We start from the raw sequence: 56,203 nt of genomic DNA, 5'->3' as shown, positions 1-56,203 counted from the left end.
CAGCGCAAATAACTGCTCACCCAGTTCTAACACTTCGATCTTTAAGGCTTGCCGCTCCTGCTCATCCATAACTACAGCTCTCCCTTGAAGGCTTTATCGAGAATGGAGGGGAGGAGGGCATTAAGTTCTTCTGAAATATCTACTTGACATCGTTCGAGTAAGTCAATTTGTGCTTGAAGTCTGTTGAGATTTATAATGATCTGCTCTTGCTCCTCTATAGGTGGTGTTGGTATTTGCAAATTCAATAACATTCTCTGAGTAAAAAATGCGCGGGTAGACCCATAGCAATTCTCGTTTTTATAACGCTCAATCAAACTAGATCCATTAAAAAGCTTACATAATAATTCTGGTAAAAATTTATTTTCATCTAAACGCAACCTAATTAGGTTAGTAGACATAACAGGATTAGGATATAGCGTTAGAGGTACCACGCAACTCCTGCCAACAGTACCTGACCTGGCAACTACAATATCATTGGCACACACTTCATATGTAGATAATTCTTTCGCTTTTTTCACACTAATATAATCACTAAAGCCTGGGAGAAACTTATTTTTCTGTACATTAGCAATACCTAAGATAGGTATTCCATCAGGTTGGATATCAGATTTTTGTAATAAGGTTCCAAAAGGGCCTGTAATCATCCCGCTCTTTCTATTGATTAGTAAATCATCTAGAGATTTCCATTTCCACTGTGGTGGCAATTTATCAAAAAGAGGATAAGCAAATAGACCGGATAGGTAAGAGATGCTTAGATCTTTAGTCTCCTCCACCGCCTCCCGCCGTAGCCTCCGCGCCTCCTCAATCTTCGCCGCCATCTCCTCAATTCGTGCTACAATGCGGCGCTGTTCTTCGAGGGGTGGGAGCGGGATTTCTATAGTTAAAAATAGGTCCGGCTTAATACGGTTTTTACCACTCGTCCCTCTTGACAGCTCATCACATTTTTGCCAGAAACTTTTTGTTTTAGTCAACCAATGCAACCAGCGTGGAATTATTTGTGTTTGATCAAGCTCAAAAATTGGAAATTCTCCGGAAGCGGCGCATCCATCAACATCTTGAGACGCAACCGCCGTTGAACCATTTCTAACCCAAATCTTATTAATAATAAGATCGTTTGCTTTGACGATCGTTAATGTTTTAGCTGCTGTCTGGGTTCCATCAATTGTTTCTCTTTCATACGCACCTTCTCCCCACAATTTGACTCCAATAGTTCGATATTGAACTCCTGGGATAACTTCAACTACTCGTGAAATAGGAGATACAACTTGCGATAGTGCTACCATTGGAAAATTCACGGTTACGCTCCTCCCAACATTCCCTTAATCTCTTCCAGGATACCGATAATCTTCTTCTCTTTTTCCAGGATGCTCTTCACTAACTGCTCAGGTGGCAGGTGTTCAAAGTCTTTCTGGCCGTTGGGGTTCTTGCGGTCCAGGTTACAGTCGCTGGCCAGCAGTTCTTCGACGGGGACGCGCCAGGCGTGCTCGTTCTCGACGCGGTTCTCCCACCAGTCAAGGCAGCCCTGGAAATCTTCGTAGGGCATTGGCTTGGTCTTGCTATAGCTTTTGCGATCGGCTGGCAGGGGGATCTCGTAGTACCAGACCTCTCTGGTGCAGGGCTCTTCGACCAGCTCGTCTTTCGCTGCACAGGCCTCAAAGAACAGGATATTGGTGGGGATGCTCGTGTAAGGGGCAAAGGTGCCAACGGGGAGGCGCACAATCGTATGCAGATTAAAGTTGGTCAGCAGGTTTTTCTTGATGATACTGGCGATACCGTTGCCAAACAGGAAGCCATTGGGCAGGACGACGCCGCAGCGGCCATGCGGACGTTTCAGATGGGCCAGGATATACTGGAAGAATAGCAGGGCCGTCTCGGCGGTACGCATCCCGTCGGGAAAGTTGTTGAGAACGCCGCGCTCCTCTTCGCCACCGAAGGGCGGATTGGTGGCGATGATGTCAACGCGATCCTTATCCTGGATGGTGCGCATATTGGCCTGGGCCAGCGTATTGCGTTCCTGGACGTTGGGAGCCTCGATGCCATGCAGCAGCAGGTTCATGATCGCCAGCAGATATGACATCGATTTCTTCTCAAAGCCATGAAGACTCTGCTGAGCCAGCTGGCGCTGCTCAGGTGTTTTTACTTGCTCATCCAGACGGGTATAGGCCTCAACCAGAAAGCCAGCGGTGCCACAGGCCGGGTCCAGCAGGGTCTCGCCCAGCAGGGGGTTCAGGCGATCGATGATAAAACGCACCACCGGTCGTGGGGTATAGAACTCGCCAGCATCCCCGGCAGAGTCGCGCATCTCTTTCAGCATCGTCTCATAGAACAGTGAGATGGCATGAATATCATCGGAGGAATTGAAGTTGATGGTGTTGATCTTATCCGCCACCTCGCGCAGAATATAGCCAGAACGGATGCGATTGTAGGTGCCTCTAAAAATAGTGCCAATGATCGCACGCAGATCGCGGGGGTTCTCACTGGTCAATTTTCCCAGATACGGAAAAAGATCATCATTCACAAAGCTGAGCAGTGCATCACCTTTGCGCTGGTGCGTCAGGCTCTCGCCCACTACCCAATCGCGCCAGCGGTATTTTTCAGCTACGATCGGCGTATAGCGCTCCCCCAGCTCTTCTTCGCGCATCAGCTCATAATCATCCAGGTTTTTTAGGAAGAGGAGCCAGACCAGTTGGGGAAGGCGATCAGTATCACCCGAGAGACCAGCATCCTTACGCAGCAGATCGCGCACACTTTTAATGGTTGCCGAGAGCTGTTGTCGATTACTCAATGGCTGCTTCACTTTCTTTGTACGCTTCTGCGCTGGCGTGATGGCAGAGGACGATGGGGGCTCGTTCTGCTTCGGGGGCGTGGTAAACTCTTCACCAAATAACGACTGCTGTTGAGAGACAACCATAAAAAAACATTTCCTTCCTGACTCACTACAAAGTACCGCACGACGCGTGGCTCCCGGGTCGATAAGTTCTACTTCTCCCCATCATAATAAAGATAGAACTGATTTTCAAGCATTTCGCCTGACCAGAAGAACTTTTGGGTAGGGCTGGTCATCCCTGCCTCACTGCTACTGATCAATGCTTACCTGATCATCCTCATACAGCAGCTTTTGCAGCTCTTCCATTGTCTGAAGATAGGCCTTCCCACCATTAGCACGCTTGATCTCCTGCATCAGCTCTTGCTTTGTCCGCTTCGGTGTAATCTGTACAAATTCAAGCCAGCCAGAGTCAAAGTTAACATCCGGTCGAGTGCTATATATTTCCAGTAAGCCTTCAAGCACAAAGAGGGCGAGCGGGCTGGCGGCAAAGCGCTCAATAAACGCGGGATGCCGACTGCGTAGCTGCTCCACCCGCTCCGGGCGCGTCAACAGAGGCAGATCAAACAATACATGGCGCAACAGATCATAATAGTCAACCTCTGGCAAATTCATCTCAGCGGCCAGCGTATCCAGCCCCACAACATCCTCCTTCAGCTGGTCGATAAGGAGCTTACGTTCTTCTCCATTCACCCAATAGGAGTAGAGCTCCTGGGGACTCTTCACCAGATCGCGCAGAGACTGCGCAACAAACTCGCGTTTGGTGCCCTCACGCAGTTGTCTGCCGCTGGCATCCAGCTCATACCATTTTTCACCAACAACTTTAAAGCGATGACCATTGGCTCCCTGAATAACATGGCTCACGGGCTCTGGCTCCTGTGCCGTCTGCTGCCTGGCCTTTCTAACACTTTCCCCATCTGCCTGTGCTACAGGTTGGGCGATAGCGACCGGTCTGGCTGGTTCTGTAGAGGCTGTAGAGGCTGTCGTCGAACAGCTTGCCTGACATACCGTCACAGGCTCTTCTTGTTCAGACTCAGTACCGGAATTCTGAAAAGTGGCTGTTGTGGTAGCAGATGCCTGAGCACCTTCGACAGGTGCTTCTGGCTTATCAGTTCCTGACATGAGCAATGGTTTCTCACTCCCACCTTGAGTATCCGCCACATAATCTTCTTTCCCATCGCTCACCGCTCCTGGCGAGGTCGCCTGTGGAATCTGGCCGCCGAAAAGCGCTGCAGCGGTCTGCTCATCTGGTAGTGGCTCAGTGTGCGGAGTAGGCTCTTGCTGCACTTCAGTAGCACCAGCGGCAGGTGTACTTTCCTCTCCAGGCTGCTCAGAAGGTTCCTCGTCAACTGATGCTGCTGGAGCTGCATCCACATCAATCTCCTCAGTCTGAATCGAGGTTGGCTCGCCATCGAAGTCTGGGTCAAAGAAATGTTTGATCGCACCAGCGTAATCCAGGATCGTAAACCAGCGTTTTGTCTCCTCCACCAGCCGGGTGCCACGGCCAATGATCTGCTTAAACTCAACCATCGAGCCCACGCCACGCGCAAAAACAATCGTGCGACAGGTAGGCACATCGATGCCCGTTGAGAGCAGTTGCGACGTCGTCACAATCACTGGTTGCCGCTTTTCAATCGAGCAGAACGCATCCAGGTCACGCTTCCCCTCTGCTCCATCATCATTCACAATGCGCACAATATCCCCGGCCCGGCTCCAGCCAGCACAGGCCTCGATCAGTCTCTGGCGCATCTCATCGGCATGCTCATTATTCACACAAAACACAATCGTCTTATGGTCGCGTGGATGCTCCTGACGCTGCAGATAAGCGGCCAGATGTTCAGCAATCACCTGTGTATACTGCCGCATCACCTTTCCGGTCTTCATCACAATCTCCTCATCCACAGTCTCTTGCGTCTCTTGAGGAAGACGCTTCTGGGTCGAGGGCTCCTCTTTGCCAATCTGGATCAAGCGCACATTATAGGGAGCCAGATAGCCATCATTGATCCCCTGGCTCAACGAATACGTGTAGAGAGAGGGGCCAAAATAGTGACTGGTCTGCACATCCTTTGTCGAGAGCGGTGTCGCCGTCAGACCGATCTGCACCGCCCCCGAGAAATGCTCCAGCACCTTACGCCAGCTAGAGTTCTCTGCCGCACTCCCGCGATGACACTCATCAACCACAATCACATCAAAATAATCGGGCGGATAGGTCTGATAGCGCTTCTCCTCATCCTGCGGATTAGCGATCCACTGATAGGTACCAAACAGCACATCATGCGCCGTATCGCGCTCTCCCAGGCCGCGCTTGATGGCATCCCCAAAAGGCCAGAAGGTTTGCGTCTGCGCCTGATCCAGCAGATAACCACGATCAGCCAGGAACAGCACATTTTTTACCTGAAAACTCTTCTTTAATTTCCAAAGGATCTGGAAAGCTACGCGGGTTTTACCAGTCCCGGTAGCCAGAGTTAGCAGGATCTTTCGCTCGCGCAGTCCCCGTTGGGCCTGTAGGGTTGCAACCACCGCACGCGTCACAGCCGTCTCCTGATAATAGCGCAGTGGGGGATCAGCATAATAGGGGTAGGCTAAGGCATCACGTGCAGCGACATCAGTTATTTTCTGGCTGGCAAGCCAGCGTCTCACCAACGCTTCGCGCTCTGGAAAATACGAAAGTTGAGAAAGCACAAGATCACCCGAGGTCCAATCCATCTCAGTGATCTCTACAGTCTGAGACTGGCTCTGAAGCACCAGATACGCGAAGGGTACACAGAGCTGCCTGGCGGCCTGCCGAAGGCGTCTCTCTGCTTCCAGTATACTTTCATTATCGCGCTGAAAATGCACGGCAGCCAGCGGGAGCGAGAGCCGCTCCCCCCTCAATAATGCATCGATCTTCAGGCTCTTTCCCCGTTGTTGTGAATGAGGAATGATGCGTCCAGCTGTATAGATATAAGGAGTCTTAATGTAATCTTCAGCCCAGCCGCTCGCTCGCAACAGTGGCTCAAGTTGTCTAATGGCACGATTTTGTATGATGGGAGACTCGTCAGCAACCTCAATTAAACTGGTAAGCAAAGGAAACTCATTTAAGATCACCCGATCCACATAATTTCTGTTCTGCTCGCTATCTAGATAACGCAACTCAGCCAGCCGATCGGTATGTGCCTCATCAGCTTCGGGATCAAGCGAGGGTGCATTATCGACCAGTCGCTGCGAGTGATTATGCAAAAGATGCCCAACAGCATGAGCAAACAGCGCTACCTGATCGCGAACAGACAATTCTTCCTCATACGCAAAAAGAAATCCATATATCCCAGAGACACGATAGGGGATGAGAATCGCATCGAAGCGTCCAATCGGATCTACTCCATACTGAATCTGATACGATCTACTTCTGAGAACCTGCCTCAACTGAGTGCTATCCATCGCCTTGACTGCCATTATTCTCAGTGGCAGCAACTGTTTATCCTTACCTACCACATCCAGGCAATCTTGATAGAGCCGATCAAGCTGATAGCCAAGCCGATCACCCTTCCAACCGGCAATCACATTTTGCAGATGTGTTGTTACATCAATATCAGGGGGGATAGGAGAGTTTAACATAGAGAAAAAGCTCCTTTCCAGAGCAGCCAGAAGATGTTTCATTATACATCACAGCACTTTTTTTAGAGAGATCGCAAGTTCATTTATAGTAAAGGAGAACAGTAATGCCAGTATTTTGATTGTCTAAGTTGCTAATCATTCAGTAAATAGAGTATTATTCTAACATAAGAAAAAGAGGATAGCAATCAACTAAAATAGATACTCAATTTTCAGCGAAAGCTGTAAAACGCCTTTTTAGAATTTTTGTACAAAAAGGAGCAAGGCTTGTATGACGACTAGCTGGCTCACTACCACCAAACCAACCTTCCAGACTGAATGGCTGGCCCTCCCACCAAAGGAAGCACATCAGATCCTCGAAAAGATCGCTTACCTGACAAAAGATCCGCATCCAGATGGCAACCTCAAAAAACAGCTCACAAAAATTGACCGCCGCTTACATCGCTTAGAGAGTGGAAATTATCGTATTATCTATACTTTTGAACAGCCTTATATTAGCCTGCTCGCTCTGCGTAGACGTCGAGAAGATACCTATGATGAGGATTTCCAGGCTGAATATCTGGGCGGACTCGACCTGCCACTTGCCCCTACCACCGTATCAGACACAGACACGGCAGCACAAACCATCACTGAAGAGAAGCCCTACCCAGAACCCCTTACCAAAGACCTGCTGATCAACCTGTTAATCCCGGCTGAGTATCATCCTCGCCTTTTACAGACAACATCACAGGAACAGCTCCTTGACTGTCCAGGAGTACCCGACGAATACAAACTGAAAATAGACACCCATATGTTCGAGAAACCGCTGGTCAGGATCTTCGAAGAAAAAGATTATCTCCTGCCTGAAGTCAACGACCTGCTCCGTTTCAAAAAAGGTGAGCTGCTTGGCTTTCTGCTCAAACTCTCGCCCGAACAGGAAAAATACGCCAACTGGGGATTGCAGGCCAGTGGTCCCACCCTGCTCAAAGGAGGGCCAGGAACCGGAAAAAGCACTATCGCCCTCTATCGTGTACGAGCCATCATTGAAGCCTTACGCAAACAGGGCAAAGGCCAGACGAAGATCCTCTTCACCACCTATACCAATGCTCTGGTCAAATCCTCTGAACAGCTTCTGGAGCAGTTGCTCGGTGCAGACATCCAATACGTACAGGTTCAGACGGTTGATAAAATCATCACCCAGATCGCCGAAGGGGCAGGACAGAGAAAAACGCTGGCTACCCAGTCTAACTTTGACGAGCTTCTCTTGCAGGCTCTGCAGGAGCTCTCTCGTGATAAAAGCGTTGATCCCAAAAACGTACAACAGTTAGAACGGATCGGAGTTGACTATCTTCAGCAGGAGATACGTCGGGTCATCATCGCCGGACAGATCAACACCCTTGCGGATTATCAGGCCACACCACGTCCAGGGCGCAAGCTTCCCTTAAGTGCCGGGCAACGTCAGCTCATCTGGCAGCTGCATGAGATCCTGCAAAAGTTATTAGAGAAGGAAGGAAAAGAGCTCTGGGAGGGCCTACGTGCACGTGTCGAACGTATCGTTGCTGATGGACAGAGCACACTCTCCTATGATGCAGTTATTATCGATGAGGCCCAGGACCTTGACCCAAGCGCCCTGCGGCTACTGGTTCAACTTTGTCGTAATCCCAACAAACTTTTTATCACCGCAGACGCTAATCAATCTATTTATGGGAGCCACTTCAACTGGTCTCAAATTCATCATGAGTTACAATTCAGGGGTCGTACCGCCATTCTTCACACCAACTATCGCTCCACGCAAGAGATCGGTGAGGCAGCTCAATCGTATCTGGCGCAGGAAGTGCTGGACAACGAACCAATTGAACGACACTACACCTACCATGGTCCACTTCCAACGATCCGAAAAGTCTTCAACGACAAAGACGAAGCCCAGCTCCTGGCCAGCTTCCTGACAGGTGCCGCCAGAAGTTACAAGCTACCAATAGATGCCTGTGCCATCCTTTGTCCCAGCGAAAAAATTGGTCGTGCCATTGCCAGCGCCCTCAAATCCTACGCCCTGGAGGCGACCTTTATGTCGGGGCAGTATCTCAGCCTGACACAGCCTGGTATTAAAATTTTGACACTCAACTCGGCCAAGGGCCTGGAGTTTCCTATCGTCGCGCTGGCCGGCCTGCACAAAAGTGCGAAATACGTTCAAAAGCCAGAGTATGCAACGCGTGAAGAGCTTACGGAGGCTATGGCAACCGAGCGTCGTCTTCTCTTCGTCGGCATGACCCGTGCTATGCGTGCTTTATTAGTTGCCATTCCAGACAAAAGCGCCTCTCCACTCATGGCCGGATTCGTTGAAGAATACTGGAACAGGTAAAAACTCACATTGCAACAATTTACGACTAATGTTAAGGAGGTATAGAATTGAAAAAATTGCCAAAACCTTTATTAACACAACGATATTTTTCACAGGAAAAGGGATCTTACTATGACAGGATCTCTATCAATTGGGGCACAGCAACCGATCGTTGACCATGATGGCTACATCTTTCTCCAACAAAAAGGAAGTCTCTTGTGTTTTGATGAACAAGGACGCAAGGCTTTTGAAGTGCCAGTGCCCGAAGTTGCTGGACTTTGTTCTGTCAGCATTATCGCTCACAGCGTTCTGGCGTATGCTCACCAGAATGAGTTGTTTTTAGGATGTGCTTGAGTGTGATAGATCAGGTATCACATTCATTGTAAAAAACGATTTAATATTGCGGAGAAAGAAAGCCATTCAAGCTAGCGTTCCCGCAGAGCGCGTGATACAGAAGGAAAGGAAAAGATTCAGAGACAAACAAACCTCTGAACCTTTTACAGAGAATTTTATTCCAATGATTCATAAGGCTCATCAGGAAGGATAAGTCGTTGTCTTGGAAAGCCACCCCAAAGACGACCAGGAAAGTTATTGTGACTCCATTCTAAACGAAGCTGCTTTGAATCGAGCCAGATCCCCTCTGTTGTCCAGATAGAGAGATCCACGCGCCCAAATCTTTCGTAATAATTCCAATCGTACGGAATACCCACTAGCACAACGGGCGGCTCTTCATACAAATCTACAACAGTTGCCCCTGCTTCAAGAAGAGCTTGCCGTGCGGCATCAGAAACCGACCCAAGTGTCATCCAATGAGTTTTGGGCACTTCATCAAACTCTGGGCCTTCCTTTGAGCGAGGAACCAATGAGGCTCCATCAACTATGACCTGAACTTCATTCTTGCTAACGATAATTCTTCCATGCTCCCCCTGCTCTCCTTCATAGGAAACAGTACCTGAAAGCTCATACCCCCAGGGTATCAGAAAATGATTGAGAAGAAAGTGGAGCCAGTCGACATACCTATAAAATTTATCTCCGTTTGCTTCAATGCCCCTGCCATCAACTGTCGGCTCCCATTGACAGAAAGTAGAGGGAATCCAAAAGGCTTCTGGCGACCGTATCAATAAATCTGGGATATTATAGATTTCGCTAGAGTTGCAATAACCCAATAAAATATCGTCTCCAACGCCTTTCGGATCGATAAAACCAGTAAAATACATCCCATATTTCCCAATTGGCAATCCAACAGCTTCACGAAGTGGATCTGGATAGTCATTCAGTTTTTCTTCGTGAAGCGCTTCATGACGGATCTCCGCAAATCGGTGTAAATAGGCCTTATGCTCAGGTCTCAAAAAGCGATTGAACCGAAATGTACCAGTAAAAGAAGTATTATAGCCCATCGTTTGTATGTCTCCTTCTCTATCTTACTCATTCATTCCTGATTAACTCTTCTTTTCCGGTAAGAGATCGGCAACATGAGGAAAGTGGGGCATTCAACCCAAAAGCAGCCGTAGAGAGACTTCTATCACCCATTCACACAACGTATCTTTAGAATAAACCATCTTCAACCCATCACTTTTTGACCGCGCTAGGAAAAGAAGACCGTACTGAAGAGAGATGAAAGCATCCTCAACAGAGGCTCGTGAGCGCATTCAATCAGATTCACCAGATGATGATGCAAGATTGAGGGCCCGTGCTCCCTTCGTCATATCAAGAATGCACAGTCGTATACCAAATGGGTCTTTGATGACCGCACACTTCCCAATAGTTACATCGAAAGGAGCGACCAGAACCTGACATTCCTGCGCTTCATACAAAGAAACGGCTGCTACAACGTCCTCAACGAGGTAATGAACTTCCACTGCTGAGGGAATACCAGAATCACTATGCAGCACAATCTCGGTATCGCTTTCGGGAAAAACAAGTCCAATCGAGCCATCGCCGAGCCATCGCCACTCCACTGGGGGTGCAAACCAAACACCGTTGCATAATAGTGGGCGGCAGAATCCACATCATCAACGCGGATCATGACGCAGTCAATCTTTCGTAACATACTCTCCACTTTCCTGGCTACTCATTCTCACTTGCTATTGTTCTCACAAATCGGCTCTATCTTAGCGCCAGATTTCACTTTCATCTCTTCTATATGCTATTGGGAACGGACCTGCTCCTGTGCGAGCCACTGCCTTAAACGCTCACATACTACCTCTACCACAGATGCATCTCCACGCGGTGCATCAGGCCATTCGTCAACCCGAGTTCCCCAATAGGCCTGTGGCGTTCCAGGGTAACGTGGGACAAGATGCATATGCAGATGAGGAACATGGTCTCCAAACACAAACAGATAGATGTGTTCTGCTCCCTCACTCGCTTTCAGTGCCCGGCTCAGGCGAGCTACCAGTACTCCCAGTGCCTGAGCTTCTTCATCGGTCTGATCAGCCAACCCTGGCACATGTCGCTTCAATTCGACCATGAGATATCCCAGATACGCAGGTCCCTCCCCTCCCCACATATGCCCGACAGATACAAGATCGTCTTCATACAGGACACCGCCTGGAAGAGTAATATCACCACGATGTTTCCAACAGATAAAACATGCTTCTGCATCTGAGTCTTGACGCTTCAAAAGGCTCCACTCCCTTCTCAAAAAAGAAATACTCTCAGGTATCATGAGATTTTTCTGACTGATCCAATAAAAAAGGGCAAAGCTATCTACCAGTAGCTTGCACACACGCTTGTAGGCGTGGCAAAAAATGAAGCCAGCCAGGAAGGTGATGCTCCAGCCGGAGATTCTGATCCTCTGGCGTCTCAGCATATGGTCCCTGAGTCAGCTGTAGACGAATATCACCGTTCACAGCCTGCTCAATGATCACATCCACGACCGTTTCAGAGGTTCCCTCTTCATCGTGGTCCCAGTGCCAGGTAAAGGTCAGTCGTGCGCCTGGTTCAAAACAAAGATACTGGCCCCGAAGATGCCAGTTCATCTGTGGCCAGCTCAAGTGATATTGACCGCCACAACATGGTTCAATGGTGGCCTCCTGGGGCCACCATTGTTGTAGAAGAGCTGGCTGCGTCAAGTAATTGAAAACGGTTTCGGCACTTGTATGACAGAAAAGGGTTTCAATCACCAGGGTCGTAGGATCAGAGGGTCGTTGTTGCACCATACGCATTATGCCTTGCTCCTCTTATCTAAAAGCATTTCGCATCTCTATCGACTCAGGTAGTGTAACACAGATCCCACTCTCCTTATAAGCATTGCGGATTATCCTCCACATCTCATTCTCCTCTCCATTCAGTTACCTCGCCTGGATGGATATCATTTTTGTCGAATTGTACGCAAGAATCTGCAATTTGCCAGGATTCCTGTGATTATGCTTGGATCAAAAGAGGATTCCACCTCCTATGGTCTGCATAACCATTTCGCTGGATCGACGGATTTTTTGATGAAGCCATTTGATTCACACCAGATTGTGCAGGTTGTCAACAAGTATCTTCCTGGTTTTTGAGTACACACATAGAGTATTGACTATAAAAATGACTGAACTCATTTCTCACTGGCATACCCCATTCATTTTCCAGGTTGAGGCAGGAGGACCATCTCTCGACGTTCTGTTTCTCCTCGCATTTGTCCTCATTTCCTCATTTGTAAGCTCTACAGGAACCTTTGTTCTGCTTTCCTTTGTTTCTGAAGAGAGTTCCGGGGAAAAACTCCTCCTTTTCTCGCTTTTGTAGCAGACAATAGCTATGCCCCTCTTTCAACTTTCTGTTCCTACCAGCCGGAAATCTCAATAATAGGGCGAACTCTGACAATTGACAGATTTCCAGCATTTCATGAGCTGGTTTCTTATGTGTAATACTCAGGGAGTTTTTTCAGGCGCATCCATTGTTCTGCATCGTGTCCACAAATGATGTGTTTGGCGTGTTCGCGCTGCGCTATATTAATAAGCTTCCGCGTACTTAAACGCAGCATCTTCTCGTTCATATCAAGCGGACTCATTGTCCGTGTTTCTGGATCGAGGCCATCACTATGAGTGATAGCATCAATAGCCAGTAGGATTGGACCTGCGTCAGGGAGACGAACGAGTACTGACTGGTGCCCTGATACATGACCACTTGTTTCAATGAGCTCAACTCCAGGGAGTAGTGTGTGATCACCTTCAATCAGTTGATACTGTAAGGTAGGCCGATCCCAATGGCCGCGAAATTGAGAAAAACGTGGAAGCGGACTCTGAAGGGCATATTCGTACTGGGTTCTCTGTGCAATCAATCTGGCATGTGAGAACAGTTCATGATTTCCTACGTGATCTGGATCAAAGTGACTACAGATGAGATAGTCAATGTTCTCTGGTTGCAGATTGATCCTTGCCAACTGTGCCATTATAGGTTCCACTGTCTGAATACGTACTTGTAGCGGTCCCATTTGTATGCTTTTTCCTGCAATGATGGTGTGAGGCAGACCTGTATCTATCAACACATGCTGTCCTTCATCCGTTTGGATAAGATAACCAGGGATTGGCATATGATTTTCACCAATGGTCGCTAGCTGCATACAGTAGAGTTTCATCGTCTTTTTCTTTCTTCTCAATCGCTACGTCAGACAAGGACGGTTGCACGTATTCCTAAAACATGCTTGGCATAAGACTCAAAGTTGCCAGGGGTAGCAGGTTGGTTACGATAGCCGATATAACCATCAGGGCGTATCAGGTAGAGCGTCTGTTTCTCAGCACCAAAGCGATGATGCAAGGTCCCATATTGATCGAGTATGCAGGTTGTTGTGCCACTCCACTCTTTCAAAGAGTCGTAACTTTCTGGATTGGGAGCGATCAGGACTGGACGAAGCCATTTCTGCTGTTGAGCACTATACTCAGCGAGTTCGCGTATCCGCAACAGGTCAGTCTCATCTGATTGAAGACCAGCAAAAAGCAGGACTGTATGATCAGTGCTATGCAGCAAGTTATACAGTCGAGCTGTGTTATCAAAGCCGTAGTGAATATCTGGCAGACGCTCTCCAGAGAGTAAGCCACCCATATTTCGTGTATTGATTCCCTCAACGCGCCAATCTTCCGTTACAATCTGACTCTGTTTATAACTCAGGCTGAGCCCTGAGAGTACTTTGGAAACCTGACCGTTGAGAACGCTGCGCAGAGGTTTGAGGAGAAAAAAGCTTTTCATGATGATGTTGCGAACATACTGCATTGTCAATGTGGGATTTCCAATAGCGAGCGTGAAGCCTTTGGCTCCACGTAGGACCGTCGTCGCAATCGGTGTGCGCTCGGCGGTATAAGAATCAAGTAAAGATTCCTCGGCTACGTTTCGAGCGACCAGTGCGAGCTTCCAAGCTAAGTTAAAGGCATCTTGAATGCCTGTATTCATACCTTGACCACTCGCTGGACTATGGACATGTGCTGCATCCCCAAGGACAAAACAGTGTCCAACACGCATCATGGGCACATGCCGCTGTTGAATCGTGAAAACCGAAGTCCATAACGGCTCAGGCACATGCACTGGTTCCTCGTGATAAACACTGGCAATAGCATGCGTAAATTGCTGTGCAACGCTCGCTGGATCTGTCTGTTCTCTTGCAGCAGTATTGAGTAAACGCCAGCGTTTGCCTTCTGGAAAAGGATATGCCATCACGGTCCCGAGAGGCGAGAAAAAGCCATAGACACTATCTTTGGCAAGCGACCAATCCAGTTCTACGTCCGCTATCAGCCAGGTCTCAGAAGAATTTCCTGTAAATGGCAGATGCAGGTCTTTACGTACCTTACTATGTCCTCCGTCACAGCCAGCCAACCAGGAGACGCGAAGTTCGGATGTGTCACCTCTCGTATCACGTAGCTGTACCGTGACGCCAGTGGCATCTTGCTCAAATGCTTCCAATGTGACTCCCCACTCGACGTGAATATCCGTCGCTAAGCGGTTTCGCAGCACCTCTTCAACATGAGTTTGGGGGCAGAAGACAGGATACGTAAAGGGAGTTTCAAAGGCTCGGGACTCAAAAGAGACCTGCATAAGATGCTCTCCCCGAGCATAGACATTGAGAAAGTGAACAGGTTGAGTTTTCGCTGTAATCTCTTGAGCGATGCCCATCCTCTCAAACACCTCAAGAGTTCTATTGAAGACCCCAAGTGCTCGCGAAGTTTCACTAGGAGCCATCTTTTGATCAATAATGCGGCAAGAGACACCATGCCGATGCAATTCATAAGCCAGCGAAAGTCCTACCGGACCCGCTCCAACAATCAACACATCTGTATTCTTTTGACTAAGAGACATCCGTGGAATCGCCTTTCTTTGAGGAGAACGTGTACCTATTTACCCTGCTCATCTATCCATTTTCGAGAAAGAACACATTCCTCATCCCGAAGAATTATTAAACAGTTGTTTTAAATAATCATTTAAAACAACTGTTTAAATTATAGCTTTGATGTGGTATAGTGTCAAGGGTAGAGTGCTGAAATCCATGCATAACTCGGATGTGATTGATCACACCCTTGTTCAAAAACCGGACGAGACGTGGTACTCAAGCGTACTACAATTGGCCCCAGGAGTAGTTTCTTTGAGTTATGAGGAGATTTCAGGAGAGTGAAGAAGGATACAAGAGCGATGACGACGGTACAGGCAAAAACAAAAGACACTATTTTGAGAACAGCAGAACGGCTATTTGCAGAGCAAGGCTTTGAGACCACCTTACGCGATATTACCACTGAGGCGAAGGTAAATATTGCCTTAGTCAATTATCACTTTGGCTCAAAAGCAAAGTTGTTACGAACAGTCCTCCAGGATATTATTGTGCCAGTAAAAAAGTGTCAGATGGAAAGGTTAGTAGTGCTTGAAAGCGGAACATCGGCTCCCACGCTTGAACAACTATTAGATGCTTTTCTGGTACCTATTATGGACTTACTCCAGTATCCTAACGAGCGTGGCGTCATCGTTGCACACCTCTTTGCAAGAGCGATGGTTGACTCAACAAAAGAGGTGCAGGAGATGATTATTGGCTGGGTTGAGTCAACCGAAAAGAGATATATCGAAGCCTTCAAACGAGCATTGCCTCTGTTGTCAGAGGATGAGATATGGTGGAGATTTACCAGTATGTTCGGTGCCTTTATCGTTCAACAATCGGGTTTGCTCATCACAATACGCACTCGAGGAGGTTGTGTTTTAGACAAAGAAACAGAGTACCAACGGATGAAGGTATTTCTCTTAGCCGGTTTTCAAGCACCTGCAACTACGGATTGTTGAACGCAAATGCTATCCTTCCAAGCCTAGAATTATCTTTTCTGCAATATAGCATGCTCTATTGATAGGCACAGAAAAAAAATGCTTCTACATATGCAGACCGATAAAAAGCTATAGAAACATTTTTTTATTCTGATTGTATGATTAGAATCCTTGATACATATGCCCCTGTTGAAAACAGCTCTACAGTTTTGTAAGTTGACCCACTGGACGATGTCTGAAGCCGTATCAGCGCAATCCTTCAGGCCCAGTTCCTCATTCGTGACTCATCGTATCTTCTTGATCCTGCACAATAAATGCAGAACAGTTATGTGCTGATGTCGCTCACTTTTGAACATTGATCAGTGTGGTCACACGTACCCAATTCTTTCATAACAGATGGCCATCTGACGGCCGGGGTCGCTGCAACTAAGAGCCGTTGATGCACATAGGAAAAGGTATGATCTGGGAAAGGCAAACCCTCCAACACATTGCCACTCACAAAACGATAATTAGGTAGAGGTGTGACCACCTTTTTTGTAGGCGCTTCGATATCCAGTCCAACAACCTCCACAGCTGGAAATTTGGTGGCCATAGCAGTTGCCCATTTGCCGGTTCCAGTCCCCACATCAAGCACCGAGGTGATATCTGATACCAATAGAGCAGTATAGAGATTGCCCAAAAGCTTCAAGAGAACATAGTGCTGGAAGTTTATTCGTTCGTCCTCCTGGCCATCTTTAGGCAATATATAGTTTCCCTTTGTGAGAGGACGAAATGCTCTTGTTTTTCGGACTCGCGCTCTCAGATATGCGTCAAATCGAATATCTTATGCGTAAAAAGTATGCTATAAGCATGGGTTTACTCTTTACTTCTTTGCTTCGAGTATCTATCCTTGAGGAAGGGGGCAGACAGACAAGTGTTGTTAGCCCGAATGAAAGGAGAGAGAAGTGAACCACTCCCTTGAGGAAATTGTGCATGCTGAGAAGCAGCTTCAACAGGCAATGATAAACAATGATGTGCCAGCCCTTGAACGATTAATACATGATGATTTGGTGTTTATTGATGTCGAGGGAAATGTACAGGGAAAACGCGATGATCTCGAAAGTCATGCATCTGGTGCTGTTGTTCAGACCGCAGTGGAGTTTGTCGAAGAACCAGTTATGCAATTCTATGGAGAAAGCGCAATTGTTGCAGTAAAAGCTCGTGTAGAGGTGCGATTACAGGGAAAACCTCTTGAGGCATTCTGCCGCTATCTGCGCGTATGGCTGTTTCAGGATGAGCGCTGGCAAATTATCTCAGGAGCTGTACGTATCATCTCTTGACTACGACTCATATCATCTGTTTTCTTCATAACGAAGAGCTTCTGTCGGAAAAGTCTCTCTTTGCTCAGCCGTATACACAAGCTTTTCTGACAGATGAACTACAACAAGGTTTTGACCGATAAACCGTCTTAATCTTCATTGACTCATATCCTGGATCCTGATCCATATTATAAAAGTCGTATGGGGCTTCATATTGCCAGGAAGCAACCTGACGAGCATTCTCTTCCGTCATGGGAAAAATGTGAAATTGCATAAAAGTAGCTCCTTCTCTCCATAATATTGATGAAGTATAGTGCAATTATTCTATTTGACTCATGAGTAACATCATTTTATTGCCCATTTTGCACATTCAATAAGGCTTTCCTACTATTTCATTTTTACACAAATTAATCCTCTTTGAGAAGAGCATAGGTCTTGACTGAATGATAACTCCCTTTGCAGAAAAGGCGCTGTCGAGCAATTCCTTCAAGCTGCATACCTACCTTTTCCAGGACTCGTGCTGAACCATCATTTTCATTCAAACAATAAGCTTCTATTCGGTTGAGATTCGGCTGATGGAAAGCAAAAAACAGGAACGCATTCAGATTCAGGGCTTCACTCATAGTGTAGATCGCGGCGCTTTGTGGGAGAAAATCCACGAATTAAGTAGGCGGCATGATGGGAATGAGGCAAAAAAAGAGGTGGGCGACAAAGAATAGAATCATGAGATGAAGAAGTAAATGGTCAATGCCCGTTTTACCGCCCACTTAATTTGCGGATTCTCTCCCGCAAAGCAAAAAAATTTACACCGAACAATTAGTATATGAGCTACAAATATTTTTTGATTTCAAGATGTTTTATATTTAAGCGTAAGCAACTTCGAAACAGCGAATAATACACTCATCAGTGCTAAAAACGTAACCAATAAGATGCCATCAGCTAACAAATTGTTAGATTTAACCGCTGTAGAGTATGTTGTTAAATTCAAGACAACTTCATTTGCAATAAATGTACTACTTAAAACATATACTAAGACGCTAATTGCGATTTTTTGAAAGCTATAATAGCTCTTCTTTTCCAGTAAGGCGGGTACACTTACACTTGCCAAAACCAATTGGCGCCAAATCGAAGTTCTAAAGATGATTAACCATAGGGCGAAAGTATAATATAACAGAGATAAGAGGGCGGAAGCGATAACAATGAAAATCAAAGGGAAAAACGCGTAAATTACCACTAATATTGGTAGGAAAAAAAGAGAAACAGAAATGATTATCGAATAAAAAGCTGGCAATGTTTGTCGGTAATGAATAGTTTCTACTCTATGTATTTGCTCCCGCTTCTCCATACAAAGCAAAACACAACAAAGTATACCGATAGAAATTATATAGCTAAAATGCACTGTAAAAAGATAATACATCTTGTCATCTTACCCTTTCTCGCTTGACGAAGTAATTGTTAGCAGCCAAAGCTAATTGAGGAAAACACAATCTTTCCTCTAACAATTATGACTTTTCAGTGAAACTACACGCTCCCTTCTCTGTAAATTAAGAATTTGTAAAACCTACCAACCAAGCGCATTACTTTGCCTTGCTAGGTTAAGTTGCTTGATGTAGTACAAATTAGCTTGTGCATGCCATTGCCAAGATGACATACTTTCTCCCTTTCCTTTCCTATAAGGATAAGACATCGGCTGCATTGTCATCGAGGTCTTGCTTCCGTTTTTGATAGCCTCGCGTCGTCCTGGGGTCAGCGTGACCAGCCAGGTTCCTGCACTTTCCAGAGCGAGGCCTTGTTTTCCAGCATCAAAGTGATGCCACTGGCTCGTAGCGAATGTGCGGTCAGCTTCGTGATCGCCGCCTGCATTCCATAGGTACGCACCAGCCGATAAATACTAGCGGCTTGCAGCCCCTGCTGCCTAGGATGATCGCCCTTGTCAAAGCCCACAAAGAGTGGGTGATCGGCTGCTCCAGCTGGCCAGATCGCTTTCTCATAGAGCGTCAGTCCATCCTCTCCCATGGGGAGCTCTATGGTTCCGATGGCGGCCAGATAGTCCAAACAGCATACGCCACAGATCCACGGGCAGTTTGAGCAGCCAGTCTTTCTCCTCTTTGCTCTGACGAATATGGAGCGTATGATGGCCCTGACGCAGGCCAATATCCGCGAGCGTCAGCTTGGCCACCTCCGAGCAGCGCTGCTCTAAGCGAATAATGAGGGGCATGCTACTTTTAGTAACAAGGATAGCATGCCTCTCATTTTAAAACCAGTGTAGGAGATGATTTCTCAGCAAATCGAGCGCTACCAGAGGCTGAGTTGCTCTGGTTCTGTAGACAACGCAAGTAAGTCACTGACTAACTGCGCGGGCTTAACGTTACTTATATCCTCAAAGCACTCATCCCACAATGTACGCATTCCTGACTCACCTTTGGCAACCTTCTTCTTTGAAGGATTTGGCTTCATCAGTGCCAGGGGTTCTTCACCTTTGTCAGCTGATGTCACAGCAGGGATATCATGCACCTCAGCAACTACAGGCTTTTTCTTCTCTGCTTTGAGCGCTCTCACCTTCCCTGACTTTCGGCGCTGACGAGCCAGATGAATGTGCTCCATGTTGCCAAAGACAAATGGTGAAGCACTCCTGGCCACTGGAACGCGAACCTCAGATGCCAGAACGTCAACATCCGAAATAACTATCGGAAATTCAGAGTCATCTCTACTTACTACATGCCCTACCTCTGCACTCTTTTCATTGGCCAAAACAGGTGATTGATGCAATTGTGGCATCTCTGTGAGATCCTCAGATAAGGAGATCGCAGGTACCTCAGTTGGATGAGCTTCTGTTGGGACCTCCACAATTGGGCCATACAATGCAGCCTCTTCTACGGCTCTCTGGAATGAAGACCCAACCTTGACTGGGCTTGCAATGAGAGCAGGCTTCAGATGAATAGCGGCCTCTTCATTTTCGGCGACACTGGAGACCTGCCGTGGCTGCATTAGTGTTTCCCAAACAGAGATTTGAGGGCCAGTAAAGAAAGCTGGTAGACGCCTCAGCCAGCGTATCGACAGCGCCAAACCAGGAGCGACCACGACGCAGTACCTCTTGCTCTTCTTTGGCTCGACGGGCAAAAGCCTCTGCCAGCTCCTGTCCATCGTTGACGTCGAGAAGCGCCAGTGGATCACCTTCTTCCTCATCAGTGAACAGTTCAGCCTCAACGGTTGCAGAGAAGCGTGCTAAGGTGGTCTGGTCGGCTCCAGCTTCCTCGATCAGAGCGCCCCGTGCGGGCTCGCCAGCGAAGGCGGCAGCTGCTCCGCTCTGACCGCCTAACTTACGCATTTTCTGATGACCCGCCGTTCCAGCATAGGCCAGATAATAGAGTCCACCACACTCTGCAGATTGATCCCCTCATTAACACGAGAATAGGGAACAATAGCAACCTGAACATGGGGCTTGCCATCAAGGTCGGGGCTCATGGCATTCTCTCTTGAACAGTTACAACCTGATACGCTTCTAGACCCACCCACATTGCAAAAGTACAAGCGAACAGTACAACGGGGAAGTGTAGCACTAGAAGTAGGCTTCAGTACATTCTGTTTATTCTGGCTTTATGCGAGCTTTTTTGCCACACATACCAGCCTCAGTCTTAGTTTATTTCGGGGAAGCTACAAAGGTCTCACTCAGTGGCTCCTGTTCGCTCTCGCATGCGGCGTGGCCTGTGGACTCTTTGTTGCCCTTCATTTTCTCCTACAATCTCACCCGGGAGCGTATCTGAGACAAAAACTCCTGCGCTGGTATCTCTGGCGTTCTGGCTTCCTACCATTGAAAACCAGAACGTTTCTTGAAAACGCTACAGACCTTTTGCTGCTCTGCAAAAATGGAAGTGACTATCAACTGCCCTGGTGAAACACCTTTTGCAGGCTCTCATTGATCAAGAGGCTTCATTAGCACCTGTCGGGTGACTGCTAAGAAAGCTTGGAACGCAGGGGAGAGCCATTTCTGTTTATGCCAGATCATCTGGGTCATCAAGCAAATCGGCTCTCCACTCCAGGGCAGGATCACCAATTTTTGCTGCTCCAGCTCGGAGGCCACGGTAATTGCTGGAAGAACCGCCACCCCCATGCCAATCAGCGCACACTGTTTAATAGCTTCGATACTCTCAAATTCCAGCATGGCGGTTGGTTGGACTCCGGCCTTGCTCAGTTGGTGTTGGAACTGCGTGCGATAGCTACAACCTGCCTCGGTCACCAACAGGGTTTCTCCCTCCAGATCCGAGGGCAAGATGGTTGAACGTTGAGCCAGGGGATGGTCGGATGAAACCAGCAGATGAATAGGTTCAGGCCGAAAGGATTGGGCATGGAACACGCTGGAGGCAATCGGTTCTTCCATGAGAAAGGCCAGATCGACCTGGCCGTCGATGGCCAGGCGGCGCAGGGCGGAGAAGGCAGAGGGGAAAAAGAGGAGCCGAACCTGCGGATACAAGAAATGGAACTGGCGGAGTACGGCGGGAAGGCGATAGGTACACAACGTTTCGGTCGCCCCGATCGTCAGCGTGCCAACATACTGCTCGTGTCCTGAGACTGCCGTTCGCGCCTCTTCCGCGACTTTGAGTATCTGTTCCGCGTAAGGAAGCAAACGTTCCCCAGCGTTGGTCAACGTGATCTGTTTGCCCAGCCGATCAAAGAGACGGACCCCTAAGTCTTCCTCCAGCCCCTGAATCTGGGCCGAAACCGTGGATTGGACATACCCCAGTCGCTCGGCGGCCTGGTGAAAGTGTAAGGTTCTAGCAAGTTCGCGAAAGGTCGTCAGTTGACGAAGATCCATCGTTTCCTCCATTCCATCGCAAAAATCGATCATGGTGATCACAGATAATCGTTGGACATGATTATAGCGCACCCCCTATAATAGGCGCAAGTCTTCTCAGGAGGAAAAAAATATGGAACTGACCCAAAGCAAACAGGCAGGGGAGACACGTTCTCTTGAAAGCCCTCTCGCAGTCCGACATCCATCTCGTTTGACAGCGGGAACGGTACTCGCACTCAGCATCACCATTTGCTGCTGGGCGTCCTCTTTTGTGGGGATACGAGCCGGGCTCCATGGATATAGCCCCACCCATCTTGCCCTGCTGCGGTATCTGACCGCTTCCCTGGTGCTTGCGCTCTGGGCCCTGGTCAAGCGCATGCCGCTGCCGCGCTGGCGAGATGTGCCTGGCCTCGCACTCACCGGGGTTGTCGGAATAGCCCTCTATAATGTGGCGCTCAATACGGGAGAAGCCAGCGTCTCAGCAGGACTTTCCAGCTTTCTCGTCAACATCAATCCCATCATCACGGCGGTGCTCTCGATCATCTTCCTCAGGGAGCGTTTGCGTCTCTGGGGATGGATAGGCATGCTCATCTGTCTTCTTGGTGCCTCGCTCATTTCTCTGAGTACAGGGGCAGGAATCCATTTCTCTGTCGGGGTGCTGTTTGTGTTCTGTGCAGCGCTGGCACAGAGCCTCTACTTTCTCTGGCAAAAACCGTATCTGGCACGCTACAGTGCATTGCAATGTACCACCTACGCGATCTGGACGGGAACGCTTGCGTTGCTGATCTTTGCTCCTGGTCTGCTCACCAATGTGCGAACAGCATCCTGGTCCGAGACAGCGGCAGTGGTCTATCTTGGGATTTTTCCCGCCGCGATTGGCTATGTGAGTTGGGCCTATGCTCTGGCCCGTATCCCAGCCTCCCGCGCCGCCAGTTTCCTGTATCTGGTCCCGGCGGTCACGCTTGGCATCGCGTGGTTCTGGTTAGGGGAGTGGCCCACCTGGCTGGCTCTCTTCGGAGGTGTGGTAGCGATCTCAGGAGTGATGGTGGTGAATATCTTTAGAAAAACGCGGGGAGAGAAAAGAAGAGCATCATAAAATTTCCTTACAGAAAGGACATACGCTTCAATGAGCACATTCACGAATATTCAACCTTCTCCTTTGACGACTGGCTCGGTCATCTCCTCTGACGGGACGACCATCGGTTATCGCCAGATGGGTCACTGTCCTGCGCTGATTCTGTTGCATGGTGCAAACACGTCGGGCCTGGATTTTACGCAACTCGCCGGGGGGTTGGCTGATCTCTTCACTATCTATCTGCCCGATCGGCGTGGGCGTGGTCTGAGCGGTCCCTTCAGCAAGCATTACGCTCTTCAGGAAGAAGTAAATGACCTGACGGCGCTGGTCAACAAAACTGGAGCACGCTTGCTGTACGGCATGAGCGCAGGTGGCCTGATCTGCCTCCAGGCCTCGCTGAACCTGCCCAGTATCCAGAAAATGGCCCTTTACGAACCGGCCCTGTTTCTGGATGGCACTGCGCATACCTCCTGGCTGAACCGTTTCGATCAGCAAATGGCCCAGGGTGAGGTCGCAGCCGCACTGGTCACGTGCATGAAAGGATTGGAACTGGGCGGACCAGCCATGAATGCCATGCCGGACTGGCTCCTGAAGGCACTGACCAATGCAGCCATGAAAGGTGAGGACAAGAAGGCTGGTCCAGAAAGTGTCACCATGCGCAAACTCGCTCCGACGCTGCACTATGATGGGTTGCTTCTCGCCGAGATGAGTGGGCAACTCGATCGTTTCCGCGCGGTGAGCGCCGAGGTGATGCTCCTGGGCGGGAGCAAGGGATTGCCGTTCTTGAAGCCTTCCCTTGACGCTCTGGAAAAGACCTTGCCACATGTCGCGGGGCGCGTCGAATTTCCTGGTCTGGAACACGGCGGCTCGAACAATCCCAGCCAGACGAACCGCGGCAGCAAGCCGGAACTAGTCGCGCAAGAACTGCGCCAGTTCTTTAGCAGACCATAATTTCGGGAAACCTGGCTTCCTGTACTGGAGTGAAGAGAGAGCAGCCCCTCGCGCGCTGCTCTCTCCCTTCACTGCATAGGCATTGTCGAAACGGATTGAATGAGCGCGCGATAGATATACTCGCGTTTTATAAGGAATTTCCATGGATACGGCAACTTTAGCATCTGCATTCCCATCAGAACAGGCAGGCAAAATAAAGCCAATGGCTCGTCCAGTGGTGGTGAGCATCATGATCGCCTTGCTGCTTACTGCTTTTCTGGAAGCGTTGGATAACCTGATCGTGACGCCCGCGCTTCCGCGCATTGCCAGCAGTCTGCATGGCTTCGGCCAGTATACCTGGGTCGTGACCGCGTATTTGCTGGCAACGACTGCGGTAGTGCCTCTGGCGGGCAAGCTCTCGGATCAGTTCGGGCGCAAAGGCTTTCTGCTCAGCGGAATCGTCCTTTTTCTCCTGGGTTCGACCCTGGCTGGCGCTTCTCAGACGATGGGCCAGTTGATCCTCTTCCGGGCCATTCAAGGGCTTGGGACTGGTGTTGGCGTCGGGCTGGTCGCCGCCGTCATTGGGGATCAGTTTCCCCCAGAGCAACGCGCCAGCAAGCAAGGCTTGATCGGCATTGTCTTTGGCGTCTCGCAATTATGCGGCCCCACACTGGGAGGCTGGATCACCGACCATGGCCCGTTGCTGGCTGGCATTGTCACCGAGGCGACCCGTTGGCGCTGGCTGTTCTATCTCAATCTGCCTGTCGGGCTGTTCGCGCTACTTATGCTCAGCATCTTTCTGCCATCACAACCGGCAGGGCAGATAACCAGACGTACAGCTCTGGCGCGCATTGACTGGTTCGGAGCACTGCTACTGGTCGCTGCGACCTGTAGCCTGTTACTCGGCCTGAGCCTGGGAAGCGGACAGAATGCAGCCTGGACCTCGCTGCCCGTCATCGCACTGCTGGCGGCTTCGGCGGCCCTCTATGCGCTCTTCCTGGGGGTCGAACACAAGGCCGCCGAACCGGTGCTACCTCTCGATCTCTTGCGCAGGCCGATCTTTGCGGTCGATGGCGTCCAGACGCTTCTCCAGGGCATGATTCTGATCGGGGTGTTTCTTCCGCTCTCCCTGGCCTTGCAGGATATCCTGGCACTCTCGCCAACCAGTACCGGCGCGATGATTACCGCGCTCTCAATCAGCCTGACCCTGGGCGCGGCGCTCGCGGGCATCAGCATCTCGCGCAGCAAACGTTACCAGCTCACAGCGATCACAGGCGCGGCGCTTATGACCATCGGGTTCTTTCTCCTCACTGGTATGACCGCGTCGAGCAATCTCTTCTTGATCGGCTTCGCCCTGGTTCTGGCTGGTCTTGGCACGGGCTCCTTCTTTACCATTCAGATGGTCGCGGCCCAAAACGCAGTTCCGCAGACACAGCTGGGGGTAGGAACAGGCGTCATCCGCTATCTCAGCCAACTGGGCATGACGCTGGGCTCGGCCCTGATGGGCATGGTCGTGAACGACGCTCTCGCGAGTGAAACGGGTACGACGCACACCTCAACCGCTGCCCGGCTCGCGCTGAGCAGTGTCCTTCAGCATGGCTTCTGGATGGTACTGGTGCTGAGTTTGCTGCTCCTGTTGAGCACGTTTTTCCTGAAGGATGCTCCCGCAGCGCAGACACCGACTGTAGAGGCAAAATAGGGAATGCTCATGCTGTCATCAATCTCAGGTGACAGCATGAGCCGCTTTTTCCGCTCACACCAAAAATGCGCGTAAAAAAGAAGGAAACACAGATATGTCAGCGAATAACGATTCTTCTCCAGTTGCTCCTCCTCAGGAAACCGCTTCTCTTGATCTGGAAGCCCAATCCAGGCAGAGCATGCAGGCCGTTGGGAACCTGATCGAGAGAATCACCCCCTGGTTATTTGCTTTTGGAAGTTGGGTCGTTGGTGGGCTGATCGCCTTCAATTTGCTGGTTATTGCTTCTCTCATTACCGTTGGCCCTGTTCGCCCTGCCATTCTGGTGGCGAGCGCCACGCTGGCTTGCGCGCTCCCTTTGAATGTCGCCGGACTCTTTGTGTTGAAGTTGATCCCGGAGATGAAGGAAGCTGGCATTGATGAGCATATGCGGCAAACGTTCCAGGAGGTCGGTTTCCCCATGGAAATCTACATACCTCAGGGACATGCGTCGTTGCACCGCAGAAGAACCAGGATCACGCTGTCTTACGCGGTAAGCATTCTGCTCTTCTCGCTCACTTTGACTCTTGCTGGCATGGTTGCGGCGCTCTGGTATCTGGCGTGGTGGGTCGGCGTCATCTTCCTGGTGATGGTCCTGGTCAGCCTGGCCCTGGTTATCATCGTCTTTACCCACACATTACCTCCTATGTCGGAAGAGGAAAAGGAGCACAAGAGGCGCTACAAAGAACAGCGAATCCGGCAGAAGCAAGATCAGAGGAAAGCTGAGCAGATCGCGTCAACCCTGCAGGAACGCCGCGCTGTGTAGGCTATCGCAGCTAATGGGCTATTAGCTGCGACACCTGAGTGCTGGAAGGACCTCATTCACAAGCATCTTGACGGTGGTCAGATCGGGGAAACCTCCGCAGTCGAGCATGAAGTAATCAACGCCCAGTTCGACGAATGGCTGCATCTGTCCGAGGAGTTGCTCAGGAGTGCCGACGAAGTCCTCGCCAGGTTGAAGCCGCTCGTGCGCGATCTGGGCCACTTCCTGTTCGGTGGGCGCGCAGGCGCAACCGCCGCACCAGGAGCGCCGCACCGTCGCAGGGTCGCGCCCTACCTCTTGGCAGGCCCGCTCGAACTCCGCGAGGTACATGCGATAGTCCTCGATGCCAGTCGACGACACGTTCCACCAGTCGGCGTGCCTGGCCGCCACACGCAGCATCTTCGGCTTGAACGCCCCGACCATAATCGGGGGTATCGGGTTAGGTTTCGGCTCACACCAGGCACCAGTTACGTGGTAGTGCTTGCCCTCAAAGGTAACGCGGCCCTTCGTCCACAACGCCTTGATAATGTGCAGTGCTTCGTCCAGCTCCTCGACCCGGCGGCTCGCCGCCGGGAAGTTGTAACCGTAAGCCAGATACTCAGGCTCATGCCAACCCGCACCGATACCTAAGATGAAGCGCCCACCCGACAGAAACTGGAGGGTCGCACCCATCTTGGCGACCAGAGTCGGATTGCGGAACGATTGGCAGAGGACCGAGTTGCCCCACTGCAACTCAGGGTGCAGCGCGCAGAGGTAGGTGAGAGCCGTCCAGCCCTCCAGCACGTCGCTGTCTTCGAACTGCAAGTGGTCAATGAACCAGGCCGAGTGGTAAGAGCCCTTCACACTGTTGAGCAGACGGTTCACATCCTCCATGTAGCGGAGACGCCTCGACTTCTCCAGCGCGTCGCCCGGCACCACCAAGCCGAACTGTATTTGGGTCATGCGTATCTCCCTTCACTTCTTGTCTTCTCCATGCCTGCGCTCGCCCTGGCGCAGGCCGCTCAGTTATCGTGAAAGTCCAGAAACCTCCTCAGAACATAGCACGGAGAACATTTCTCATCCTTCTTCTTGAAAGGATGCATGCTTCTAAGCGGCTTTCCCTTGAATGGGCAAAAATCACTATTAAAACATAAGTATCTTTTAAACGCCATCTTCACAACCGATACCGTCAGAGTATCGGTCGATTAACGCATGATTGACGCTTTTTTATCGGTCATTCAGCGCTATTTTATCTGCTTTATGTCACAAAAATCCCCTATACTCCCTGGCAGAAACCAACACACACCGTCAGGAGTTGCAAACCATGATCATTCACCTCAGAACCAAAGATCCCTTCATGGTGGGGCTGAAAGTCCAAGGAACGCTCTCCATTGAGGGAACTCCTCAGAGTGAGTACTTCGCCTCCTCACCAGTACCAACCAACGAAGGGGAGTCACATCGATTATCACTCACCATTGTCGGACAACCAGAAGAAGTTGCGCTTTCACTGATCGGCGCAACGTCACATCCCTCATTTCCCAACATTTCCATTTTCTCGCTGGAAAGCGAAGATGCAGCGAAAATTGAACCATTAGACCAGGAAAGAGATACATACATGAACCAATCATCTAACATCAACCAGCTCAAGCGACAGGCACAACCAGCTCGCCAAAGCTCATACAGGCGACCATTCTGGCAACGGCACAGACAGAGCATTTTGCGTTCGCTGGAAATCACACCTCACACCCTTGTACTGCATGGAGCTGATTTTGCGCAAGCCCTCTATCAAAACGCAGTACGAAAATACAAGCAAGAACTTCAATCCGTATCAGACACTTCGCAAGAAACGGAGATGTTATCTTAAAAGAATATGCACGATGAACAGGTTTTGTATCATCAATCCCTTGACAAGAAGTCATCTGGCGGATAAAATGTGGCTCACAAAAGACAGGTCGCCACCACAGGCGGCCTGTTTTGTTTTCAGAAGACCAGATGGGAAAGCACGCTACTCTCTCGTCTGGTCTTCTTCATGCAGAAAAGGACCATACTCATGACTGAACAGCACGTTTCGATCGCACTGACTGATGAACAGATTATTGCCTGGTACCAACATCATACGCAGGTCTGGCAGGGTTATGCTCTCGCTCTAGCATTGCAGGCTGGCCTCAGTCCCACACAGGCGGCACGCATCTTCGTTGACCCCTGGCTCATGAACACCACTCATTCAATCCGGACTCAGGCGAACCCTCAGATACTTGAACAGCAAGCCAGGCAGACAGCTGAGGTGCTGTCACTCACGTATGGAGAAGATCATATTCACCTTAAGTCGCAGAACGAGAACTGGCTGATAACGATCACCGACATTGACCTGGAGCCACTTGAGCGCTATGGAGTCTCTTACAAAACACATATTGAGTGGATACAAGCTCAACTCCAACTGGTCTGCGAGCCAAAAGGGATCAACTGCTCTGTCCAGATGGATCAAAAAAGCGTCTCTCTTCGTTTCTCTCTGCTCGAGCCTCAATACCACCATCTCTCATAAAAAAGCTGGAACCTCTTTCGCGGAGCTCTTACTCTAACACCTGCAAAGCTGCTTGATAGCGCGATTGGATCAACACTCGTGCCTCTGGACACAGCTTGTTCCAGCTGCGCTTTAGCTTTTCCCGTACCCAGATCTTGCCTTCATCAATAGACAGCTTGTGCTGAACATATGCTAAATACAGCAGTGAAGGCATCTGAGCAATATGGGCCATCGCATCGGCGCTCGCCAGGCAGATCGCTTCTTTCGTGCGTTGCTCTACCGGAATGCTTGCTCGATGTGAAGCAATACATTCTTTCACTGCCAGGATCGTTGAACCAGGATAGCCATACTCCCGTAAAAGTAGTTCTGCCTCACGCGGGCCATGGAGATGATGATCCTGGTACAACGTCTGATCTTTCACACTGGCATAATCGTGAAGAAGGGCTGCGAGTTCGACACTATTTTTATCGGCTCCCATGAGGTCAGCCAACTGCTCCCCATACGCAATAACAGAGAGAATGTGATGGGTCCAGATCCCATACCCAAAGATATTGCTCTCTGCCTGGCAGGCTTCTTCCACTCGTTTCGCCAGAGGCAGATTGCCAGGAGTAATCGCCATTCTTACATCTCCTTCCAGCAACTGGCCCACCAGGCAGCATGTGGCATTCCAGAGTCGTGCATCACGTGAATGAAGGCTTGCAGATCAAAGGCAACGCGATGCAACTCCACCTGTAAGGACGCGCCATTAGAATCGATAATGGCATATTCAGCGAAAGCTGACTGACGAATCTCATTCACCGGCGAGACACGATCCATCGCTAAACCGACGCTCCCCAGGTTGAGAACAATTCGCTCTTTGAAGCGGCGAAAAAGCTGAATATGAGTGTGTCCTCCCGCCATGAGATCCCCTTGCGTTCCTGCAAAGACTCGCTCTAACTCTTCCTCAGAAGTCGTTGACAACAGACGCTCACTGTAGGAACGAGGGGAGCCATGATAACATAGAAGGTTCTTTCCATCAGGGAATCTATAGTCGATGGTAGGTCGAAAGGAGCGCAAGTAGGCTTGATCAGCAGATGTGAGTTGCTCGGCACACCAGTGATCAATGTCCTGCCAATACTGTCTCCGTTGATCAGGTTGCTCCTTAAGTTCAGGCTGTAATAGCCAGGTGTCCATGTTACCCATTACGGACGGACAGTCAATCTCCTGCAGCCGCCTGATCACCTCTCGAGGTTGAGGGCCGGTCGAGGCCACATCCCCAAGACAGATCAGTTGCGTCACGTTTTGAGTGGCAAGCTGGCCTAAAACAGCATCGAGAGCCACACAGTTGCCATGAATATCGGAGAGAAGAGCCAGACGCATCATGCTTTCCTTTTACGTTAATATATATCCATGTAGCATCAGAGCTTCCGACCAATTGTCAAAGGAAAGCCTATTATCTGAGAGAGATCTGGCAATGCCCTCGCGTCAAAGGCTCGTAAAACCCCATCCTGGTATGAGCAACAGTACTCCTGTGGAGTGAATTGTGTCAGCATCAGTGGCAAAAAATGCGGAATATTGTCTACCACTGCTGGATTGGACCGATCACAGACCCAGCTCAGTTTCTTCCAGGAAAGCAGTCCCTCAGGCGTGATACGATCGGGCCAGATCTGAGCATCTGGATCAAGATGGGCAAGGAAAGTATACATCCCCCCACTGACCGGAGGAGCGTTTGCATCGAGAATCGTCCAGGTGACCAGGCCAGCAAAACGTAGCTCCTGAGCCTGGCTCACATCCATGTCGGCCTCCTCCATCATTTCACGATGAATATTGCTCAAAGGAGTCTCGTTTGCCTCAATCTTGCCGCCAAGACCATTCCAGCGGTTCGCATTGGGTGGACGGCTACGATTTTCCCATCAAGCACATAGACTTCTGGCTCTGCGGGATCGAGAGGAAGGGAGGGTTTGATATTCACACGTGCGGCTCGCAAAATGGTATCCATGGTTGAAGCCTGGCGCTCATCTGGGACACCAACAATGGTATGCTCGACGTCTTTGACACCAATGATCACGATTCCACCTTGAGCATTAGCCATCCCACAGAAACGTTCAGCCAGATCGAGGTGACGAGGCACAGCCACCTTTAATTCAACGGTTGAGGTCTCACCAAATTGGATACGTTGTCGTAATTCTGCCTCCTGTAATTCCGCCATGTATCCTCACCTTTTCATAAAAATTTGACATTTTTCCTCTACCTCTCTACTATACCACTTCATGGCGGAATTATTGGCATAAATGGCGGATTCATAGCGGAATTATTGGCATAAATGGCGGATTTGCATAAAAAAATGGCGGAATTATCAACACACATGTCCCAAACAATGGTTGAGCGTGCTTGATAGTTTATACGCCAGTCTACTTTACCTTTAGTTTCTCCATCATTTTTCTTCAGCTAGCACCAGAAGATCTTCTGGTTTCCAGCAAGTCCATCAGTTTAGAGTGAAGCATGGCGCAGACTACGCATCGTTGGCGAGAGAAGCCCACCCACACCAGCCGACCCCAATAATGTCAAGGAGACGCCACTTGAGATGCACATTCACACTGCCCAGTAGAACACCCTTTTTTCACCTGGCCTTGCGTCTGGCAACATGCACAATGGGAGTAGTAGTCAATTACACGCCCGAGGCGATCAAACTCAACGTGACAACAATCTAGCACAACTTGCTTCAGCTTCTCGCGCGCCCGTTGCACCCGTGACTTGGCTCCTGAAAAGGAGAGACCCAGGCGTGTTGCCAGTTCTTTCTGTGAGAGACCCTGCATATCGGTGAGCAAAAGCGCCTCCTGGTAGGTCGGAGGCAAGCAGTCAATCATGGCAACGACTGACGCAGCCAGTTGCGCTTGCATATCTTCTTCGGGGATTTCATCGAGAGGCAGCATCTCCTCGGCATCCTCTAACGGAACATCCTGTCTCTTTTTGCGATAGTGATCAATGATCAAATTGCGCGCGATCTGGTACATCCAACTTTCCAGCTTGTCCTGTTCGCGCAACGCGTCGACTTGCGTGTGCATCTTCAGGAAGGCTTCCTGGAGCAAGTCTTCCGCCTGCTCCTCGGTTGCCACGCGTCGACGAATAAAGCGATAGAGAGGATCATGGAGTGTTTGCCAGGCAAACTCAACTGTGTGAACCAATTCCTTCATACCTTTTCTTCTAGGAGAGCATCTCTGCCTGTATTATGCACAACACGTCAAGGGCTGGGAAGCGCAAACAGAGCCGCACTTCACGTGCCTGGTGCCATGTATACCAAGGAGCAACAACACGCCGTGCTTGAGCCTGATAAAGAGAGCTTTCAGCCATGCGCTTTGTTTTCTATCTGCTTCCCTGGCCAATTGTGCAGCCCGCAGCTGATGCAGGGAAAGATGAGCCTGATCATACTCCTGCTGGCGCCAGTGCGCCATTATCTCTTCTCGAAACATCTTCAATGCCCTTTCTCTTGTGACAATCATTTCTACTCAGGGAGACGGAGCAGGGCAAAAGAGGACGCACCCGGTCACAAAGCGACCCTGGTCTGGTTCTGATTCTCCTCTCATCTTTGCCTGTTGGCTTCAAAGTAGGTACACAAACATTGCCTGTGTGCTTGTTGCGTCTTTTGGCAAGGTGGTCCGTCTCCCTAAATGAGCACGCCTCAAAAGAAAACGAAACATAAACGAAACATAAAGGAGTATGCATCATGACTCAGATTTCCCATCCGTTAAATCCGGCAAACAAAGGTGGTTTTCAGCACGGTCTGCCCACCGTTTCAACCGCCCCTATCCAACAGGGTGGCTGTTGTGGTTCAACCAGTCAAGCGGCAGACACAGGATGTTGCGGGGAACCTGTATCCAGACAGGCAGCCATCATTGCCTCAAATATCCAGGTAACGAGTGGCTGCTGTGGCTCCACTAGCCAATCAGCAAACACAGGGTGTTGTGGGGAACCCCGCTCCAACCAGTCTTTCGCTGTCGATACACAGGCAACAAGCGGATGTTGTGGGGAACCGGTACAGGTATCTTCCTCTCCAGCGCAACAGCGATGCTGCTAACAACGCTGGGTAAGTAGAAGGAGACAAGCATGGTGACTGAGCAAGCTGCCCCGCCTGACCTCCTCGCGGCCCTTACGCTTCTCGATCCAGGTCGCATGATGGAGCACACACGACAGTTGTGCGCTCCAGCTTTTACGGGTCGGCGCGTGGGCACGCAGGGACACGCAGGAGCAACAGATTTTCTGCTCAAGCAATGGCAGTATCTCGGATGGAAGGCACAGACCCAGATATTTCCCCTTTCGGCTCCCGTGGTCGAACAGGCTACCCCACTGCTACTTGAGCAGATAACAGATGAGGATGAGGTCCTCCGCACGTTTGTGCAACGCACAGAGTACTGTGAGCACCCACGATCCGCCTTTCAACCTGAAATAACGGCAGGCAGTGTGGTTCTCTTTTCGGACGAGAAAGCGCTTGAGAGCTACCAGGGGACATGGGTAGCGCTTCATGCCGTCCCACTGGGAACCGCATTCACAACACTGGCCAGCGAGCTTGCACAACAAGGTGCGCTTGGTCTTTTCACACCGCTTTATGCGAACGCCAATGGTTTTCTCGTAAAACGTCTTATCGCTCAGGCTCCTGTAGCTCTACCCGTGCTCTCGGTTCGAGCAGACCTACATGCACAGCTCGTGGGAACACGAGTGCGTGTACGCGTTCCGATCTTTGCCAAGATAAGTGAAGGATACAACGTCCTGGCCCACTTGCCTGGGACTGAGGAGCGCTTCGCCACTGCGCCCCTCATCCTGGGAGCACATTATGATGGCGTTGGTGATGATGTGGGAGGCCAGCGTCTTCCAGGGGCGACAGATAACGCGGCTGCCGTCGCGGTCCTTCTCGAACTGGCGCGAGTCATCGCAGAAGCACAGATCCAGTTCCAGCGGCCTCTGCTCTTTGCAGCTTTTGATGCGGAGGAGGTTGGGGCACAAGGGTCACATGTCCTGGCCGCTCAGCTCAAAGCCCAGGGTCAAATACCGTTCATGCTTAATCTGGATGGGGCAGCCTGTCTCAATGAAGCGGTCTGGGTCGAGCCAGGACCACAAACCGAACCCGTGCTCCAGGCGCTCGATCAGGCAGGTCGCTGGCTCGATATCCCCCTAATTGTAGGTAACATCGCTTCGGATCAGCGGCAATTTGTACAGGCAGGGTTTCCAGCGGTGGGATTAAGCGTTGGAGCAGCACAACTGCATACCCCTGGAGACTCAATGGAGCGTGTTCAACCAGAGGCCCTGCATCGGGCTGCAACACTTCTGCTCGCTACTCTCTGGCAATTAGTGACATGAACCGAAACCCGCCTTACCGCACGCCTTGAAAGGACGGCGGCTTGCGGCGGGTTTTCTCTTGGCTTTAGCCCTTGCTTTTTTGTATAAAATGTGATATAAATACCGCATGGAAAAACCAGAGTACACCAGTACCCGCATTTGGATACGAACCGTAAGAGCTGCAAAGCTCATCGGAGCATATACCAATGAAAGCATTGTGAAAGTGCTTGATCGACTTGTTCAACAGGAATTAACAAGAGTTCTTGCGAAACAAAAGGAAGAGGAGAAGTGATGGGGAAGGCGACCAAAACGATCAAACAGGCATTGTGCTATCAACCGCAGCATGCGCTCTGGTTTAAAGCTCACCATGCCCTATTCAACCGGGTGGCCGCCTTCTACTTTGATGTGATCAACTCCCATGTGAAACTTCTTGATCTGCCGACAAAAGAAGCACTCACCGCTCTGGAGAAATGTACTCATCGCACCGCTGATAATCCTGATCCCATCATGCCACTCTCCGAGATTGAGCCCAACATTCCCGCCATGTTTCGACGCGCTGCCATTAACACCGCGCTGGGTTCCGCTCGCTCTTTCTTTTCGCATCTCGCCAGATGGAAAGCTAAAAAGGCGAAAAAGGCCTGGCGAGCTGGTACTCCTTCTCCATAAAGCAAGGAGTGCGTTTGCTGCTCATGTTCCCTTTGTGGCTCTTTTCTGGGAGGCGCTCGGCGCAAGAGCAATCCATGCAGAGGCACGGAAATAACAAGATGAAGTCCCCCAAAGAGGAATAGCATGCTTCGCCAGCCCATGATCGGCAGCAAGGCTCCTGCCAGGGGAAAGAAGATGGGTGACGCCAGACCACCCAGAAAGGTGAGAACCGCAAAAGCCTTCCCTCGTCCCTGCCCAAACCAGATGGTAATCACTGTAAAGGTCACTGGATAGAGAAACAGCGCCATGGCAACGCCCATCCCGCCCACCCACAGCAGCGCGAATTGCCAGGCGGCATGTGCAGATGCCAATCCAAAGAGGGTCAGCCCACCGAGCAAAGACCCTAGTGTCATGAGCAAGCGCGCTCCATAGCGATCCACTAGGTAGCCAACAGGGACGCCAAGTAACCCTGCGAGAAGCAAGCTCACTGAGTAGACAATGGAGACACTGGCACGGTTCCAGTGGAAGGTGTCACTTACAGGAATCACAAGTGTGCCAAAAAGGTATTGCGTCGTCCCATATGAAAGAATCGTAGTCAGACCAAGCACACTCACAAGAACCCAGCCATAGGAAGCATGCCTGGGAGAGAAAAGCCTCTTCTCTCGTCTGGAGTTGTCTGAGAAAGGCTGCAGGGAAGAGGCTTTTCTCTTCCCTGCAGTGTTACTCATCACCACAGTTTCCTTGTGCAATCACCTGGAGACTTTTGCCAGAGAATTGTCTCACTCCTACCGTCAAAGGAAATTCAGTCGATGGGGTCGCGCAGCAGGACCCACCGCCATCCACTGAGCAGACACCTGTCTCAGGCAGTTCCAGTTCAACCTGGCGCGCGCTTTCCCAATCACCAGTGAGAGCCGCGACAATCGAGCGCACTTGTTCATACCCTGTAAGCATCAAGAAGGTTGGCGCACGACCATAGCTCTTCATACCCACAATATAGAAGTTGGCTTCTGGATGGGTCAGTTCATCCACGCCATGGGGCGGGACCGTCCCGCAGCTATGCACATTAGGGTCAATCAAGGGAGCCAGGACCGCCGGACTCTCCACCGCCGGATCAAGGGCGAGACGCAACTCATTAACAAGTGAGAGATCGGGACGGAAGCCGGTTGTCGCAATGATCTCATCAACTGGGGGCAGCTCTTCTTCGTAACCCGCGAGGGCAATCCCTTGCTCGGTCTTATATAGTTTCTGAATCTGAACGTTCGTCACCAGGCCGAGCTGGCCGCTCTCTACCAGGCGGCGGATGCGTGCGCCAAGCTGCCCCCGTTCGGCGAGGGCATCAGTCTCTCCGCCCCCGTAGAGCTGACCCGCCTCCTTGCGCCGAATCGCCCAGAACACCTGGGTGGTCGGTTCCTCCTTAGCAAGGGTTTCGAGTTCAAGCAAGGCGTTGAAAGCCGAGTGTCCACTACCGACCACCAGCACCCGGCGCCCGGCATAGCGTGCGCGATCCTTGCCCAGAACATCAGGAATCCCATAGAAGATAGAGTGTTGCAGAGCCCGTTCGCCCAACGCTGGCATCCCATGTGCCCCCAATGTATTCGGCAGCTCATAGGTGCCCGAGGCATCAATGACAGCTTTGGCCAGCACATCTTCCTCTTCACCATGAGCATGCTGCACACGTAGCACAAAAGGGGCCTGCTCACGACCTGGGGTTTTCATCTTGTCGTATCCCAGACGCGCGACGGCCAGGACACGCGTCTTGAGGTGAAGGTGGGATGCGAGTGCAGGAACCTGAGAGAGGGGTTCGAGGTATCCCTCGACCAGTTCGCGCCCGGTGGGGTAGCCCTCCGCATCAGGTGCCTGCCAGCCAGTCTCCTCTAACAGTGAGACCGCCTGCGTATCGAGCATATAACGCCAGGGCGAGAACAAGCGAACGTGTCCCCAACGCAACACTGAAGCCCCGACCGTCTCACCTGTCTCAAAAAGAAGAGGAGTTTCCCCGCGACGCAGAAGATGTGCCGCAGCAGCCAGTCCAACAGGTCCCGCACCGATAATAGCAACCGGCAGCGATGCGGATAGTTCAGATGTCATCGAATGACTCATAGTATGTCTCCTTCTAAAGAAGTCTATACGTTTTGTTTGCTATAGAGTATGACGAGATGACTGGTCAAAGGATGCAGTGGCAAGATTGCTGGGAAGAAGATATTCGACGATCACCACATCGCGCCAGATCCCATCAAGTTGTCCATGTTTTTCATAGATGCCCACTTCGCGAAATCCCAATGAACGCAACAGGCCGCGACTGGCCTCGTTCTCCACAAACACGCGCGAGAGCAGTTTCCAGAATCCCGCAGCGGCGCTCTCCTGAAGGAGCTGTGTCATCGCCAGGCGTCCTGCACCTTTACCACGCCAATCCCGGCGAACATACACTGAGAACTCCGCGATCCCGGCATAGCAGGGACGCGCACGATACGAGGAGGTGGAGGCATAGGCGATAACCTCCTGCTCCTGCTCTACCACCACAATAGGATGTATGTCATCAAACCAGGATGCCACCATGGCCTCGGTGCGCAACTGTGTCTCAAATGTTCCTACCCGGTCCTCGATCCCCTGATTGTAAATGATTGCAATGCCTGCGGCATCAGCAACCGTAGCTACTCGCACCCGCATGCTGCCCCTCCCTGATCCGCATTCTCCGTTGTCTCCACTTCAGTGGTCAGTGTCTGCAAGGCCTGCTGGAGCAATTCGAGGGAGGAACGGACCATCTCATGTTGCGCTGCGGGAATATGCTCAAATGTTTGTTCTGCCAGATCGTTCAGCGTGCCGCTCAATTCAGCCAGACGCTCCTGTCCGGCGGGAGATAAGGACAATTGAACCGTTCGTCGATCCCGTGTACTGGGAACTTTCTCCACCAGTCCTTCCTGAACCAGTTGCTCAACGGCGCGACTGGTCCAGCCTTTATCCAGGCCAACCCGGCGACTGAGCTCTGCCAGTGTCACTGGCCCGCTGCGCCCGAGTTCCGTAAGCACGGTACACTGCGTAGAGGTCGTTCCTCTACAATAAGCCACACAATGACGCTGCAACTGCACATGCAGACGCGCCACCTCGCGCAACAAAGCACCTGTCGAGACATGAGATCCCATCGTATTCCTCCTATCTTTTTCGTTGCTGACCGCAACGAATGATACGAGCAGTATACATCCTCGCCATTCCGTTGTCAATAGCAACGTTGTGTAATACAACGAATGAATGATGACTTCTGCGAGGGCTCGTTCTATGGCTCTCAGATACCCTAGCGGACACTCCCTGCGGTCTCTTGTTCCGGCTCACGCTTCTCAATCTGGTGTTGCTCTAACCATCGTCTCGCATCCATCGCGGCGCGAGCACCATCTGCCGCTGCAGTAATCGCCTGGCGGTAGTACGGATCAGCGACATCTCCAGCGGCAAAGACGCCCGCAATTGAGGTCATCGTCCGCTCCACGGGCAGAATATAGCCTTCGTCGTCGAGTTGCACTTCACCCCGAAACAGGTCCGTATTTGGATGATGTCCAATAGCGAGAAACACACCCTGAACGGGTAACTGAGAGAGGGCACCCGTTCGCGTGTTGCGTATGCAAATGCCCTCTACAGCATCGTCCCCAAGAACATCCACCACGTCGTTTTCCAAGACGAAACGAATACTGGGATGTTGCTGCACTTTTTCCACCAGGATCGGGCTAGCACGAAACGTTGAGCGGCGGTGAACGATAGTTACCTGCCTGGCATAACGCGTCAAAAACAGTGCCTCTTCCATGGCGGTATCTCCTCCACCTACCACCACAACGTTTTTCTCGCGAAAGAAGAAGCCGTCACAGGTAGCGCAGACCGATACACCGCGCCCAAGGAGGCGCTGCTCGTTGGGGCGGGCACTGGCTCCTGGCTCCTGGCTCCTGTGGCAATGATCACTGCAAGTGCATCATACTCATCGGTATCTGTTTGGATGACAAAAGCACGAGAGCGAAATCGGTCTCACGCCTCATCCTTGAAAAAATAGTAAAAGAGATATTACTATATCCACAACAGATATATCAAATACGGATATAATTATGCTTTCATAAGATAAGGAGATGAGATAGACAATGTCAATTCAAGCTGTGGTTTTTGATATTGGGGGCGTGTTGGAAATAGACGTCATTGAAACTATGGAAATAGATCTCAATAAACGGTGGGAGCAGCGCCTGGGTCTACAGGCTGGAGAGTTAGATACACGCATGGAACCGATATGGCACGCTGGCTCCCTTGGAGAATGCACCGAAGAGGATGTGCACCAGGAGATGGAGAAACGCCTGGGCATGACACAGGAACAGGTCTCAGAGTATATGCACGAGATGTGGGACTGGTACTGTGGACGTTTAAATGAGCCCATGGCTGATCTTTTTCGCAGTTTGCGCCCTCGCTACAAGACGGCTATCCTCAGCAATAGTTTTGTCGGAGCCAGGCGCGAAGAACAGCAACGCTACCATTTTGACGAAATGTGCGACCTGATCATTTATACCCATGAGGAAGGCATCGCCAAGCCCGATCCTCGCATCTTTGAATTGGCCTGCAAGCGCCTCAACGTCCAACCTACACACATGTTGTTTGTGGACGATAGCCAGAAGAACATCGACGCGGCCCATGCCCTGGGCATCCACGCCATCCTCTGCCGCGAGACCGAGCAAACCATAGCTGATATCCAGGCATGCTTGCTGGCCCACTCCTGACCAGAGCCTGCATTGACAAATAAGAAACTGCAGATGTGATAAAAAAGGTGCTTTTTCTATTGGAAAGAGCACCTCTCTTGTGCTGTAGACCAACTGTGTAGATGCTGTCGCTGTGAAACTGGCTGGCAAACTGGCATAGTTGTGGTGTCGCAGGAACGCAATCAGCCGCCCTGCTGAAACATTCACAGATAAATTGCAACTCACCAATGTGCAGAAATCCTCATTTCGCCCCAAAGACACCCTCATGCCCCTCCAATTATTGGCATCGCTGCCGCAAGGGGACTGCCTGCATCTTCTTGCATTTCCTGGGTACAAAGACGTTCACCCCTCCTTTGCCACTGTGACATAACCCATATTTCTACAGTGATCCATGCCCTACCACATCATCATTATCTCTTCTATACTTACAGCAAGTGATTGTTTATAGCAAATTCTCTTAAAAAGGGTGGTATATTCCTATGAAATTTCCGCCGAACCGAAATCTCAATATTATGGCTTTTAGTATGATTACCTGTCTGTTTTTCTTCTTCACAGCTTGTGCTCAACAACCAAGCGAAGGTGGGTCAGGCATCTCTGGTTTGCCAACCAGCGTCGCCACTCCACAGACAAACTGTCCGGCGGAACATGTTGCGCGAGCAGCAATTATGCCGGAGCTCGCGGCTGGAAAAAAACAAAATCTCGTTTATGTCTATAACCATGGGTTTACTGCCAGTACCTTGCGGCGCTATGAGCCAGCGACGAAAAGCAAGACCGACATCCTCTCGGTTCCCAATGGTAGCATCTATGATGCAATTGTCTCACCCGATGGAGCATGGGTGCTCTTCTCGATCCAGATGGATGGCCAATCGGGATCACAGATACAACTGGTGCGTATAGATGGACTCTATCGGCAGACCCTCTCCTGCATACAGTTTATCCCTGGGCAGCTGCAGTTCTCGCCCGATCAAAAGATGATCGCCTTCACCGGAGAGGGGGCAGGGGCAGGCATCTATAGCCTTAATATTGCAACCGGCGGCCCAATCGTTACCACCTTTGGATACCTGCATATCGTCGATTGGGCGGACAACACTCATGTCTATGCGGCATCCATTCCACATCAATCAGTGAAGCCGCCAACGCTCATGCTGGTTGATATCACTCAGGCCAACAAAACGACGGATATGGACAAGCCAGACACAGCGTGCATTCAATACGCATTTAGCCTTGATAAAAAGCAGTTGTTCCGCGTAACCTGTACATTAAATGATGCCAACGAGATCACAGGACCCAGTACCATCAGCGTAAAACCGGTCAACGGCGGAAGTTTTCATACCATTTATACTGTTGCAGACGGGTCAATCGGAAAAATTCATGCTATAGCAGATAAAACACTCTTATTGTACGGAAAGGCTCTTTTCGGACGCCACAATGAGACAAATGCTGGCTTCTGGAAGATTGATACTGATGGGCGCAATCCAACATTGTTGCTTGACACTGGTGCGGCACAACAACCGGATTTTGACGGGATTGCGCAGTGGTCAATTGTCTCTCGCGATGGCACGCATTTTGCCGGAACAGTACTTGATGCCGATGGAGTGACAACAAAAATCTTTGTACAACTGCTTAGTTCCGATCACTCAACCCTTGACGCATCTATTGAAATCGCCAGTGTAGCGAGCAGCGCAGGAGACATATCAATTGCAGGTTGGACAACAGTCTAGTTAATCTCTTCTCTCACCCTGCCCACTTGCAAGGCCATGATCACCCTGGTGATCTGGCCGTTTATGACTGGGAAGCTATCAGTGTTAAATGATGATATCCTTTTTGAAAACGAGCCATCTGGACGCACTGGAACGCGTGCGCCACATGTCTGGTTAAACCACAATGGAAAACAGATTTCCATCCTCGATCTCTATGGGAACAGGTTTGTCTTGCTGGCTGGACCAAGTGGACAGTGCTGGCTCGTCGCATCAACCACACTCGTCTCGCCGCTCCCATGGATGAACTCTACATTGCTAAAGGGCGACGCCGCAGAGACGGTGGCCAGGCTCAAGCAAGAGGCAGGCACGGATCTGGTCATCATGGGCAGTGGAGCGTTGGTCCAGTCACTCATGCAGGCAAACCTTGTCGATACGTACGTGCTGCTCATCCACCCGCTGGTGCTGGGATCGGGACGCCACCTCTTCCCGGAAGGCGAGGCAACAACCACATTCCAGCTTGTCGGCACCAGAACGACGAGCGCGGGCGTCGTAATCGCAACCTACCAGTTGGCCCAGGAAAACCGCTAAAGGTGCGGCTCCTTGCAGAAAAAGGAGCAAGTTTTGCAGATCAGATGTGCCGTCGGAGAAAAAAAGAAACCTCTTCAGTGATGTTGCCCTTTCAACAAAAATACGACAAAGGGCATGCTTATCATCTTTCGACGAGTTAGTCAGTCATTTCTATCTCGATGCAGCAACAAGAGATTAATAAAAAATATTCAGAGATGGAATAATTCCCTTCATCTAAAATCCAACCAGTTCGTTTGTGAATAAAGGGAGGGGAGTGAAGGATAATGAAAAACCTGGAATAGTATGCTGTGGACTTCTGTTCCTGATAGTAGACCATTGCAGATAATCCTGCACAGTAAAGGCTGAAGAGAGAATAGGAGACAAAGACGATGGCACAAAAATGGATTGCACCCGATTTCGGCGGACCAGATGTCCTGCGCCTGGTTGAAGTAGAGGTACCGGCACCCAAACAGGGTGAGGTCACTATTGCGGTGCGGGCCGCAGGGATGAACCCTGTCGACTATAAGCGCTTCGCATCTGGTACCGATCGCAGCATCCTCCCTTTATCAGTCGGCTTCGAGGTGGCTGGCGTCATCAGCGCACTCGGGCCTGACACCGAGATCGCTTCGGGCGGCGGTGCAATCGGAGATGAGGTACTGGCCTTCCGCATACAAGGGGGTTATGCCTCTGCCATTACGGTACCAGCCAGGGATGTGTTCGCCAAACCGAAAAACGTGGATTTCGCCCAGGCGGCCAACCTGCTGCTCGCTGGTGCGACGGCTGCTCATATGCTCGCGGTAGCAGGTGTAACCAAGGGTGACACCATCGTCCTGCATGGAGCCTCTGGAGCGGTGGGGGTCAGCGTCCTACAACAGGCCCACATCAACGGCGTACGTGTCGTCGGGACGGCAAGCGAGAAAAATTTTGAGACCATCGCCCGCTTTGGCGGCATACCAGTAGCATATGGTCCTGGCCTGCTCGATCGTATCCGTCAGGCAGCTCCAGACGGCGTGGTTGCAGCGCTAGATGCCGTTGGGACCGATGAGGCCATCGACACATCACTGGCGCTCGTCGAGGATCGCGCACGCATCGTGAGTATCGCTGCCTTTGGACGTGCCCAGAAGGATGGCTACCAGATCCTTGGTGGCATGAAGCCTGAAGGTATACAGTTCCGCGACAAGATCCGCTCTCACCTGATTGAACTTGCAGGTCAAGGAAAACTCGTCGTTCCTATCGCACAAACATTTCCCTTCACCCAGGCCAAAAACGCGCTCGAACTCCTCGCCAGTCAGCATCCTGGAGGCAAGCTGGCCCTCATTGTAGAGTAAGAGAAGCAACGATATGACACTTGCCAGGATTACTCATGCAAAAGACGCGTCTTTCGCATGAGTGATCGTGGGATCACGTCCTGCTTTGGATGACGGCGAACAAGTGCTTGATGAAGGACGCGTTCTATCAGTTTCTCACCACAATTGCTCGCCATTGACTACCCCACCACCCTTCTCTTGTTAGGATAGAGGTAATATCCGTCACCCATTTCGTATCTGTTTCTGAAGCAGTAATTTCCAGGTATATGTCAGCTTCTGGGACTCTATCAAATCCGGGGCGGATTCATCTTATATAGAGAAAACTTATGAGCTAGACTTGTCAAACAAGAATGGATGAGTGTATGCTTTCTTTGAGCGTATCTTTAAAAAAAGCATAGTGAGAAGAAATGACTCCACAAGAATTTCTACATAAATAGGAACAAAAAATGAACACTCATCACTTTGAAGATGTTGCTCCACTGATTGCAGAGCAGGCAGTGTATTGGTTTAATGAAGGTGCTCATTTGAGAGAGATGCGAGGGAAAAAGCAAAATGACAAATATCCCTTACCCTATTGTCAGTGTCCAAACACGTGATGGTTTACGCCTGCATGGCCTCCTTACTGAACCAACAAAGCCTACTGACACGATTGATATTCACATTCATGGAGCTGGAGGCAATTTCTACGGCAATAGCTATTTCCCAGGATTAACACATCGCCTTGTCAATGCAGGCATCGCCTTTCTTTCCACGAACAATCGGGGAGCTGGTGTTTACGAACTCGAAAAAGGCACCATTGGTCATGGTGTGGCGCTCGAAAAGTTCGCTGATTGCGTGTTAGATATTGATGCATGGATCGAGTTTGCCTTTAAGAGAGGATACAAAAACATTGTTCTTGAGGGTCACAGCTATGGTACGGAAAAAATTGTCTACTACATGAATAAAGGCCAGTACAAAGATCATGTGAAAGGGGTGATTCTGCTTGGCTTCTCTGATAACGTGGGAGCGCAAATGAAGTATGAGCAGTCTATTGGGAAAACCTATCTGCAAGAAGCGCACAATCTCGTAAGCCAGGGGAAAAATGAACAGCTTCTCAGTGACCCCTACGGACTGTGTGGAGAGCTCCCAATCAGCGCCCAGACCTACCTTCATTGCTTTACTAACGACTCAGCGAATGCTCTCGCTTTGCCACTGAGGCACGGAAAAAATCTCACCCTTTTTCAACAGATTCGTGTTCCTCTATTGGGTGTGATCGGCGATCAAGAAGAGAGTGAGTACACAGTGATACCCATCACAGATGCTGTTGCACTCCTCAAAAAGGAGAACAACCTGGCAGAAGTGTACCAAATTGAGAACAGCAATCACGTGTTCAGTGGCAAAGAAGACGAAGTCATAGCACTCATTGCCGATTTTATGCAACGTAAAATAGGAACATAGTGCACTACAGTGATGTTCAAGCACTATTAAAATCATAAGAACATAACAATGTCCTCAAACACATAAGTTGTACTCCAGCCACCAGAGGCGTGCCTGCTCAAAAAAAGCGATCCCTGCTTCAATAACATGGATGGCATCTTCAATGGAGGTTGCCTGCGGATAATAGCGATGCAATGCCTGATAAAAAGTGGAAGCTGTTTGTGAGAGCTGGCTCTCCTGTCTCAAAAGAGCAATAGCTGCAGGCTTGGGAAGTCCCCAGATACGCAGGCCGTCCTGCTCTTGAATGGCCAGGAGTTGATACAGCGTTGGCCAGAGATCGGTACAAAGAAAGCGCACCTGCCGTTCGAGCTTACCTGAGCCATGTTCGAGAAGACCTCTGCAATAATGGGCAATATGTTCATCGATGCTTGCCAGCTTTTTGCGAGCTGACCGCTGTACATCTGCCTCGCTCGCTTCTGGTACAGGAAGGTGGCCAGTGAGCATATGGTAGGCTCCTGGAATGGGTCCAACATATTGGGAACGTGGTTGCGACGAAAGGGCATATCCCTGAATATACTGGAACGGGGATGGATCAATGTGTGACAAGTCACGTTGAATAGCACTACAGATTTCCAGCGGCAGCTGGCCATACCTCGTAAAGGCTTCAGATTGGAGATAGATCTGGAGATCAATATCACTACATCCAGGAATAAAGCCACCTTTAAACGCTGACCCATGAATGAGCAGACCAATGAGCCACTGTTCAGTATGGCGCAAATACACATTGGCAGCAGCCTCGACAATTGGCCTGGCCGCTGGCACGACGCAGGAGAGATCAAGTTCGCGCATCATGTTTCCTTTCAAAATAAAGGAAGAAGTATCAAAATAAATATTTGCTTCATTTCTCTTCTATATGCTATCATAACGGATAGAGAACCTTGAAAAATGATATGTCAGGAGCAATCTTCTTTATGTCTCTTCCTCACCTCATCATTGTCTCCGGCCCTTCAGGCGTGGGCAAAACGACGCTCGCCCAACGCCTGGGCAAGGATCTGCATCTCCCTGTTCTCCATCGCGATGGCATGATGGAAAAACTCTATGATGCTCTGGAGATGCAACCGGAGACCAGACATCCACTGCTCAATTCGGCCAGCTTTCAGCTCACCTACTATATGACAGGGATCCTCCTTGACGCTGGTCAATCGCTGATCCTTGAGGCCACACTTTCACGACCGGAACGCTCAACACCCGAGTTCCTTGCACTGAAGGCCCAACACGACTTTGTGCCATTGCAGATCGCCTGTGGTGGCGACGGCGACGTGATCATGCAACGCTTTCTGGCCCGCATCAAAGCCTCTGATCGGCATCCCTGCCATCGTGATAGCAGATTGGTCACCACAAAGCCAGAGGCCATCCTTCGTGGCTATCACCCAACTATGGACATTGGTGGCGACGTGATACCACTGGATATGACCGATCCAGCAGCATTAGATTATGAGGCATTGCTCTCCCGTGTACGAGCACACCTCAATCTGCTGTGATCAAAGCGGGTGCAACGAGAGTTATTTCCCTATTATCTTGCGCCCTTGTAGTTGGGAAGAGATGCCAATTCGGGATCTTCAAGCCTTATCCAAATAAAAAAGTAGATGGCAAAAAACATGATCGATGATATACTTGACCAAACTGAACAGAGACTAAAAATAGCACACACTATTCTCAGCGAACTTCAGCTTTTTGAACGTTGGCGAGCTTTTGGTACTCCAATCCTTGTTGGAGCCGTCGCATATGGATTAGCAATGGCCGCTGATATTGATATGGAAATTTATTGTGATGTACCACGTATTGAAGATGGATTTGCCATACTACGTGATTGCGCAATGCATCCAAACGTAAGGAAGGCTCGGTTTGGCAATTATCTCGATCAGCAGGATGAGGGGTTATATTGGAGGCTCGTCTATCGCACTGCTGATGAAATTGACTGGAAGATTGATATGTGGTCGTTACGTCGCGATCACCCGGGCCCTTGTGCAGCACAGTTAGTAGAACCACTTCGACAGGCACTTACTCCCGAGACACGGAGAGCAATCCTGGAACTAAAAGCATTGATGCAAAATGGCTCCATTCCACACCATCCCTCTATTGACATTTATCGTGCAGTTATTGATGGTGGAGTTCGCACCAGCGCTGAGTTGGAGACCTGGCTTGAATTACACCCTCGTCCTTTTCTTACGTTTTGGAAACCTGGCTTGAACAATGTAAGTAGTGTCTAGTAGCCAGATTCTTCATCGGAGTATGATAGTAAACGAGAAGGTAAAGTGAAGCCAGGAAACCTATTTTCCTCATTTGACCGTCGGCAGGCTGAGCAACGCAACTGCTTTTATAGAGGCTCTGAGACAAGTACAGACTATGACCATCGCGTCCAGGACGCAAGCCTGCGAGATCAGCGCCTACCGTATCAACCCAGATGGAAACAGACAGATAGAGTGTCAGGTCATCCTTTCATGAATGATGATAAAATGCTTGCTTTCCTGATTATCAATCAGGTAAAATGATATATTACGGTAATACTATATCAGAACGAAGGGAAATGGATTTTGAGAGATGAATGGGCGCTATGAAGCAATCATTTTTGGTTTATTTGGAACATTAGTTGATATATTCTCAATGAATGCACATGATGCAGTGGTCAGTACAATGGCCGATATTTTACAAATTCCGCTTTCTGACTTTTCAGCACTATAGGGAGAAGGGATTTAAATACTATTGAACCATCTTGATTGCGTTTATTGAAATATATGACGTCAGTTCCCTTAAAAAGAAAGGAATGTTCGTATGTATACCTTCTCACAGGAAGCTCTAGAGCGTCCTTTACGCACCATGCAGGCAGCCAAATTAATACAGGCTCAGGCTCAAACAATTTCACATGCGACTGCTGCGGCCAATGATAACGAACTCATTGTGGCGGTGATCCAACCAGATCTGACCTTTGGGGGCGTATGGACACTCGCGCGTGAACGTTTTGTTCATCAGGCCTTACTGGTAGAAGACGAGCAAGGCTGGTCATTGACCTTCTCACCTCATACATCAGTCTCAGATATTCTTGATCGCTGTCATACACTTTCTGAGTTGGCCAGACGACGCTATGAATTATTACGACGACGTGCTCAACGCCAATAATTGCTCTCTTGTTTTGCCAGTAACGGAGTGTTGTTGCTGGCAATTTTCATGCTTTCTGCCTTCTCAAACACTTCGCCACCAACGATTTGTGCCTATGCGTTTTGGCATATAAAGAAAAAGCAGCATTGATACAACTGTGAGGATCTTTCTATGAACATAACGATCATTGCGATTGGTTCGCGTGGTGACATTGCACCCTATATTGCTTTGAGCCAGGGACTGATCAATGCAGGACATACGATCTGCCTGGCGACCCATCAAGCCTACGCCGAACTGGTACGCAGCTATCACATTCCCTTTTTCCCTCTTGATGATGACGCCAAAGATCTTTTTCAGGAAGAGGGCGGAGAACAGTTGCTTGCCAAAGGCATCAATCCCTATCGCTTTGCTCAACACGTCGCACACCGAATTGCACATTTTACGCCACAGTACATGCAACGCGCCCAAGAAGCGTGCCGCGAATCCGATACTGTCATTGTGGCCTTAGCAAGCCTGCTGATAGGTTCTACTATCGCCGAGAAATATCAGAAACGTTTGATTATTACCATACTTCAGCCTATGTTACTCTCAACGGCAGCACTTCCAGAACCTACCTCTCCCTGGCTCCCTCAAAAGCCCCCACTCCTTGGAAAGACCATGAACCTCTTCTCGCATATGATGGCGCAATACTACACAGGATGGTTGTTCTTGCCTGCAGCCAATGCAGCTCGCAAAAAACTCTACAGTCTTCCTCCTTTGCCTCGTTCTTTCTATGCGACATTACCGAACCTTACTCCTCTTCTGCTCTGCGCATATAGCCCTCTGCTTGTCCCCAAACCAACTGACTGGAGCGAGACTATTCACATTACGGGATTCTGGATGACAAAGCATCCAGAATCATGGCAACCGGACAACGAGCTCATTGATTTTCTGAGCACAGGTCCGGCTCCTATCTACATCGGCTTCGGGAGTATGAGTCCCTATCATCCGCTGCAGACTATTGAGATGGTCGAAGAGACACTGACGCAGATCGGACAGAGAGGGATTCTCCTGGTAGACAAATATATCTATAAGACACAAAAGCGGTCGGATCGTCTTTACCTGATCAATGACGTTGCCCATGACTGGCTTTTTCCACGTATGCAAGCTATTGTGCATCATGGAGGTGCTGGAACAACTGCGGCCAGTCTCTCTGCGGGCGTGCCAACGATTGTCATTCCCCACATCTCCGATCAGTGGTTCTGGGGAGAGCGAGTTGTTCAGCTTGGTGCTGGCCCACAACCAATAAGTCGTAAGCACCTCACATCCCAAAAATTAGCAGAACACCTTCATAGTGTGCTTCATAATCAGAAAATGAGGCAAAAAGCCAGGGAGATTGGGAATCGATTACAAAACGAAGATGGCGTTGATCAAGCGGTCAAAGCAATAAATGCTCTTGAGAATGACAAAAGTCAAACATTGTAGCTTGTTCTTTGTGTTTGAGCCGCGTGAGATCCGTAGCATCTCGTTTACCCGTGGACGTCTGATCTGGAATGATGATATATTTGATGAGAGGCTTGCTGTTCCGCAGCCTCTACAGCCGCGTGCTCATCCTATTGAAGGGACCACTGAATGGCACCTGGGCTAAGCGCTGACAAATCTGTATGTCGGTCTTGGCCGGGTGCGTAGAGGAGAGAAATTGATTGGTACGCGCTTCATCCAGAGCTATGCCGTATACTGGCGTCTGTGCCTTCCCGGGGAAAAGTTATCCTAACGTCAATCTGTGCTGCTTGAATTTCCTCGGTCGTAAGGTCACTGAGATCTATCTTGGAGTGAAAAGCAGAAATCAACACGTTTTCCTACGTTGTGAAAGGCAGTACTTATGCAGAAACCGAGTGTAGAGCCATTGAAGATCGGCATTGGTCAGATACCTATCGTCATGGGCAATAAACGGGAGAATATACAGACCATTACCAACATCATCATCTCCGCCGGTCAACAACACTGTGACCTGATCATTTTGCCCGAATGTTCCCTGACCGGCTGGCTCTCTGAGGCCGCCCGGCGCGATGCCGAACCCGTGCCAGGTCCCTTTAGCGACACACTGGGACAGTTTGCCAGGCAATATCATATGGCGATCGTTGTGGGACTGGAGGAGCGCGAGGGTCAGAACATCTACAACACCGCTTTGCTCATTGACCGGCAGGGAAACATCGTGAGCAAGCATCGTAAGATCAACGAACTGGATATCGCGCTTCAACTCTATACCAGGGGTGAAGCATTGAAGGTGGTTGATTTCGAGGGCCGCAAAGTAGCGCTCGATATTTGCGCCGACAGCTGGACGCCACACCTGACCGAAAGCTTGTACTTGATGGGCGCGCAGATTATCTTCTCGCCCTGTGCCTGGGCATGTGAGCCCGGACAAGAAGCGAAGAACGCGGCCTGGATCAGTCAGCAATATCAGGCGCGGACGACCGCTAAAGCGCTGTATATTGTCTCCGCCAATAGTATTGGCGCGGTAACGGAAGGCGTATGGCAGGGGCGTATCTTGCACGGTGAGAGCCAGGTCTTTGGTCCAGACGGAGAAAAGATGCTGCATGGTCCGGTTAACGAAGCCGGGCTGCTGCTCGTTCACCTGCCAGCATAGTATCCGCGCGTCAGTTTTTCTGTGGCTATGCCTGGTCGCCCATATACATGCGAAAATGAAAGGAGCACGTTTTTTTCGTGGTGACATGGGGAGAAGTAAGGAGCAGGGAAACGGGACGGAAAGCGCGTGAAGAGAGGACAGAGGCCGATGGAGGAAGGAGAAGGAGAAGGGAATAAGATTCTTCCCAGGCTACTTGAAATATGACTAAAAAGGGAGATCGAATGTAGCCGCTATTTCTGCTCCTAGCGTCGTCTTCCCGCTACCAGGGCCTCCCAGAATTTTGATTTTGAGCATAGAGTATCCCTTCTTTGGTTCTGTCCTTCCCTAGACCATGCCACACAAGTGCTTTTGGAATGGATGCAGAAATGCTAAATCACTTCTATAATGCCGTGAAAAGTACTATATGTTTCTGTCGCATCATGGGGATAGTATACTGCCTCAATCATGTACACTAGCATGATTTAGCGCTGGTTCGAACCTATCAGCTAGTAGAGCTGATACTTGACAGCCCGCATGTTCTTCTCATATAGTAGATTATATCAGATATAATCTTTTCAAGGAGCATATGTGAATAGATCACTAAGATAGCATCTTCTGGTTTTTGCTGGCCAGGAAAAAGTGTCAGCATAGGCTCGCTCACGCATCCTCTCCGGGTTGCGTTCTTTTGTGTGCCCGCGCTCCTCCAGACTGCATCCCATCAAACATTCTCTGTTGCTGAAGCACTTTGTTTGGAAGGAGTCTTTCATTATGGATCACCAACCATATTCTCGAAAAAAACGAGGGTTCAAATTTCCTGCGCTCTGGCAGAATGTCCCTTTCCTTCTGTTGTGGAGCGGACAAATGATCTCCACACTGGGAACCGGTCTCTCGGAACTGGCACTCCCCATTCTCATCTTATTGCTGACGGGGTCGCCCGCACTGGCAGGGCTTCTCTTTGCAGTTCGCCAACTACCCTATCTCCTTTTCAGTCTGCCTGCTGGCGTGCTGGTGGATCAATGGGATCGTAAAAAGACAATGGTATGCTGTGATCTTTTTCGCTGGTTTGCCTTAGGCTCAATCCCTCTCACCTTTGCGATACACCATATGACGCTTGTTCAACTCTACCTGGTCGCGTTCGTTGAGGGCACTGCCTATGTCCTCTTCAGCCTTGCACAGATCTCTGCATTACCACAAGTGGTAAAACCAGCACAATTAGCGCAAGCCTATGCTCTTGAGACCACCACTGAATACACGGCAACTCTGCTAGGCCCCACTTTGAGTGCTTTTTTGATGGGTCTGGCTTCAACGATACAGGCAGGGGCCATTCTAGCGTATCTCATTGATAGTATCACCTACCTGATTTCAGCCTGTTCACTCGCAGCTATCCAGATCCCACTTCAAGTGGCACGTCCCACCAATGATGAGCCGCGTCGACTCATGTCAGAGATACTGACTGGTTTCCGCTTCCTCTGGGAACAAAGAGAATTGAGGGCAATGGCACTCCTGACCACTGTCATCAATTTTTTGACGAGTGCGGTCAGTCTGGTCTTCATCGTTCTGGCACAAAACCAGTTGCATCTCACACTTCAATGGATTGGCGTGCTGCTCAGTGTCGGAGGCCTTGGAGGTATCTTTGGCAGTATTCTCGCTCCCTGGCTGCACACACACCTGCGTTGTGGGCAGATCCTCCTGTACTCAACAATCATCTGGATTGGCGCTTTCCTCCTTGTCGCGTTGAGCCCCTGGTTTTCCCTTCTCCTCATTGGGAGATTTTTGATCAGTTTCACCTACCCTCTCTATGCCGTCGCCATTGTTTCCCATCGTCTACTGTTAACACCTGTCAATAGACAGGGCCGCGTGAACAGTGCTTTTCGCAGTTTGAGCTATGGCAGCGAACCATTAGGAGCGGCTCTTGGGGGACTGCTGGTAGGAATACTCGGCCCACGAGACGTCTTCTGGCTTATTACGCTTGGCTTTTTCGGCTGTCTAATTATGCTATGGAGAACAGGCTTGCAAAAAATCTCATAGGCGAGAGAGATTGAAGAGTGCCACACAGTATAGAAATAACACATTATCTGACAGCACGACTGACAAAACCTCTCACACCCAGGACAAGAAACAGTGCAATAGTGACCAGAAGGCCCAGGATCACCCATTGAAAATCGAGTACTGGCACTGATCCTGGCAACCCTGTTGGTATCATGATTCCACGCATCCCCTCCGCAGCATAGGTAAGAGGATTAAAGAGAGTAACAATTTGGAACCAGCGGATTGAGGCAAGACCTCCCCAAGAAAAGAAGGCACTCCCCAGGAAAATTAACGGGAGGAGAATGGTTGCATTCATCACCCCTATCTGCTCTGGCTTAACCGCTGTCCCAAGAGTCAGACCAAAGCTCGCCCCAGACAAAGCTGAAAGGATCATCATCCCAATTAAAACAAAGCAATCTCCTGGTTGGAGAAACCGTAAGCAATCAGTTGTAGTATTTCAAGTTCACGAGTGCTAAGAAGATGATGAGAGGATGGTGCTACAACTGGAATAAGCTGTGCAGTTTTTTGCTTCTCACCTACTAGTAGCGAGAATATAGACTGCACATAGTGACGAGAACACTTCGCAGCTTTCAAATACCCCTGGTTCTGAGCCAGGAGCAACTGACTTACAAGATGGACCATAGGCGTACCTGTCTCCAGAAAAGTACGGCAATAACGTTCTGGCTCTGCTAGAGCAAAAGCACGTGCGAGGATAGTCAGAGCCTGACTCTGTTTTGCAAGGGCATGTAGAGCTCTTGCTTGCAACAGCAGCACAGTCAACAGGGGACCATAAAATTGGTTTGCCTCTGCATACTGGCGTAAAGGGTCAAGCATCCTCAGAGCAGCATGGAAATTATGCTCAGCCAGTCGTAAGCGCGCTGCAGAGCAAAGAGCAAAGAGCGAAAAGGGGTCGAGAGGAGGCGACGTTGCTGGCAGACAAAAACGTTCCCATTTTCTCGCAGCAGATATATTATTCTGCAACAAATACATACGAATAATTGTATCAGCGAGTAAATAGAGTAAAAAAGAGGAATGTTTTTGAGCTTGCAACAAGCCTTCAATCTCTTGCACCGTTTTCTCGGTTGCTGTAGTTTCTCCGCGCGCTTGATAGAGCTGAGCCAAAGCGAGATAGCTGGATAGCAGCGTTGCCTGGTTGCCCGACTGTTGGCTCTGTCTGATCCCACATTGGATATGTTCATCTGCTTCTACCAGATCATTCCATTCTAACAAGATACCAGCAAGTCCTATATGTGCAGGGCTGGCATCCAAGAAAGCTGTATCTACTTGAGCGGTTTGCAGGGCTTTTGTGTACGTATTAGCAGATTGATGCAGTTTACCTTGAGCCTGTTCCAATGTGGCTAACTGGCAGGTAGCAACAAGAGCGCCATAGTAATTATTCGCCTTTAGGCCGATCTGACTAGCTTCTGTAAAAGCTTTTTTTCCAGCAATGTGATCGCCATGAAAAACGTTCAGAAGGCCCTGCTGAAGCGATGGAACGCCATGGAGCCAGGAAGGACTTTGATCTGTATGAGCAGCCTGTTCGAACTTCTGAGCGGTGTCCCCACGCAACGTTGTGATCATCATACGAATTGTTATGATATCATACGATACCTCTGGCTGGACTGCCATATCACTCACCAGATCGAGACAGCGCTCAGCAGCCTCGACTTGACCAATAGTCAATAAAGCCCAGCACTGACAAACGAGCAGCTGTGGATATTTTTTTGCATGGCTCGGCGGTAGCTGTTCTACCAAACGCAACAATGTTGTTAATTCATGGCGTTCAAGCAAACTATCAGCAATACTCACGAGCAGATCGGTTGCCTGATCAAAATCGCGCCAGATTAAAGCTAATTCGATCGCGTCCAGACGCATATCATGTTGAACATACCAGGCAATAGCACGCGTAAGAAGGATAGGTATGAAATCCGGTTTTTTTTGTTTGAGATACCAACGTAAGAAGTCGCTAAATAAGTGGTGATAACGATACCAGCAATGGGTTGTATCAAGAGAGAACAGAAAAAGATTAGCTCGTTCAAGTCTTACTAACATTGTTTCGCTATCATGTCGCTCGGTTATCGCATCACAGAGTGAGCTAGTCATATGCTGCGGTACAGATGTGTAGAGCAAGAAGAACTGGGTCTCTTCTGGTTGCTGATAAAAAACTTCTGTAAGCAAGTAGTCAGCTACAGAGTAATGGGTACCTTTGAAAGCAGCAAAAAAATGAGACTTATGAGAAAGAGAGCGCAAGAAGATTGAGACGAGCCGCAGCCCAGCAGCCCACCCTTCAGTCTTTTCCTCTAACAGCGCAATTTCTGTATTATCAAGTTTACATTCAGGAGTGAGATGAAAGAAGGCATTTATCTCATCATTTCTGAAGCGTAAGTCGGGAGAATGGATCTCTAATAGCTGTGCACGCGCACGTAGACGGGCTAAAGGTAATGAGAAGGATATTCTTCCGGCGAGGTAGATATGGACATGTGCAGGCAGATGATCTATCAATAAAGACATATTTGCTTGAATAACCGGATTATCAATCACCTGGTAGTCATCCATGATGATAACAATGGTCGCTGCTCTTGCGGCAAGAGAATTGATAAGAACGGCAATAACCAACTCCAACTCAGCCAGCGTAGGAGATGATGAAAAAGATGGTATGTCGATATGTAAATCTGGAAAGGTTTTTTTTAAAGCAGCAAGAAGATAATTCCAGAAGCGAACAGGATCATTATCGCCAGTATCTAATGTAATCCATGCCACAGAAGAAATAGAACGACTTGCTAGCCAGGAACTCAACAAAGTAGTCTTGCCAGCGCCAGCCAGGCCAGAAATAAGTGTAAGCCGACGAGAAAGCCCTTCATCCAAAAGAGCAAAAAGCCGCTCACGCTTGACAAGACGATCCTGAACAAATGGAATGCTGTATTTCGTTAAAAGCAAAGTAGTTTGCGAAGTATTATTATGAATAATTTCTGTCATCTACCCTATATCTTTTATCAGCAGCTCATAAGTCTCATCACTATCAAATAACATTTTGCCAGATCATTAAATATTTGTCAATCATATTCCTTTCTTCTCTGTTACAGATCAGTGATTCGGATCATCTGGAGATAACTGCACACTCATTCATTGCGTCAGAAATCGTTGCTTTCAGTGTTTCAGCATTTTCAAGCTGACTGTCCAATGCTTTTTGCAGGAAGCATCGGCTTCCACATTTTTCAGAATCGTTGTGTGGATCACCCCCTGTTCCTGATGAATCAAGTTGCTTCGAAATTGCCACAACAGAGGAGAGGGTTTGAACGTGAGTATTGCGAGAAGCAGTTCAATTTGTCGATTTCGAATCAATGAGGCGCCTCTCTTTAGCGGCTATGATGTGGTAGACATGCCAATGCTTTGGAGTCCCGCTAGCTATTCTTCCATCGGCATCAATCTCTTCAAATTCGATAATCTGCAAGCCATCTAGCTCAGAAAGGGCCTGCTCACGAGTGAAAAAGGTAAAATTATTCTCATGAGTATTCCACTCATCATGAATGCCAAAGAACTGGCCAACAAAGATGCCACCAGGCTTCAGTGACGCCTTGAGTCTGGTAAAAACTGCGGAGAACTGCTCTCTTGCCATAAAAGGGAGAGCAAAATGGGCATTGATCAGATTATACGTTGCGAACGTGAAATCTTCAAATGCTGATTGCACGAGATGGAGATGTTCATTGGAGA

The 56,203-nt window shown here is 49.7% G+C and carries 59 protein-coding genes and 3 pseudogenes (2 of these 62 running past the window's edge); 30 read left to right on the top strand and 32 right to left on the bottom strand.

From position 1 onward, the window contains the following. From EL628_RS11570 to EL628_RS11555, 4 genes are all read right to left on the bottom strand, one after another. Positions 1-69 carry the 5' end (the start) of a hypothetical protein gene (locus EL628_RS11570; RefSeq protein WP_126580100.1) on the bottom strand. The gene continues 135 nt to the left of window position 1, outside the view, so the window shows 69 of its 204 coding nt (coding positions 1-69); its start codon is at positions 67-69; the stop codon falls past the left edge of the window. A 2-nt stretch (positions 70-71) separates the two neighbouring features. Next, entirely contained in the window at positions 72-1,295 is a 1,224-nt protein-coding gene (locus EL628_RS11565; RefSeq protein ID WP_126580099.1) for a restriction endonuclease subunit S, read from the bottom strand. A gap of 2 nt (positions 1,296-1,297) precedes the next feature. Further along, positions 1,298-2,911, bottom strand: a complete 1,614-nt coding sequence (locus EL628_RS11560) for a class I SAM-dependent DNA methyltransferase (RefSeq protein ID WP_174719960.1) — start codon at positions 2,909-2,911, stop codon at positions 1,298-1,300. 165 nt (positions 2,912-3,076) lie between these two features. Beyond that, positions 3,077-6,418 (bottom strand): DEAD/DEAH box helicase family protein, encoded by a 3,342-nt coding sequence (locus EL628_RS11555; protein ID WP_161975431.1) that lies wholly within the window; start codon positions 6,416-6,418, stop codon positions 3,077-3,079. A 268-nt stretch (positions 6,419-6,686) separates the two neighbouring features. Here EL628_RS11555 and EL628_RS11550 point away from each other — a divergent pair, with 268 nt between their 5' ends. Then, the gene (locus tag EL628_RS11550) at positions 6,687-8,753 is read left to right on the top strand and encodes a UvrD-helicase domain-containing protein (RefSeq protein ID WP_126580097.1); all 2,067 of its coding nucleotides are present in this window, start codon (positions 6,687-6,689) and stop codon (positions 8,751-8,753) included. 111 nt (positions 8,754-8,864) lie between these two features. After that, a complete protein-coding gene (locus tag EL628_RS11545) occupies positions 8,865-9,086 on the top strand; it encodes a hypothetical protein (protein ID WP_126580096.1) in 222 nt (73 codons plus the stop codon). 155 nt (positions 9,087-9,241) lie between these two features. Here the strand turns inward: EL628_RS11545 and EL628_RS11540 are convergent, their stop codons facing one another. From EL628_RS11540 to EL628_RS11525, 4 genes are all read right to left on the bottom strand, one after another. Continuing rightward, positions 9,242-10,129 (bottom strand): hypothetical protein, encoded by an 888-nt coding sequence (locus tag EL628_RS11540; RefSeq protein ID WP_126580095.1) that lies wholly within the window; start codon positions 10,127-10,129, stop codon positions 9,242-9,244. Positions 10,130-10,381: 252 nt separating this feature from the next. Further along, entirely contained in the window at positions 10,382-10,690 is a 309-nt protein-coding gene (locus tag EL628_RS11535; RefSeq protein WP_126580094.1) for a VOC family protein, read from the bottom strand. Between the two features lie 188 nt (positions 10,691-10,878). After that, a complete protein-coding gene (locus EL628_RS11530; RefSeq protein ID WP_126580093.1) occupies positions 10,879-11,400 on the bottom strand; it encodes an HIT family protein in 522 nt (173 codons plus the stop codon). A 37-nt stretch (positions 11,401-11,437) separates the two neighbouring features. Next, on the bottom strand, positions 11,438-11,899 hold the full coding sequence (locus EL628_RS11525) for an SRPBCC family protein (protein WP_126580092.1): 462 nt from the start codon (positions 11,897-11,899) through the stop codon (positions 11,438-11,440). A gap of 78 nt (positions 11,900-11,977) precedes the next feature. On the opposite strand from EL628_RS11525, the gene EL628_RS11520 reads away from it, so the two are divergent. Further along, positions 11,978-12,235: a response regulator gene (locus tag EL628_RS11520; protein WP_126580091.1), complete on the top strand. Its 258-nt coding sequence runs from the start codon at positions 11,978-11,980 to the stop codon at positions 12,233-12,235. A 338-nt stretch (positions 12,236-12,573) separates the two neighbouring features. On the opposite strand, the gene EL628_RS11515 is transcribed toward EL628_RS11520, so the two are convergent. Together EL628_RS11515 and EL628_RS11510 are read right to left on the bottom strand one after the other, a co-directional pair. Then, positions 12,574-13,293, bottom strand: coding sequence for an N-acyl homoserine lactonase family protein (locus tag EL628_RS11515; protein WP_126580090.1), 720 nt, complete (start codon positions 13,291-13,293; stop codon positions 12,574-12,576). A 29-nt stretch (positions 13,294-13,322) separates the two neighbouring features. Continuing rightward, positions 13,323-15,002: an FAD-dependent oxidoreductase gene (locus EL628_RS11510; RefSeq protein ID WP_126580089.1), complete on the bottom strand. Its 1,680-nt coding sequence runs from the start codon at positions 15,000-15,002 to the stop codon at positions 13,323-13,325. Between the two features lie 330 nt (positions 15,003-15,332). Between EL628_RS11510 and EL628_RS11505 the strand changes: the two genes are divergently transcribed. Continuing rightward, on the top strand, positions 15,333-15,968 hold the full coding sequence (locus EL628_RS11505; RefSeq protein ID WP_126580088.1) for a TetR/AcrR family transcriptional regulator: 636 nt from the start codon (positions 15,333-15,335) through the stop codon (positions 15,966-15,968). A gap of 304 nt (positions 15,969-16,272) precedes the next feature. Here EL628_RS11505 and EL628_RS11500 read toward each other — a convergent pair whose 3' ends face one another. Beyond that, positions 16,273-16,689: a class I SAM-dependent methyltransferase gene (locus EL628_RS11500; protein WP_161975430.1), complete on the bottom strand. Its 417-nt coding sequence runs from the start codon at positions 16,687-16,689 to the stop codon at positions 16,273-16,275. Positions 16,690-16,891: 202 nt separating this feature from the next. On the opposite strand from EL628_RS11500, the gene EL628_RS11495 reads away from it, so the two are divergent. Continuing rightward, positions 16,892-17,266, top strand: a complete 375-nt coding sequence (locus EL628_RS11495) for a nuclear transport factor 2 family protein (protein ID WP_126580086.1) — start codon at positions 16,892-16,894, stop codon at positions 17,264-17,266. Positions 17,267-17,652: 386 nt separating this feature from the next. Here the strand turns inward: EL628_RS11495 and EL628_RS30770 are convergent, their stop codons facing one another. The 5 genes from EL628_RS30770 to EL628_RS11470 all read right to left on the bottom strand — a co-directional run bounded on the left by EL628_RS30770 (position 17,653) and on the right by EL628_RS11470 (position 20,573). Further along, complete coding sequence (locus tag EL628_RS30770) at positions 17,653-17,868, bottom strand: GNAT family N-acetyltransferase (protein ID WP_126580085.1); 216 nt, start codon at positions 17,866-17,868, stop codon at positions 17,653-17,655. 1,123 nt (positions 17,869-18,991) lie between these two features. Then, positions 18,992-19,261 carry a site-specific integrase gene (locus tag EL628_RS11485; RefSeq protein WP_126580084.1) on the bottom strand — a complete coding sequence of 90 codons (270 nt, stop codon included), beginning with the start codon at positions 19,259-19,261 and terminating at the stop codon, positions 18,992-18,994. Beyond that, a complete protein-coding gene (locus EL628_RS11480; protein WP_126580083.1) occupies positions 19,233-19,463 on the bottom strand; it encodes a hypothetical protein in 231 nt (76 codons plus the stop codon). Before EL628_RS11480 ends, EL628_RS11485 begins: the two co-directional genes overlap by 29 nt. A 77-nt stretch (positions 19,464-19,540) precedes the next feature. Then, positions 19,541-20,233, bottom strand: a complete 693-nt coding sequence (locus EL628_RS11475; protein ID WP_126580082.1) for a hypothetical protein — start codon at positions 20,231-20,233, stop codon at positions 19,541-19,543. Next, the gene (locus EL628_RS11470; RefSeq protein WP_126580081.1) at positions 20,196-20,573 is read right to left on the bottom strand and encodes a hypothetical protein; all 378 of its coding nucleotides are present in this window, start codon (positions 20,571-20,573) and stop codon (positions 20,196-20,198) included. The genes EL628_RS11475 and EL628_RS11470 overlap by 38 nt, the downstream gene beginning before the upstream one ends. 135 nt (positions 20,574-20,708) lie before the next feature. On the opposite strand from EL628_RS11470, the gene EL628_RS11465 reads away from it, so the two are divergent. After that, complete coding sequence (locus tag EL628_RS11465; protein ID WP_126580080.1) at positions 20,709-21,140, top strand: hypothetical protein; 432 nt, start codon at positions 20,709-20,711, stop codon at positions 21,138-21,140. A gap of 18 nt (positions 21,141-21,158) precedes the next feature. Here EL628_RS11465 and EL628_RS11460 read toward each other — a convergent pair whose 3' ends face one another. Further along, positions 21,159-22,058 (bottom strand): LysR family transcriptional regulator, encoded by a 900-nt coding sequence (locus EL628_RS11460; RefSeq protein WP_126580079.1) that lies wholly within the window; start codon positions 22,056-22,058, stop codon positions 21,159-21,161. Between the two features lie 112 nt (positions 22,059-22,170). Between EL628_RS11460 and EL628_RS11455 the strand changes: the two genes are divergently transcribed. The 4 genes from EL628_RS11455 to EL628_RS11440 all read left to right on the top strand — a co-directional run bounded on the left by EL628_RS11455 (position 22,171) and on the right by EL628_RS11440 (position 26,543). Beyond that, positions 22,171-23,133 carry a DMT family transporter gene (locus EL628_RS11455; RefSeq protein WP_126580078.1) on the top strand — a complete coding sequence of 321 codons (963 nt, stop codon included), beginning with the start codon at positions 22,171-22,173 and terminating at the stop codon, positions 23,131-23,133. A gap of 30 nt (positions 23,134-23,163) precedes the next feature. Continuing rightward, complete coding sequence (locus tag EL628_RS11450; protein ID WP_126580077.1) at positions 23,164-24,063, top strand: alpha/beta fold hydrolase; 900 nt, start codon at positions 23,164-23,166, stop codon at positions 24,061-24,063. A 142-nt stretch (positions 24,064-24,205) separates the two neighbouring features. Then, the gene (locus tag EL628_RS11445) at positions 24,206-25,741 is read left to right on the top strand and encodes an MFS transporter (protein WP_126580076.1); all 1,536 of its coding nucleotides are present in this window, start codon (positions 24,206-24,208) and stop codon (positions 25,739-25,741) included. Between the two features lie 94 nt (positions 25,742-25,835). Next, positions 25,836-26,543, top strand: a complete 708-nt coding sequence (locus EL628_RS11440; RefSeq protein ID WP_126580075.1) for a hypothetical protein — start codon at positions 25,836-25,838, stop codon at positions 26,541-26,543. 21 nt (positions 26,544-26,564) lie between these two features. On the opposite strand, the gene EL628_RS11435 is transcribed toward EL628_RS11440, so the two are convergent. Beyond that, positions 26,565-27,482 (bottom strand): LLM class flavin-dependent oxidoreductase, encoded by a 918-nt coding sequence (locus EL628_RS11435; RefSeq protein WP_126580074.1) that lies wholly within the window; start codon positions 27,480-27,482, stop codon positions 26,565-26,567. Between the two features lie 361 nt (positions 27,483-27,843). Between EL628_RS11435 and EL628_RS11430 the strand changes: the two genes are divergently transcribed. Beyond that, complete coding sequence (locus EL628_RS11430; RefSeq protein WP_126580073.1) at positions 27,844-28,383, top strand: hypothetical protein; 540 nt, start codon at positions 27,844-27,846, stop codon at positions 28,381-28,383. A 186-nt stretch (positions 28,384-28,569) separates the two neighbouring features. After that, positions 28,570-29,061 (top strand): hypothetical protein, encoded by a 492-nt coding sequence (locus EL628_RS11425; protein ID WP_126580072.1) that lies wholly within the window; start codon positions 28,570-28,572, stop codon positions 29,059-29,061. Between the two features lie 28 nt (positions 29,062-29,089). Here the strand turns inward: EL628_RS11425 and EL628_RS11420 are convergent, their stop codons facing one another. From EL628_RS11420 to sigZ, 5 genes are all read right to left on the bottom strand, one after another. Next, on the bottom strand, positions 29,090-29,659 hold the full coding sequence (locus tag EL628_RS11420; RefSeq protein ID WP_126580071.1) for an HD domain-containing protein: 570 nt from the start codon (positions 29,657-29,659) through the stop codon (positions 29,090-29,092). A gap of 2 nt (positions 29,660-29,661) precedes the next feature. After that, a complete protein-coding gene (locus EL628_RS11415) occupies positions 29,662-30,402 on the bottom strand; it encodes a metallophosphoesterase family protein (protein ID WP_126580070.1) in 741 nt (246 codons plus the stop codon). A 35-nt stretch (positions 30,403-30,437) separates the two neighbouring features. Further along, a complete protein-coding gene (locus EL628_RS11410) occupies positions 30,438-30,875 on the bottom strand; it encodes an NUDIX hydrolase (RefSeq protein ID WP_245994234.1) in 438 nt (145 codons plus the stop codon). Continuing rightward, positions 30,851-31,228, bottom strand: a complete 378-nt coding sequence (locus EL628_RS11405) for an AlbA family DNA-binding domain-containing protein (protein WP_126580068.1) — start codon at positions 31,226-31,228, stop codon at positions 30,851-30,853. Before EL628_RS11405 ends, EL628_RS11410 begins: the two co-directional genes overlap by 25 nt. Positions 31,229-31,583: 355 nt before the next feature. Beyond that, positions 31,584-32,213 (bottom strand): RNA polymerase sigma factor SigZ, encoded by a 630-nt coding sequence (gene sigZ, locus EL628_RS11400; protein ID WP_245994061.1) that lies wholly within the window; start codon positions 32,211-32,213, stop codon positions 31,584-31,586. 155 nt (positions 32,214-32,368) lie between these two features. Between sigZ and EL628_RS29810 the strand changes: the two genes are divergently transcribed. The 4 genes and pseudogenes from EL628_RS29810 to EL628_RS30515 all read left to right on the top strand — a co-directional run. Further along, positions 32,369-32,512 carry a hypothetical protein gene (locus EL628_RS29810; RefSeq protein ID WP_161975429.1) on the top strand — a complete coding sequence of 48 codons (144 nt, stop codon included), beginning with the start codon at positions 32,369-32,371 and terminating at the stop codon, positions 32,510-32,512. 231 nt (positions 32,513-32,743) lie between these two features. Next, a complete protein-coding gene (locus EL628_RS11395; RefSeq protein ID WP_126580067.1) occupies positions 32,744-33,094 on the top strand; it encodes a hypothetical protein in 351 nt (116 codons plus the stop codon). 29 nt (positions 33,095-33,123) lie between these two features. Then, a complete protein-coding gene (locus EL628_RS11390) occupies positions 33,124-34,371 on the top strand; it encodes a M28 family metallopeptidase (protein ID WP_126580066.1) in 1,248 nt (415 codons plus the stop codon). A 270-nt stretch (positions 34,372-34,641) separates the two neighbouring features. Next, positions 34,642-34,983: pseudogene (locus EL628_RS30515) on the top strand (RNA-guided endonuclease TnpB family protein); the annotation flags it as partial. 53 nt (positions 34,984-35,036) lie between these two features. Here EL628_RS30515 and EL628_RS11385 read toward each other — a convergent pair. From EL628_RS11385 to EL628_RS11365, 5 genes and pseudogenes are all read right to left on the bottom strand, one after another. Next, positions 35,037-35,723 (bottom strand): annotated as a pseudogene (locus EL628_RS11385) (MFS transporter); the annotation flags it as partial. After that, positions 35,716-37,095, bottom strand: a complete 1,380-nt coding sequence (locus EL628_RS11380; protein ID WP_126580064.1) for an NAD(P)-binding domain-containing protein — start codon at positions 37,093-37,095, stop codon at positions 35,716-35,718. The pseudogene EL628_RS11385 and the gene EL628_RS11380, both read right to left, overlap by 8 nt. A gap of 39 nt (positions 37,096-37,134) precedes the next feature. Then, positions 37,135-37,662, bottom strand: coding sequence for an arsinothricin resistance N-acetyltransferase ArsN1 family A (locus EL628_RS11375; RefSeq protein WP_126580063.1), 528 nt, complete (start codon positions 37,660-37,662; stop codon positions 37,135-37,137). Then, a complete protein-coding gene (locus EL628_RS11370; protein ID WP_126580062.1) occupies positions 37,647-38,135 on the bottom strand; it encodes a MarR family winged helix-turn-helix transcriptional regulator in 489 nt (162 codons plus the stop codon). The genes EL628_RS11375 and EL628_RS11370 overlap by 16 nt, the downstream gene beginning before the upstream one ends. A 149-nt stretch (positions 38,136-38,284) precedes the next feature. Continuing rightward, positions 38,285-38,824, bottom strand: a pseudogene (locus EL628_RS11365) (NAD(P)/FAD-dependent oxidoreductase); the annotation flags it as partial. On the opposite strand from EL628_RS11365, the gene EL628_RS30510 reads away from it, so the two are divergent. The 6 genes from EL628_RS30510 (at position 38,784) to EL628_RS11340 (ending at position 44,724) form a co-directional block, all read left to right on the top strand. Then, positions 38,784-38,933: a hypothetical protein gene (locus EL628_RS30510; protein WP_245994059.1), complete on the top strand. Its 150-nt coding sequence runs from the start codon at positions 38,784-38,786 to the stop codon at positions 38,931-38,933. The pseudogene EL628_RS11365 and the gene EL628_RS30510 overlap by 41 nt on opposite strands. 177 nt (positions 38,934-39,110) lie before the next feature. Further along, positions 39,111-39,734 (top strand): HAD family hydrolase, encoded by a 624-nt coding sequence (locus tag EL628_RS11360; protein WP_126580061.1) that lies wholly within the window; start codon positions 39,111-39,113, stop codon positions 39,732-39,734. 458 nt (positions 39,735-40,192) lie between these two features. Continuing rightward, positions 40,193-41,434, top strand: coding sequence for a TolB family protein (locus EL628_RS11355; RefSeq protein WP_126580060.1), 1,242 nt, complete (start codon positions 40,193-40,195; stop codon positions 41,432-41,434). Between the two features lie 81 nt (positions 41,435-41,515). Then, on the top strand, positions 41,516-42,001 hold the full coding sequence (locus EL628_RS11350) for a dihydrofolate reductase family protein (protein ID WP_245994058.1): 486 nt from the start codon (positions 41,516-41,518) through the stop codon (positions 41,999-42,001). A gap of 368 nt (positions 42,002-42,369) precedes the next feature. Then, positions 42,370-43,308: an NADP-dependent oxidoreductase gene (locus EL628_RS11345; RefSeq protein WP_126580059.1), complete on the top strand. Its 939-nt coding sequence runs from the start codon at positions 42,370-42,372 to the stop codon at positions 43,306-43,308. Between the two features lie 531 nt (positions 43,309-43,839). Beyond that, on the top strand, positions 43,840-44,724 hold the full coding sequence (locus EL628_RS11340) for an alpha/beta hydrolase family protein (RefSeq protein WP_126580058.1): 885 nt from the start codon (positions 43,840-43,842) through the stop codon (positions 44,722-44,724). Between the two features lie 54 nt (positions 44,725-44,778). On the opposite strand, the gene EL628_RS11335 is transcribed toward EL628_RS11340, so the two are convergent. Continuing rightward, entirely contained in the window at positions 44,779-45,555 is a 777-nt protein-coding gene (locus tag EL628_RS11335) for a hypothetical protein (RefSeq protein ID WP_126580057.1), read from the bottom strand. A 119-nt stretch (positions 45,556-45,674) separates the two neighbouring features. Between EL628_RS11335 and EL628_RS11330 the strand changes: the two genes are divergently transcribed. The 8 genes from EL628_RS11330 to EL628_RS11300 all read left to right on the top strand — a co-directional run bounded on the left by EL628_RS11330 (position 45,675) and on the right by EL628_RS11300 (position 52,492). Then, on the top strand, positions 45,675-46,244 hold the full coding sequence (locus EL628_RS11330) for a P-loop nucleotide/nucleoside kinase family protein (protein ID WP_161975428.1): 570 nt from the start codon (positions 45,675-45,677) through the stop codon (positions 46,242-46,244). Positions 46,245-46,361: 117 nt separating this feature from the next. Beyond that, on the top strand, positions 46,362-46,973 hold the full coding sequence (locus EL628_RS11325) for a hypothetical protein (protein ID WP_126580055.1): 612 nt from the start codon (positions 46,362-46,364) through the stop codon (positions 46,971-46,973). Between the two features lie 331 nt (positions 46,974-47,304). Continuing rightward, positions 47,305-47,445 (top strand): hypothetical protein, encoded by a 141-nt coding sequence (locus tag EL628_RS29805; protein ID WP_161975427.1) that lies wholly within the window; start codon positions 47,305-47,307, stop codon positions 47,443-47,445. A 90-nt stretch (positions 47,446-47,535) separates the two neighbouring features. After that, positions 47,536-47,880: a hypothetical protein gene (locus EL628_RS11320; protein WP_126580054.1), complete on the top strand. Its 345-nt coding sequence runs from the start codon at positions 47,536-47,538 to the stop codon at positions 47,878-47,880. A 150-nt stretch (positions 47,881-48,030) separates the two neighbouring features. Continuing rightward, positions 48,031-49,323 (top strand): glycosyltransferase, encoded by a 1,293-nt coding sequence (locus EL628_RS11315; protein WP_126580053.1) that lies wholly within the window; start codon positions 48,031-48,033, stop codon positions 49,321-49,323. Further along, a complete protein-coding gene (locus tag EL628_RS11310; protein ID WP_126580052.1) occupies positions 49,301-49,486 on the top strand; it encodes a hypothetical protein in 186 nt (61 codons plus the stop codon). Before EL628_RS11315 ends, EL628_RS11310 begins: the two co-directional genes overlap by 23 nt. A gap of 234 nt (positions 49,487-49,720) precedes the next feature. Beyond that, positions 49,721-50,485: a carbon-nitrogen hydrolase family protein gene (locus EL628_RS11305; protein WP_126580051.1), complete on the top strand. Its 765-nt coding sequence runs from the start codon at positions 49,721-49,723 to the stop codon at positions 50,483-50,485. 747 nt (positions 50,486-51,232) lie between these two features. After that, a complete protein-coding gene (locus EL628_RS11300; protein ID WP_126580050.1) occupies positions 51,233-52,492 on the top strand; it encodes an MFS transporter in 1,260 nt (419 codons plus the stop codon). A gap of 43 nt (positions 52,493-52,535) precedes the next feature. Here the strand turns inward: EL628_RS11300 and EL628_RS11295 are convergent, their stop codons facing one another. From EL628_RS11295 to EL628_RS11285, 3 genes are all read right to left on the bottom strand, one after another. Continuing rightward, the gene (locus EL628_RS11295; RefSeq protein WP_161975426.1) at positions 52,536-52,871 is read right to left on the bottom strand and encodes an ABC transporter permease; all 336 of its coding nucleotides are present in this window, start codon (positions 52,869-52,871) and stop codon (positions 52,536-52,538) included. Between the two features lie 23 nt (positions 52,872-52,894). Continuing rightward, positions 52,895-55,468, bottom strand: coding sequence for a winged helix-turn-helix domain-containing protein (locus tag EL628_RS11290; protein WP_126580048.1), 2,574 nt, complete (start codon positions 55,466-55,468; stop codon positions 52,895-52,897). 343 nt (positions 55,469-55,811) lie between these two features. After that, a protein-coding gene (locus tag EL628_RS11285) for a class I SAM-dependent methyltransferase (protein ID WP_161975425.1) crosses the window boundary here: on the bottom strand, positions 55,812-56,203 show its 3' portion. It continues 211 nt past the right edge of the window; only the last 392 of its 603 coding nucleotides appear in the window; its start codon lies beyond the right edge, outside the window; its stop codon occupies positions 55,812-55,814.

Origin of the sequence: Tengunoibacter tsumagoiensis (assembly GCF_003967535.1) — a bacterium.
GTDB lineage: Bacteria > Chloroflexota > Ktedonobacteria > Ktedonobacterales > Ktedonobacteraceae > Tengunoibacter > Tengunoibacter tsumagoiensis.
Note: the sequence above shows the minus strand (reverse complement) of the source record. Positions and strands in the feature narration are given on the sequence as shown.

What these genes read in the sequence shown, in the direction of transcription:
- EL628_RS11560 (WP_174719960.1), bottom strand. Translation starts at nt 2,911, where the DNA reads ATGGTTGTCTCTCAACAGCAGTCGTTATTTGGTGAAGAGTTTACCACG.
- EL628_RS11555 (WP_161975431.1), bottom strand. Translation starts at nt 6,418, where the DNA reads ATGTTAAACTCTCCTATCCCCCCTGATATTGATGTAACAACACATCTG.
- EL628_RS11550 (WP_126580097.1), top strand. Translation starts at nt 6,687, where the DNA reads ATGACGACTAGCTGGCTCACTACCACCAAACCAACCTTCCAGACTGAA.
- EL628_RS11545 (WP_126580096.1), top strand. Translation starts at nt 8,865, where the DNA reads ATGACAGGATCTCTATCAATTGGGGCACAGCAACCGATCGTTGACCAT.
- EL628_RS11540 (WP_126580095.1), bottom strand. Translation starts at nt 10,129, where the DNA reads ATGGGCTATAATACTTCTTTTACTGGTACATTTCGGTTCAATCGCTTT.
- EL628_RS11530 (WP_126580093.1), bottom strand. Translation starts at nt 11,400, where the DNA reads ATGATACCTGAGAGTATTTCTTTTTTGAGAAGGGAGTGGAGCCTTTTG.
- EL628_RS11525 (WP_126580092.1), bottom strand. Translation starts at nt 11,899, where the DNA reads ATGCGTATGGTGCAACAACGACCCTCTGATCCTACGACCCTGGTGATT.
- EL628_RS11515 (WP_126580090.1), bottom strand. Translation starts at nt 13,293, where the DNA reads ATGAAACTCTACTGTATGCAGCTAGCGACCATTGGTGAAAATCATATG.
- EL628_RS11510 (WP_126580089.1), bottom strand. Translation starts at nt 15,002, where the DNA reads ATGTCTCTTAGTCAAAAGAATACAGATGTGTTGATTGTTGGAGCGGGT.
- EL628_RS11505 (WP_126580088.1), top strand. Translation starts at nt 15,333, where the DNA reads ATGACGACGGTACAGGCAAAAACAAAAGACACTATTTTGAGAACAGCA.
- EL628_RS30770 (WP_126580085.1), bottom strand. Translation starts at nt 17,868, where the DNA reads ATGAGTGAAGCCCTGAATCTGAATGCGTTCCTGTTTTTTGCTTTCCAT.
- EL628_RS11485 (WP_126580084.1), bottom strand. Translation starts at nt 19,261, where the DNA reads ATGGGAGAGGATGGACTGACGCTCTATGAGAAAGCGATCTGGCCAGCT.
- EL628_RS11480 (WP_126580083.1), bottom strand. Translation starts at nt 19,463, where the DNA reads ATGCCCCTCATTATTCGCTTAGAGCAGCGCTGCTCGGAGGTGGCCAAG.
- EL628_RS11475 (WP_126580082.1), bottom strand. Translation starts at nt 20,233, where the DNA reads ATGCAGCCACGGCAGGTCTCCAGTGTCGCCGAAAATGAAGAGGCCGCT.
- EL628_RS11470 (WP_126580081.1), bottom strand. Translation starts at nt 20,573, where the DNA reads ATGCGTAAGTTAGGCGGTCAGAGCGGAGCAGCTGCCGCCTTCGCTGGC.
- EL628_RS11465 (WP_126580080.1), top strand. Translation starts at nt 20,709, where the DNA reads ATGGCATTCTCTCTTGAACAGTTACAACCTGATACGCTTCTAGACCCA.
- EL628_RS11460 (WP_126580079.1), bottom strand. Translation starts at nt 22,058, where the DNA reads ATGGATCTTCGTCAACTGACGACCTTTCGCGAACTTGCTAGAACCTTA.
- EL628_RS11455 (WP_126580078.1), top strand. Translation starts at nt 22,171, where the DNA reads ATGGAACTGACCCAAAGCAAACAGGCAGGGGAGACACGTTCTCTTGAA.
- EL628_RS11450 (WP_126580077.1), top strand. Translation starts at nt 23,164, where the DNA reads ATGAGCACATTCACGAATATTCAACCTTCTCCTTTGACGACTGGCTCG.
- EL628_RS11445 (WP_126580076.1), top strand. Translation starts at nt 24,206, where the DNA reads ATGGATACGGCAACTTTAGCATCTGCATTCCCATCAGAACAGGCAGGC.
- EL628_RS11440 (WP_126580075.1), top strand. Translation starts at nt 25,836, where the DNA reads ATGTCAGCGAATAACGATTCTTCTCCAGTTGCTCCTCCTCAGGAAACC.
- EL628_RS11435 (WP_126580074.1), bottom strand. Translation starts at nt 27,482, where the DNA reads ATGACCCAAATACAGTTCGGCTTGGTGGTGCCGGGCGACGCGCTGGAG.
- EL628_RS11430 (WP_126580073.1), top strand. Translation starts at nt 27,844, where the DNA reads ATGATCATTCACCTCAGAACCAAAGATCCCTTCATGGTGGGGCTGAAA.
- EL628_RS11425 (WP_126580072.1), top strand. Translation starts at nt 28,570, where the DNA reads ATGACTGAACAGCACGTTTCGATCGCACTGACTGATGAACAGATTATT.
- EL628_RS11420 (WP_126580071.1), bottom strand. Translation starts at nt 29,659, where the DNA reads ATGGCGATTACTCCTGGCAATCTGCCTCTGGCGAAACGAGTGGAAGAA.
- EL628_RS11415 (WP_126580070.1), bottom strand. Translation starts at nt 30,402, where the DNA reads ATGATGCGTCTGGCTCTTCTCTCCGATATTCATGGCAACTGTGTGGCT.
- EL628_RS11405 (WP_126580068.1), bottom strand. Translation starts at nt 31,228, where the DNA reads ATGGCGGAATTACAGGAGGCAGAATTACGACAACGTATCCAATTTGGT.
- sigZ (WP_245994061.1), bottom strand. Translation starts at nt 32,213, where the DNA reads ATGAAGGAATTGGTTCACACAGTTGAGTTTGCCTGGCAAACACTCCAT.
- EL628_RS29810 (WP_161975429.1), top strand. Translation starts at nt 32,369, where the DNA reads ATGCGCTTTGTTTTCTATCTGCTTCCCTGGCCAATTGTGCAGCCCGCA.
- EL628_RS11395 (WP_126580067.1), top strand. Translation starts at nt 32,744, where the DNA reads ATGACTCAGATTTCCCATCCGTTAAATCCGGCAAACAAAGGTGGTTTT.
- EL628_RS11390 (WP_126580066.1), top strand. Translation starts at nt 33,124, where the DNA reads ATGGTGACTGAGCAAGCTGCCCCGCCTGACCTCCTCGCGGCCCTTACG.
- EL628_RS11380 (WP_126580064.1), bottom strand. Translation starts at nt 37,095, where the DNA reads ATGAGTCATTCGATGACATCTGAACTATCCGCATCGCTGCCGGTTGCT.
- EL628_RS11375 (WP_126580063.1), bottom strand. Translation starts at nt 37,662, where the DNA reads ATGCGGGTGCGAGTAGCTACGGTTGCTGATGCCGCAGGCATTGCAATC.
- EL628_RS11370 (WP_126580062.1), bottom strand. Translation starts at nt 38,135, where the DNA reads ATGGGATCTCATGTCTCGACAGGTGCTTTGTTGCGCGAGGTGGCGCGT.
- EL628_RS30510 (WP_245994059.1), top strand. Translation starts at nt 38,784, where the DNA reads ATGGCGGTATCTCCTCCACCTACCACCACAACGTTTTTCTCGCGAAAG.
- EL628_RS11360 (WP_126580061.1), top strand. Translation starts at nt 39,111, where the DNA reads ATGTCAATTCAAGCTGTGGTTTTTGATATTGGGGGCGTGTTGGAAATA.
- EL628_RS11355 (WP_126580060.1), top strand. Translation starts at nt 40,193, where the DNA reads ATGAAATTTCCGCCGAACCGAAATCTCAATATTATGGCTTTTAGTATG.
- EL628_RS11345 (WP_126580059.1), top strand. Translation starts at nt 42,370, where the DNA reads ATGGCACAAAAATGGATTGCACCCGATTTCGGCGGACCAGATGTCCTG.
- EL628_RS11340 (WP_126580058.1), top strand. Translation starts at nt 43,840, where the DNA reads ATGACAAATATCCCTTACCCTATTGTCAGTGTCCAAACACGTGATGGT.
- EL628_RS11335 (WP_126580057.1), bottom strand. Translation starts at nt 45,555, where the DNA reads ATGATGCGCGAACTTGATCTCTCCTGCGTCGTGCCAGCGGCCAGGCCA.
- EL628_RS11330 (WP_161975428.1), top strand. Translation starts at nt 45,675, where the DNA reads ATGTCTCTTCCTCACCTCATCATTGTCTCCGGCCCTTCAGGCGTGGGC.
- EL628_RS11325 (WP_126580055.1), top strand. Translation starts at nt 46,362, where the DNA reads ATGATCGATGATATACTTGACCAAACTGAACAGAGACTAAAAATAGCA.
- EL628_RS29805 (WP_161975427.1), top strand. Translation starts at nt 47,305, where the DNA reads ATGAATGGGCGCTATGAAGCAATCATTTTTGGTTTATTTGGAACATTA.
- EL628_RS11320 (WP_126580054.1), top strand. Translation starts at nt 47,536, where the DNA reads ATGTATACCTTCTCACAGGAAGCTCTAGAGCGTCCTTTACGCACCATG.
- EL628_RS11315 (WP_126580053.1), top strand. Translation starts at nt 48,031, where the DNA reads ATGAACATAACGATCATTGCGATTGGTTCGCGTGGTGACATTGCACCC.
- EL628_RS11310 (WP_126580052.1), top strand. Translation starts at nt 49,301, where the DNA reads ATGACAAAAGTCAAACATTGTAGCTTGTTCTTTGTGTTTGAGCCGCGT.
- EL628_RS11305 (WP_126580051.1), top strand. Translation starts at nt 49,721, where the DNA reads ATGCAGAAACCGAGTGTAGAGCCATTGAAGATCGGCATTGGTCAGATA.
- EL628_RS11300 (WP_126580050.1), top strand. Translation starts at nt 51,233, where the DNA reads ATGGATCACCAACCATATTCTCGAAAAAAACGAGGGTTCAAATTTCCT.
- EL628_RS11290 (WP_126580048.1), bottom strand. Translation starts at nt 55,468, where the DNA reads ATGACAGAAATTATTCATAATAATACTTCGCAAACTACTTTGCTTTTA.